52 protein-coding genes (1 of these 52 only partly in view) are annotated in these 56,128 nt (G+C 72.9%); 29 read left to right on the forward strand and 23 right to left on the reverse strand.

What is annotated here, in order from left to right:
* Positions 1–12: 12 nt before the first annotated feature.
* Positions 13–213 carry a hypothetical protein gene (locus tag C7C46_RS21445; RefSeq protein WP_146259166.1) on the forward strand — a complete coding sequence of 67 codons (201 nt, stop codon included), beginning with the start codon at positions 13–15 and terminating at the stop codon, positions 211–213.
* A 104-nt stretch (positions 214–317) separates the two neighbouring features.
* Here the strand turns inward: C7C46_RS21445 and C7C46_RS21450 are convergent, their stop codons facing one another.
* Positions 318–1,865 (reverse strand): DUF2398 family protein, encoded by a 1,548-nt coding sequence (locus C7C46_RS21450; protein ID WP_181442454.1) that lies wholly within the window; start codon positions 1,863–1,865, stop codon positions 318–320.
* A 205-nt stretch (positions 1,866–2,070) separates the two neighbouring features.
* Here C7C46_RS21450 and C7C46_RS21455 point away from each other — a divergent pair, with 205 nt between their 5' ends.
* Both C7C46_RS21455 and C7C46_RS21460 read left to right on the forward strand, forming a co-directional pair.
* Positions 2,071–2,976, forward strand: coding sequence for a sterol desaturase family protein (locus C7C46_RS21455; protein WP_110671589.1), 906 nt, complete (start codon positions 2,071–2,073; stop codon positions 2,974–2,976).
* Entirely contained in the window at positions 2,970–3,650 is a 681-nt protein-coding gene (locus tag C7C46_RS21460) for a lysoplasmalogenase (RefSeq protein WP_110671511.1), read from the forward strand. Before C7C46_RS21455 ends, C7C46_RS21460 begins: the two co-directional genes overlap by 7 nt.
* A 4-nt stretch (positions 3,651–3,654) precedes the next feature.
* Here the strand turns inward: C7C46_RS21460 and C7C46_RS21465 are convergent, their stop codons facing one another.
* Positions 3,655–4,452 carry an exodeoxyribonuclease III gene (locus C7C46_RS21465; RefSeq protein ID WP_110671590.1) on the reverse strand — a complete coding sequence of 266 codons (798 nt, stop codon included), beginning with the start codon at positions 4,450–4,452 and terminating at the stop codon, positions 3,655–3,657.
* Positions 4,453–4,625: 173 nt separating this feature from the next.
* Entirely contained in the window at positions 4,626–6,419 is a 1,794-nt protein-coding gene (gene ggt / locus C7C46_RS21470; RefSeq protein WP_110671512.1) for a gamma-glutamyltransferase, read from the reverse strand.
* A gap of 212 nt (positions 6,420–6,631) precedes the next feature.
* Here ggt and qcrB point away from each other — a divergent pair, with 212 nt between their 5' ends.
* The 6 genes from qcrB to C7C46_RS21500 all read left to right on the forward strand — a co-directional run bounded on the left by qcrB (position 6,632) and on the right by C7C46_RS21500 (position 14,814).
* Positions 6,632–8,245 carry a cytochrome bc1 complex cytochrome b subunit gene (gene qcrB / locus C7C46_RS21475; protein WP_110671591.1) on the forward strand — a complete coding sequence of 538 codons (1,614 nt, stop codon included), beginning with the start codon at positions 6,632–6,634 and terminating at the stop codon, positions 8,243–8,245.
* A gap of 490 nt (positions 8,246–8,735) precedes the next feature.
* Positions 8,736–10,253, forward strand: coding sequence for a GTPase domain-containing protein (locus C7C46_RS21480; RefSeq protein WP_110671513.1), 1,518 nt, complete (start codon positions 8,736–8,738; stop codon positions 10,251–10,253).
* 5 nt (positions 10,254–10,258) lie between these two features.
* Positions 10,259–12,319: a dynamin family protein gene (locus C7C46_RS21485; protein ID WP_146259168.1), complete on the forward strand. Its 2,061-nt coding sequence runs from the start codon at positions 10,259–10,261 to the stop codon at positions 12,317–12,319.
* 570 nt (positions 12,320–12,889) lie between these two features.
* Positions 12,890–13,525, forward strand: a complete 636-nt coding sequence (locus tag C7C46_RS21490; protein ID WP_245984663.1) for a 2OG-Fe dioxygenase family protein — start codon at positions 12,890–12,892, stop codon at positions 13,523–13,525.
* A 114-nt stretch (positions 13,526–13,639) separates the two neighbouring features.
* Positions 13,640–14,584, forward strand: coding sequence for a DMT family transporter (locus C7C46_RS21495; RefSeq protein ID WP_110671515.1), 945 nt, complete (start codon positions 13,640–13,642; stop codon positions 14,582–14,584).
* Positions 14,585–14,625: 41 nt separating this feature from the next.
* Positions 14,626–14,814: a hypothetical protein gene (locus C7C46_RS21500; protein ID WP_110671516.1), complete on the forward strand. Its 189-nt coding sequence runs from the start codon at positions 14,626–14,628 to the stop codon at positions 14,812–14,814.
* A gap of 41 nt (positions 14,815–14,855) precedes the next feature.
* Here the strand turns inward: C7C46_RS21500 and C7C46_RS21505 are convergent, their stop codons facing one another.
* The 3 genes from C7C46_RS21505 to C7C46_RS21515 are packed head-to-tail and all read right to left on the reverse strand — an operon-like array spanning position 14,856 to position 16,105.
* Positions 14,856–15,065: a DUF397 domain-containing protein gene (locus C7C46_RS21505; RefSeq protein WP_110671517.1), complete on the reverse strand. Its 210-nt coding sequence runs from the start codon at positions 15,063–15,065 to the stop codon at positions 14,856–14,858.
* A 33-nt stretch (positions 15,066–15,098) separates the two neighbouring features.
* A complete protein-coding gene (locus C7C46_RS21510) occupies positions 15,099–15,296 on the reverse strand; it encodes a DUF397 domain-containing protein (protein ID WP_110671518.1) in 198 nt (65 codons plus the stop codon).
* Positions 15,293–16,105: a helix-turn-helix domain-containing protein gene (locus C7C46_RS21515; RefSeq protein WP_245984671.1), complete on the reverse strand. Its 813-nt coding sequence runs from the start codon at positions 16,103–16,105 to the stop codon at positions 15,293–15,295. Before C7C46_RS21515 ends, C7C46_RS21510 begins: the two co-directional genes overlap by 4 nt.
* Before the next feature lie 289 nt (positions 16,106–16,394).
* On the opposite strand from C7C46_RS21515, the gene C7C46_RS21520 reads away from it, so the two are divergent.
* Genes C7C46_RS21520 through C7C46_RS21535 form a run of 4 tightly spaced genes read left to right on the forward strand, consistent with a single transcriptional unit; the run spans position 16,395 to position 18,912 of the window.
* A complete protein-coding gene (locus C7C46_RS21520; RefSeq protein ID WP_110671520.1) occupies positions 16,395–16,769 on the forward strand; it encodes a hypothetical protein in 375 nt (124 codons plus the stop codon).
* On the forward strand, positions 16,766–17,290 hold the full coding sequence (locus C7C46_RS21525) for a flavoprotein (protein WP_110671521.1): 525 nt from the start codon (positions 16,766–16,768) through the stop codon (positions 17,288–17,290). The genes C7C46_RS21520 and C7C46_RS21525 overlap by 4 nt, the downstream gene beginning before the upstream one ends.
* Before the next feature lie 33 nt (positions 17,291–17,323).
* Positions 17,324–17,977, forward strand: a complete 654-nt coding sequence (locus tag C7C46_RS21530) for a TetR/AcrR family transcriptional regulator (RefSeq protein ID WP_245984673.1) — start codon at positions 17,324–17,326, stop codon at positions 17,975–17,977.
* Entirely contained in the window at positions 17,974–18,912 is a 939-nt protein-coding gene (locus C7C46_RS21535; protein WP_110671522.1) for a beta-ketoacyl-ACP synthase 3, read from the forward strand. The genes C7C46_RS21530 and C7C46_RS21535 overlap by 4 nt, the downstream gene beginning before the upstream one ends.
* Positions 18,913–19,014: 102 nt before the next feature.
* Here C7C46_RS21535 and C7C46_RS21540 read toward each other — a convergent pair whose 3' ends face one another.
* The 4 genes from C7C46_RS21540 to C7C46_RS21555 all read right to left on the reverse strand — a co-directional run bounded on the left by C7C46_RS21540 (position 19,015) and on the right by C7C46_RS21555 (position 23,497).
* On the reverse strand, positions 19,015–20,163 hold the full coding sequence (locus tag C7C46_RS21540) for a hypothetical protein (RefSeq protein ID WP_110671523.1): 1,149 nt from the start codon (positions 20,161–20,163) through the stop codon (positions 19,015–19,017).
* 47 nt (positions 20,164–20,210) lie between these two features.
* Complete coding sequence (gene ctaF / locus C7C46_RS21545) at positions 20,211–20,597, reverse strand: aa3-type cytochrome oxidase subunit IV (protein ID WP_110671524.1); 387 nt, start codon at positions 20,595–20,597, stop codon at positions 20,211–20,213.
* Positions 20,594–22,264 (reverse strand): aa3-type cytochrome oxidase subunit I, encoded by a 1,671-nt coding sequence (gene ctaD, locus C7C46_RS21550; RefSeq protein WP_110671525.1) that lies wholly within the window; start codon positions 22,262–22,264, stop codon positions 20,594–20,596. The genes ctaF and ctaD overlap by 4 nt, the downstream gene beginning before the upstream one ends.
* A gap of 156 nt (positions 22,265–22,420) precedes the next feature.
* A complete protein-coding gene (locus C7C46_RS21555) occupies positions 22,421–23,497 on the reverse strand; it encodes an ROK family glucokinase (protein WP_110671593.1) in 1,077 nt (358 codons plus the stop codon).
* Between the two features lie 387 nt (positions 23,498–23,884).
* Here C7C46_RS21555 and C7C46_RS21560 point away from each other — a divergent pair, with 387 nt between their 5' ends.
* Positions 23,885–25,015 carry an alpha/beta hydrolase gene (locus tag C7C46_RS21560; protein WP_110671526.1) on the forward strand — a complete coding sequence of 377 codons (1,131 nt, stop codon included), beginning with the start codon at positions 23,885–23,887 and terminating at the stop codon, positions 25,013–25,015.
* Between the two features lie 139 nt (positions 25,016–25,154).
* Positions 25,155–27,371 carry an MMPL family transporter gene (locus C7C46_RS21565; protein ID WP_110671527.1) on the forward strand — a complete coding sequence of 739 codons (2,217 nt, stop codon included), beginning with the start codon at positions 25,155–25,157 and terminating at the stop codon, positions 27,369–27,371.
* Positions 27,372–27,391: 20 nt separating this feature from the next.
* On the opposite strand, the gene C7C46_RS21570 is transcribed toward C7C46_RS21565, so the two are convergent.
* Entirely contained in the window at positions 27,392–28,984 is a 1,593-nt protein-coding gene (locus C7C46_RS21570) for a PucR family transcriptional regulator (protein ID WP_110671528.1), read from the reverse strand.
* Between the two features lie 448 nt (positions 28,985–29,432).
* Here C7C46_RS21570 and C7C46_RS21575 point away from each other — a divergent pair, with 448 nt between their 5' ends.
* The 10 genes from C7C46_RS21575 to C7C46_RS21620 all read left to right on the forward strand — a co-directional run bounded on the left by C7C46_RS21575 (position 29,433) and on the right by C7C46_RS21620 (position 40,430).
* Positions 29,433–30,323, forward strand: a complete 891-nt coding sequence (locus C7C46_RS21575) for an FAD binding domain-containing protein (protein WP_110671529.1) — start codon at positions 29,433–29,435, stop codon at positions 30,321–30,323.
* Positions 30,320–30,811: a (2Fe-2S)-binding protein gene (locus tag C7C46_RS21580; RefSeq protein WP_110671530.1), complete on the forward strand. Its 492-nt coding sequence runs from the start codon at positions 30,320–30,322 to the stop codon at positions 30,809–30,811. The genes C7C46_RS21575 and C7C46_RS21580 overlap by 4 nt, the downstream gene beginning before the upstream one ends.
* Positions 30,808–33,168: a xanthine dehydrogenase subunit D gene (gene pucD / locus C7C46_RS21585; RefSeq protein ID WP_110671531.1), complete on the forward strand. Its 2,361-nt coding sequence runs from the start codon at positions 30,808–30,810 to the stop codon at positions 33,166–33,168. The genes C7C46_RS21580 and pucD overlap by 4 nt, the downstream gene beginning before the upstream one ends.
* A gap of 242 nt (positions 33,169–33,410) precedes the next feature.
* The gene (locus C7C46_RS21590; RefSeq protein WP_110671532.1) at positions 33,411–34,892 is read left to right on the forward strand and encodes an NCS2 family permease; all 1,482 of its coding nucleotides are present in this window, start codon (positions 33,411–33,413) and stop codon (positions 34,890–34,892) included.
* 75 nt (positions 34,893–34,967) lie between these two features.
* Complete coding sequence (locus tag C7C46_RS21595; RefSeq protein WP_110671533.1) at positions 34,968–36,149, forward strand: XdhC family protein; 1,182 nt, start codon at positions 34,968–34,970, stop codon at positions 36,147–36,149.
* A gap of 230 nt (positions 36,150–36,379) precedes the next feature.
* Complete coding sequence (locus C7C46_RS21600) at positions 36,380–37,009, forward strand: RNA polymerase sigma factor (RefSeq protein WP_245984689.1); 630 nt, start codon at positions 36,380–36,382, stop codon at positions 37,007–37,009.
* Complete coding sequence (locus tag C7C46_RS21605; RefSeq protein WP_110671535.1) at positions 37,006–37,911, forward strand: hypothetical protein; 906 nt, start codon at positions 37,006–37,008, stop codon at positions 37,909–37,911. Before C7C46_RS21600 ends, C7C46_RS21605 begins: the two co-directional genes overlap by 4 nt.
* A gap of 130 nt (positions 37,912–38,041) precedes the next feature.
* Positions 38,042–38,338, forward strand: coding sequence for a hypothetical protein (locus C7C46_RS21610; RefSeq protein ID WP_110671536.1), 297 nt, complete (start codon positions 38,042–38,044; stop codon positions 38,336–38,338).
* A 215-nt stretch (positions 38,339–38,553) separates the two neighbouring features.
* Positions 38,554–39,174: a pyridoxamine 5'-phosphate oxidase family protein gene (locus tag C7C46_RS21615; protein ID WP_110671537.1), complete on the forward strand. Its 621-nt coding sequence runs from the start codon at positions 38,554–38,556 to the stop codon at positions 39,172–39,174.
* A gap of 41 nt (positions 39,175–39,215) precedes the next feature.
* Positions 39,216–40,430 carry a globin domain-containing protein gene (locus C7C46_RS21620; protein ID WP_110671538.1) on the forward strand — a complete coding sequence of 405 codons (1,215 nt, stop codon included), beginning with the start codon at positions 39,216–39,218 and terminating at the stop codon, positions 40,428–40,430.
* Positions 40,431–40,460: 30 nt separating this feature from the next.
* Here the strand turns inward: C7C46_RS21620 and C7C46_RS21625 are convergent, their stop codons facing one another.
* The 4 genes from C7C46_RS21625 to C7C46_RS21640 are packed head-to-tail and all read right to left on the reverse strand — an operon-like array spanning position 40,461 to position 45,153.
* A complete protein-coding gene (locus tag C7C46_RS21625) occupies positions 40,461–42,176 on the reverse strand; it encodes an SDR family oxidoreductase (RefSeq protein ID WP_110671539.1) in 1,716 nt (571 codons plus the stop codon).
* Positions 42,173–43,009, reverse strand: a complete 837-nt coding sequence (locus C7C46_RS21630; protein ID WP_110671540.1) for a M24 family metallopeptidase — start codon at positions 43,007–43,009, stop codon at positions 42,173–42,175. Before C7C46_RS21630 ends, C7C46_RS21625 begins: the two co-directional genes overlap by 4 nt.
* On the reverse strand, positions 43,006–44,244 hold the full coding sequence (locus C7C46_RS21635; RefSeq protein ID WP_245984677.1) for a PDR/VanB family oxidoreductase: 1,239 nt from the start codon (positions 44,242–44,244) through the stop codon (positions 43,006–43,008). Before C7C46_RS21635 ends, C7C46_RS21630 begins: the two co-directional genes overlap by 4 nt.
* 18 nt (positions 44,245–44,262) lie before the next feature.
* Entirely contained in the window at positions 44,263–45,153 is an 891-nt protein-coding gene (locus tag C7C46_RS21640; RefSeq protein WP_110671541.1) for a metal-dependent hydrolase, read from the reverse strand.
* Between the two features lie 197 nt (positions 45,154–45,350).
* On the opposite strand from C7C46_RS21640, the gene C7C46_RS21645 reads away from it, so the two are divergent.
* Positions 45,351–45,785, forward strand: coding sequence for a CBS domain-containing protein (locus C7C46_RS21645; protein WP_110671542.1), 435 nt, complete (start codon positions 45,351–45,353; stop codon positions 45,783–45,785).
* 71 nt (positions 45,786–45,856) lie between these two features.
* Here C7C46_RS21645 and C7C46_RS21650 read toward each other — a convergent pair whose 3' ends face one another.
* A complete protein-coding gene (locus C7C46_RS21650) occupies positions 45,857–46,294 on the reverse strand; it encodes a nuclear transport factor 2 family protein (protein ID WP_110671543.1) in 438 nt (145 codons plus the stop codon).
* Positions 46,295–46,404: 110 nt separating this feature from the next.
* Here C7C46_RS21650 and C7C46_RS21655 point away from each other — a divergent pair, with 110 nt between their 5' ends.
* On the forward strand, positions 46,405–46,980 hold the full coding sequence (locus C7C46_RS21655) for a TetR/AcrR family transcriptional regulator (protein ID WP_181442456.1): 576 nt from the start codon (positions 46,405–46,407) through the stop codon (positions 46,978–46,980).
* A 19-nt stretch (positions 46,981–46,999) separates the two neighbouring features.
* Here the strand turns inward: C7C46_RS21655 and C7C46_RS21660 are convergent, their stop codons facing one another.
* From C7C46_RS21660 to C7C46_RS21690, 7 genes are all read right to left on the reverse strand, one after another.
* A complete protein-coding gene (locus C7C46_RS21660) occupies positions 47,000–47,779 on the reverse strand; it encodes an IclR family transcriptional regulator (RefSeq protein ID WP_110671545.1) in 780 nt (259 codons plus the stop codon).
* Positions 47,780–48,056: 277 nt separating this feature from the next.
* On the reverse strand, positions 48,057–49,517 hold the full coding sequence (locus C7C46_RS21665; RefSeq protein WP_110671546.1) for a catalase: 1,461 nt from the start codon (positions 49,515–49,517) through the stop codon (positions 48,057–48,059).
* A 63-nt stretch (positions 49,518–49,580) separates the two neighbouring features.
* Entirely contained in the window at positions 49,581–50,846 is a 1,266-nt protein-coding gene (gene alc / locus C7C46_RS21670) for an allantoicase (protein WP_110671547.1), read from the reverse strand.
* 17 nt (positions 50,847–50,863) lie between these two features.
* Positions 50,864–52,216 (reverse strand): allantoinase AllB, encoded by a 1,353-nt coding sequence (gene allB / locus C7C46_RS21675; RefSeq protein ID WP_110671548.1) that lies wholly within the window; start codon positions 52,214–52,216, stop codon positions 50,864–50,866.
* Between the two features lie 91 nt (positions 52,217–52,307).
* A complete protein-coding gene (locus C7C46_RS21680; protein ID WP_110671549.1) occupies positions 52,308–53,450 on the reverse strand; it encodes a glycerate kinase in 1,143 nt (380 codons plus the stop codon).
* Between the two features lie 307 nt (positions 53,451–53,757).
* Positions 53,758–54,708, reverse strand: a complete 951-nt coding sequence (locus C7C46_RS21685) for a 2-hydroxy-3-oxopropionate reductase (RefSeq protein WP_342775421.1) — start codon at positions 54,706–54,708, stop codon at positions 53,758–53,760.
* Positions 54,675–55,517 (reverse strand): TIM barrel protein, encoded by an 843-nt coding sequence (locus C7C46_RS21690; protein WP_110671551.1) that lies wholly within the window; start codon positions 55,515–55,517, stop codon positions 54,675–54,677. The genes C7C46_RS21685 and C7C46_RS21690 overlap by 34 nt, the downstream gene beginning before the upstream one ends.
* Positions 55,518–55,691: 174 nt before the next feature.
* On the opposite strand from C7C46_RS21690, the gene C7C46_RS21695 reads away from it, so the two are divergent.
* Both C7C46_RS21695 and C7C46_RS21700 read left to right on the forward strand, forming a co-directional pair.
* Positions 55,692–55,973: a thiamine-binding protein gene (locus C7C46_RS21695; RefSeq protein WP_425470101.1), complete on the forward strand. Its 282-nt coding sequence runs from the start codon at positions 55,692–55,694 to the stop codon at positions 55,971–55,973.
* Positions 55,970–56,128, forward strand: the beginning of a protein-coding gene (locus C7C46_RS21700; RefSeq protein ID WP_110671553.1) for a helix-turn-helix domain-containing protein. The gene runs 225 nt beyond the window's last position; the window shows 159 of its 384 coding nt (coding positions 1–159); it begins with the start codon at positions 55,970–55,972; its stop codon lies beyond the right edge, outside the window. Before C7C46_RS21695 ends, C7C46_RS21700 begins: the two co-directional genes overlap by 4 nt.

Genomic DNA, 56,128 nt, shown 5'->3' on the forward strand with positions numbered 1-56,128 from the left:
ATGCTCACCATCATGGACGAATCGCTCTGCCCGACCCGCCCGCCGGGTCCCGACCTGCCGCCGGACGCCCCCAGGTTCCCGCTGCCCAAGCGGCACCGCCGGATGCTCGCCTGTGCCGCCGTGGCCGCCTCCGTCGCGCTCGGCGCCTTCGGGGTCGCCGCCACCGTGGAGACCGTGCAGCAGCGGACCGTCGTGGTCAGCGCCTCGCACTGAGGCACTCCTGTCGCACCGTCAGCTGTCTCGCCGTCAGCTGACGGTCGACGGCCCAGGGGTGGACGGCCGCAGGGGTCAACGGCCCAGGGTCGACCGAGGCCGTCTCAGCGCCGCGAGTGCCGCCCCGTGCCGGGAGCCGGGGCCAGGTCCAGTTCCGCGGCGTACCGCGCGGCCGGCGCGAGCAGCGCCCACCCCGTGCGGTCGGCGGTCCCGGACGGGCACGGGCCCGGGGCGATCAGCCGCATCCGGTGCAGCAGCGCCAGCACCTGGCGGCGGAACGCGGCCCGGTCCGCCAACTGGGCCCGGTCCGCCCCGTGCTCGTCGGCGATGTCCCCGAGCAGCCCGTCTATCAGGGCCTCCGCGATCGGCACCGCCACCGGCGTCGGCTCGTCCGGCAGCGGGCGCAGCTGGTCCACCAGGCGCTCCACCAGCAGCAGCGCGGTGTGCGCGAGCGGGTCGGGGCCGGGCAGCCGCAGGTCGGTCAGCTCGTCGGCCGGGTCCAGCAGCGCGAAGCCCTCCCGCCGGATCTCGGTGGCGAGCCCGAGGAATTCCGCGAACCCGGCCGCCTCGCGCTGCCGCGACTCCAGCAGCCACTCCCGCTCCAGCGCGGTCAGCTCGCCGAGCAGCAGCAGCGGCGACTCGGCCAGCCGCCGCCGCACCGCGACCGGGATGGTGGTGCGCGGGGCGGGTGGATCCTGCGGTCCGACCGGCCGGCAGCGCGCGGCCAGCGCGGCCGCCAGCTCCACGTCCACCCGGCGCCCGCTCCCGGTGCCCAGCTCCTGCTCGCCGGTGGGCCCCTGCTCGGCCACCGGCCCGAGCACCTGCCAATCGGTCAACTGCTCGACGGCGGCCCGCCAGGCCGCCTCCGTCACTGTCTCCGGCAGCCCGGCGGGTAGCGGCCGCGCCTCGGCCCACCACGGCGGCCCCACCAGCACCTCGGCCAGCGCACCGGCCAGCGCCGCGTACCGGTCCGGGGTGAAGCCGGGCAGCCCGCGCCCCTCCCCCTCCCCCGGAGCCAGCGGCGACTTCACCAGGCGGGCGAACCGCTCGCCGACCAGCAGCGGGTAGCCGAGCAGCTCGGCGAAGCGCTCCGTCAACCAGCGGGCATGACGCTGGATCAGCCCGAGCGCCTGCGCGCCCGGCCCGCCCGCGGTGACCAGCGGCCGGGCCAGCAGCAGCCGGGCGGCGGCCCGCCGCTCGGCGGCCTGACGCTCGGCCGCCTGCCGCTCCTGGTCGGTGGGCAGCGGCCGGCCCGCGGGCAGCGCCCCGGCCTCGCCCTTGCGGTGCCGGCCGCCCCCGCGCCGGGCGGAGGGCAGCACCACGGCGCCGGCCCGGCGCCGCTCGCGCCGCGCCCGGGGCGCGCTCCGGTGCACCGTCGGCCCGTGCCACCAGCTGACCGTGGCCAGGTCGGCGTCCGCCGGGCGGGGTGCGGCGCCGAAGTGCCGGGCGCTGTACAGGCCGAAGGCCTCGGTGAACAGCTCGTGCGCCTGCTCGGGCGCGAGTTCGGCGAAGCGGACGGCCAGTCGGCGCAGCTCTGCGGCGTCCGCCGCCAGGTCGCGCGGGGCCTCCGGGGGCGGCTGCGGGACGGCCCGGCGCAGCGTCAGGGTGGCGGTGGCCAGCCCGGTCTCGCGCAGCGCTCCGCCCCCGTTCACGCGCCCCTCCGCCGTGCTGCCGACTACGCCCGTCCGGGGTTCACCCGCCCCGGTCCGGGACCCGGCCTGCGAGTCCCGACGGGACAGCCTAAGGCACCACCAGGGGTGGGCGGCGCAGCCTCGGGCACGGCGCCTGGAGTGCTGGACATACGCGCGGGTAACAACCTCTTCCGGCCACCCCGGACCGTCCCCTATCGTGCCGGGCATGCCGAACCTGCCCGACGTGGTGCTGTGGTCGATACCGGCCTTCGTGCTGCTCACCGTTGTGGAGGCGGTCTCCTACCGGTTCCACCCGGACGCGGACGAGGTCGGCTACCGGTCCGGTGACACCGCGACCAGCCTGACCATGGGGCTCGGCTCGCTCTTCTTCGACGCGGGGTGGCGGGTGCCGATCGCGCTGGCGTACTCCGCGCTCTACGCGGTGGCACCCTGGCACCTGCCGGTCAACGCCTGGACGCTGGGGCCGATGCTGCTCGCCCAGGACTTCTGCTACTACTGGCAGCACCGCTGCCACCACGTGGTCCGGGTGCTCTGGGCAAGCCACGTGGTGCACCACTCCAGCCGGAACTACAACCTGTCCACGGCGCTGCGCCAGCCCTGGACCGGGGCCACCAGCTGGGTGTTCTACCTGCCGATGGTGCTGGCCGGGGTGCACCCGGCGGCGCTGGCCTTCTGTTCCGGCGTCAGCCTCGTCTACCAGTTCTTCCTGCACACCGAGCGGGTCGACCGCCTGCCCCGCCCCGTCGAGCTGGTCTTCAATACCCCGTCGCACCACCGGGTGCACCACGCCTCCCAGGGCGGCTACCTGGACCGCAACTTCGGCGGGATCCTGATCGTCTGGGACCGGCTGTTCGGCTCGTTCACGCCGGAGACGGTCCGGCCGGTCTACGGGCTGACGAAGAACCTGGAGTCCTACAATCCGCTTCGGGTGGCTACCCACGAGTACGCGTCGATCGCGCGTGACGTGGCGGCCGCCCGCTCCTGGGCCGACAAGGTCCGCCACCTCGCCAAGGGACCGGGCTGGCAACCCGCCGCGGCACCGGCCGCAGCCGCAGTCGCCGCCACGCCCGCGGTCCCGTCGATCAGCCCGGAGGGCACCACCGCATGCTGACCAGCCTCACCTCCACCGTCGGTACCCGGCTCGCCGGGCGGGCCAAGGGCCTGCTCACCGCGTTCGCCGCCACCTCCGCGGCGCACCTGGGCTCGCTGCTGACCGACACCCGGGTGGTGGAGCAGGCCACCAAGCCCGCCCTGATGCCCCTGCTGGCCGCGCACGCGCTCGGCGGCTCGGGCCCGGTGCCGAAGCTGCTGGCCCGGGCCCTGCTCGCGTCCACCGCGGGCGACGTGCTGCTCCAGGTCCCCGCCGAGCCGGCCTTCCTGGCGGGGATGGGCGCGTTCGCCGCGGCGCACGTCAGCTACATCGCGATGTTCGCCCAGCAGGGCGCGCTGACGGACCGTCGGCGCACCGTGCTGGTCGGCTGCGCGTACGCGGCCACCTGGGTGGTGATGCTCGGTCTGCTCTGGCCGGGTCTGGGCGCGTTGCAGGTCCCGGTGGCCGGGTACAGCCTGCTGCTGGCGGGCACGGCGGTGACGGCGGCCGGCCTGGGCCTGCGGGCCGGACTGGGCGGCGGGCTGTTCCTGCTCTCCGACACCCTGATCGCCACCCGCCTGGCCGGCTGGCGGCAGCTGCCGGGCCACGAGTTCTGGATCATGTCCACGTACATCGCGGCCCAGTACCTGCTGGCCACCGCGGCCCTGCGGGCCGAGGCGGCGCCGGCCGACTGAGCGGTCAGAGGTTCAGGTCCACCACGACGGGCGCGTGGTCCGAAGTCCCCTTGCCCTTGCGCGCCTCGCGGTCCACGTACGCGTCGCTGACCGCGGCGGTGAACGGGGCGTTGCCGTACACCAGGTCGATCCGCATGCCCCGGTTCTTCGGGAAGGCGAGCTGGCGGTAGTCCCAGTAGGTGTAGGGGCGGTCGTACTTGAGCGGGCGGGGCAGCACGTCGGCCAGGCCCGCCGCGCGCAGGTCGGCCAGGGCCTGCCGCTCCGGCTCGGTCACGTGGGTCTGGCCCTCGAAAGCGGCCACGTCGAAGACGTCCTCGTCGGTCGGGGCCACGTTGAAGTCGCCGAGCACCGCGAACGGGCGCTCGCCGGCCGCGTCCGCCGCGATGCCCTGACGGAGCGTCTCCAGCCAGTCCAGCTTGTACCGGTAGTGCGGGTGGTCCACCTCGCGCCCGTTGGGCACGTAGACCGACCAGACGCGGACCGGCCCGCAGGTGGCCGCGATGGCGCGCGGCTCCTGCTCGGGCAGCAGCGCGCCGTCGGCCAGGTAGCCCGGCTGGTCGGGCAGGCCGCGCAGCACGTCCGCGAGGCCGACCCGGGACAGGATCGCCACGCCGTTCCACCGCCCGGTGCCGTGCGCCTCGGTCTCGTAGCCGAGCGCCCGCACCTCCTCGTACGGGAAGGCGTCGGCGGCGCACTTGAGCTCCTGCAGGCACACCACGTCGGGCTTGGCGCTCTCCAGCCACTCCAGCAGCTTGGGCAGCCGCGCGGTGACGGAGTTGATGTTCCAGGTGGCGATGCGCAGGGTCACGAGCTCGGCCTTCTGCAGTCGGGCGGACGAGGGCGGGCGCTCCTGCGGGAACACCCGCCCTCGAATCTACCGCCGGCCGCCGACAGCCGGCCGCGTTCGCCGGCCCGGGTTCACGGGCTCGGGTTCACGGGGTCGGGTTCGCGAGGCCGAGGTCGCCGGGGACTGGTTCACGGCGCCGGGTGCACCACCGCCGCCGACCCGCCGCCGCGCCGCACCGGCTCGGCGGCCGCGATCCAGCGCCCGTCCGGCAGGCGCTCCACCCCGGTGGCCGCGCCGATCTCCGGATTGAGCGTGAACACCTGCCCCAGCGCCTCCAGCGCGGCCCGCTGCGGCGAGGCCAGGAAGGCCGGCTCGGCCTCGGTCGCCTTCAGGTTGCGCTGGCTGATCCGCGGCGCCGCGATCGCCTGCTCCAGGGTCAGCCCGCGGTCCATCCGGCCGAGCAGCACCTGGAGCACCGTGGTGATGATGGTCGCCCCGCCCGGCGACCCGGCCGCGAAGGCGAAGTCGCCGTCCTTGAGCACCACGGTCGGCGAGATCGAGGAGCGCGGCCGCTTGCCCGGGCCGGGCAGGTTGGGGTCCGGCACCCCGGGGGTCAGCGGGGCGAAGGAGAAGTCGGTCAGCTCGTTGTTGAGCAGGAAGCCGCGGCCGGGCACGGTGATGGCGCTGCCGCCGGTCTGCTCGATGGTCAGCGTGTACGAGACCACGTTGCCCCAGCGGTCGGCGACCGTCAGGTGGGTGGTGTTGGTGCCCTCGTACGGCTCGCTGACGGCCGGGCCCGCGCCGGCGCAGGTGCCCGGGTGGTACGGGTCGCCCGGGGCCAGCGGGCTGGTCTGCGCGTGCTCGGGGTCGATCAGGCAGGCCCGGCCGGCCGCGTAGTCCTCGGAGAGCAGCTGACGGCTCGGCACCTGCTGGGCGGCCGGGTCGCCGACCCAGCGGTTGCGGTCGGCGAAGGCGATCCGGGTGGCCTCGACGAACCGGTGGTAGTACTGGGTGTCGTCCACCCGGGACAGGTCACCGGTCTCCTGCAGCAGGTTGAGCGCCTCGCCCACCGCGGTGCCGCCGGAGGAGGAGGGCGCGATCCCGTACACATCGTAGGCGCCGTACTCGACGTGGGTCGGCGCCTGCTCGTGCACCCGGTAGGCCGCCAGGTCCGCGGCGTCCAGCTTGCCGGTGCGGACCACCCGGGTGCTGGCCGGGTCCACCGGCGGGTGCTGGACGGTGCGCACGATGTCCGCGCCCAGGTCGCCCTGGTAGAGCGCCTTGGTGCCCTCGCGCCCGAGTTCGCGGTAGGTGCCGGCCAGGTCCGGGTTGCGCAGCAGCGAGCCGACGGCGGGCAGCGTGCCGCCGGGCAGGAAGAGCTGACGGGTCGCCGGGAAGTCCTTGAACCGGTCCTGGTTGAGCGCGGTCTGGTTCTGGAAGGTCTGGTCGACCACGAAGCCCTGGTCGGCGATCCGTTCGGCGGGCTCGAGCACCTCGCCGAGCGGGCGGGTGCCCCAGCTGTTCAGTGCCTGCTGCCAGGTCGCGGCGGTGCCCGGCACGCCGACCGAGCGGCCGCTGGTCACGGCGTCCGCGAAGGCGAGCGGCCGGCCGTCCTCCAGGAAGAGCGAGCTGTCGGCGCTCAGCGGAGCGGTCTCGCGGCCGTCCAGGGTGTGCACCCGGCCGGTCGCGGCGTCGTAGTAGACGAAGTATCCGCCGCCCCCGATCCCGGCGGAGTACGGCTCGGTGACCCCCAGCGCGGCGGCCGTGGCCACGGCGGCGTCCACCGCGTTGCCGCCGTGCTTGAGCACCTCCAGGCCGGCAGCGGTGGCGTCGGCGTCCACCGAGGCCACGGCGCCGCCGTAGCCGACGGCCTCAGGCACCTTGGGCGGGGGCGCCGCGGCCTGGGCCGGCGCCACGGTGCCGAGGGCGGCGGCGGCCAGGGTCAGCGCGAGAGGTAAGGAGAGGCGGGCCGGAATGCGCATGGGAGAAGTCCTCCTGGGTCGGCGTCAGATCCCTTCCCTACCCAGCGGAAGGGCGGGTCGCACTGCCTGCCGGCGCTTCCCGGGGTTGCTCGGCGCTGCTCGGTGCTTCCAATGAGGTGAACCGGGGCGCGGGCTGCCAGCGGTGCGGCCCGCCCGCGACCAGACTGGTCCAACGGGTACGGCGGACGGAAGGCACGGCACGCATGCGGCGGATGCGGAACGAGCAGCTGGAGCACGACCGCCAACAGCGCGTCAGCCGCCTGCGCGCCCAGCGCGCCCAGGCTCGTGCGGCCGCCGAGCAGCACCGGGCGGCCGGGCGCCGGGCCGAGGCCGGCGCCCGCTGGCTGGACGGGCGGCTGCCGTTCCTCGACGCGGGCAAGGGGCTGCTGCGCAAGATCTTCCCCGACCACTGGTCCTTCCTGCTCGGCGAGCTCGCCCTCTACAGCTTCGCGCTGCTGATGCTCACCGGGGTGTACCTGACCTTCTTCTTCAAGCCCGCCATGCGCGAGGTGGTGTACTCCGGCAGCTACGCCCCGCTGCGCGGCCTGCGGGTGACCGAGGCGTACGCGAGCACGCTGACGATCAGCTTCGACGTGCGCGGCGGCCTGCTGATCCGTCAGCTGCACCACTGGGCGGCCCTGGTCTTTCTCGCCGCGATCGGGGCGCACATGATGCGGGTCTTCTTCACCGGGGCCTTCCGCCGCCCGCGCGAGATGAACTGGCTGATCGGGCTGACGCTCTTCCAGCTCGCGCTCGTCGAGGGCTTCGCCGGCTACTCGCTCCCCGACGACCTGCTCTCCGGCACCGGACTGCGCACGGCCCAGGGCTTCATGCTCGCGGTCCCGCTGGTCGGCAGCTACCTCTCCTTCTTCGCCTTCGGCAGCGAGTGGCCGGGCCAGGACATCATCCCGAGGCTCTACACCACCCACGTGCTGCTGCTTCCCGGGCTGATGCTGGGCCTGGTGACGGCGCACCTGATCCTGGTCTTCTACCTCAAGCACACCCAGTGGGGCGGGCCGGGACGCAGCGGGCGCAACGTGGTCGGCCAGCCGATGTTCCCGCAGTTCCTCGCCAAGACGGGCGGGCTGGCCTTCATGGTCTTCGGCCTGCTGGCCCTGCTCGCCGCCGTGGCCCAGGTCAACCCGATTTGGAACTACGGCCCCTACCGCGCCGACCAGGCCTCCACCGACGCCCAACCGGACTGGTACATGGGCTTCCTGGAGGGCGCGCTGCGACTGATGCCGGGGACCGAGACCCAGGCACTGGGGCACACGATCTCCTGGAACCCGCTGATCCCCGCGGTGCTCTTCCCCCTGGTCCTCTTCATGGCCCTCTACGCCTACCCCTTCGTCGAGCAGTGGATCACCGGCGACCGCTCCGAGCACCACCTCTGCGACCGCCCCCGCAACCGCCCCACCCGCACCGCGATCGGCGTCGCGGGCCTGACGGCCTATGCCGTCCTGCTGCTCGCCGGGGCCCAGGACATCGTGGCGTACAAGTTCGACACCTCGGTCAACACCCTCAACTGGACCCTGCGGATCGCCCTCTTCGTCGCCCCCTTCCTCGCCTTCCACCTCACCCGCTACCTCTGCCTCGCCCTCCAGTCCCGCGACCGCACCCGCCTCACCACGGGCACCCCCACTGGCTTCGTCCACCAGTCCGTCGAGGGCGCCTTCCGCCAGTCCCACGACCCCCTGACCCCCAGCCAGAAGTACACCCTGACCCTGGACCCCCCACCGGCCCCCCTCGCCCCGGCCGACCCCTCCCGCCGCGAACGCGTCCGGGCGGCCCTGAGCGACTGGTACTACCGCGACCGGGTGCACTGAGCGGCGGCCACGGCTGCCACTCCCCCAGATCGGTTCCGCCCCATCCCGCCTACCTACTCCGGAAGAACCAACGTGTAGTTCGGCGGACCACCGAACTCGGGCTTCTCCCGCTCACCGGGTGGGATGAGGACCGCCCCCTCGGGCACCGGGCACCGCGAGATCGAGATTCCCAGCAGACAACCCTCACACCACAGCGCTGCCGACCCGGCATCAGCACCGGGTCGGCCTCTGGCCACTTCCAGTGGATCAGTCACGTGTCCCCCGAGTTCTCGTTTGCCAGGTGCCGTCCGATCCAGGTGGCAAGGTCGGCCCCGAGGCTTCCCCTGGCAATCGGCGCCATCCCCCAGCGACTCCGCCGCGCCCCGCAGTTCGGGCCCCCGGTGCAGAAGCGCAGCCAAACGCGACCGTACGTGGTAGAAAATGTGGCGGGATCTGACGATCAGTCATGATCCTTATGCTACTTGCCACCGACCGAGCGGAGTGGCTACCGGTGGACCAGTTGGACCTGGCCGAGCGGGTCGCGCTGCTCGCGGACGGGGCCGGCGCCGATGCTGTCGCCGAGTCGGTGCGGCGGGCGGCGCGGCGGGCTCGGGCGCCGTTGGGCAGGGTGGCGGTGATGGGGGGCAGCCGGGTGGGCAAGAGCCGGCTGGTGGCCGTGCTCGGCGAGGGTGGCTGGGCGGAGCTCGCCGGGCTGGAGCTGGTGGACACGCCCGACTGGGAGACCTGGCCCGACCATCCAGAGACCGCCGCGCTCGCGCGCCTGGTGGCCGACTGCGACCTGCTGGTGGTGGCCACCGAGGCCCGCCGGGCGCTGCCGTCCACCGAGCAGGCCCGGCTGCGGGCGCTCGCCGCGCAGCCGCAGACGCCTCCGCTGCTGGTGCTGGTCACCAAGCTGGACGAGGTGGAGGACGAGGCTCCCGAGGTGCTGCTGCGGGTCCGCCACCTGACCCGCACCCTGGCACCCGCCGCCCAGGTGCTGCCCGCCCCGCAGCAGCCGCCGGTCGACGACCAGCTCGCGCAGGCCCGGGCCGTGCTGGCCGCGCTGGCCGGTCCCCGGGACCGAATAGCGCGGCGGACCGTGCGCCGTCACCACCAGCTGGCCGACGTCTGCCGGTTGATCGCCCAGGCGGCCGAACGGGCGCTGGCCGAGGCCGAGCGCGCCGAGCCGGTGCGCCGGCAGGCGCTGCAACTGTGGCGCGCGCAGCGGGAGATCGCCCGGGTCCGCTGGCTGACCCTGGCCGCCGACCTGGACAAGCGCTGCCAGGCCCTGCTCAACCTGCTGCGCGACGAGGTCGAACGGCGCCGGGTGGCCTGCGCGGCCGAGCTCGCCGGAGCCCTCGCCGAGGGGCCCGACGCCCGCGCCTTCATCCGCCTGGTGGCCGTGCCCCGGGTCGAGGAGCGGCTGCAGGAGCTCCAGGACTCGATCGGCGAGACGGTCCGTGAGGCCCTGTCCCGGGACGCCGACTGGCTGGGCGCGACCCTGCTGGCCGACCGCCCCGGCGAGAGCGGCGCCCCCGAGCTCGCCGGGGCGTCCCCGGTCCCCGACCTCGAACGCGGCCACGCGCTCGACTCACGGGCCGCCCAGCACCCGGACGGCTGGGACCTCTCCCGGCTGCCCGACCTGCTCGGCTCCGCCATCGAGACCCTGCTGGCGCCGCACGTCAGCGATGCCGTCGCGCACCTGGCCGGCTCCGCGGGCACCGCGCTGACCGGCAGCGCCGTCTCGCTCGGCAACGACCAGCGGCTAGAGCGCGTCATCGACGACCTCGAACACGTGGTCCGCTCGACCTTCGCCGCCCGGCTCGCAAGCACCGAGGAGCGGGTCCGGCTGGCCTACCAGCAACTCGCCGACCGGGCCCACCGGCGCGACGAGCAGTGGTGGCAGCTGAACACCGCGGCGCTGTCCGCACCGCCCGAGTCGGTCCAGCACTGGCAGGGCCTGGCCGGCCACGCGGCCACGCTGGGCGCGCTGGTGGACGCCCGACTGGCAACTCTCGAAGGAGCGTGACGAGCGTGAGGAGCGCCATGACCGGCAACGGCGGATCCGAGTCCCCCGGCAGCCACTTCGACGGGTGGAACACCAGGGTCAGCGAGTTGCGCGGCCTCTACCTGCAGATCCAGGACATCGCCACCGATGCCGAGTCGCTGCTGGGCAGCCCGGCCACCAGCAGCAGCCGGCTGGGCCGGCTGGCCAGCACCGGCAGCGTGCTGGAGCGCGAGACCTTCCGGGTGATGGTGCTCGGCGAGTTCAGCAGTGGCAAGAGCACGCTGATCAACGCGCTGCTCGGCCGGAAGCTGCTGCCCACCAAGGCGAACCCCGCCACCGCCTTCACCACCCTGCTGCGCTGGGGCGAGCACGAGCGCGCCGAGCTGTACCGCAACGCCGACCGCACCGGCGGGGTGACGGTGACCACCATCGAGGAGTTCCAGCACGAGGTCTCGCTGCAGCTGGACGCCGACGGCGCCTCCCGCGAGCCCTCGTTCGCCCTCGCGGTGGTCTCCCAACCGCTGGACCTGCTGCGCCGCTCGGTGGAGCTCGTCGACTCCGCAGGCCTCAACGAGAGCCCCACCCGCGAGCAGGTGACGCTGCAGTTCCTGGAACAGGTGGACGCCGTCCTCTTCGTCACCGACGCCAGTCGCGCCTTCAACATGACCGAGACCGACAGCTACCTCGCCCACGTGCGCCGGCTCGGGCACCGGCAGATCTTCTACGTGGTCAACCAGTTCGACCGGATCGACGAGGACGAGCAGGCCGAGGTGATGGCGCGGTGCCGCCACTCGGTGGCCCGGTTCGGCGACAGCGGCGGGCCCCTGGGGGACAACGTCTTCTTCGTCAGCGCGAAGAACGCCCTCAAGGCCCGGCTGGCGCAGAACGAGGCCGGTGTGCGGGCGTCCGGGATCGTCGAGCTGGAAAAGGCCCTGGAGACCTTCTGCATGCTGGACGCGGCCCGGGTGAAGTTCGTGCGGATCGGCGAGTTCCTGCGGGAGAACGCGATCGGCCTGCGCCAGCACCTGCAGGAACAGAGCGGCATCCTGCTGCGGTCGACCGCCGGGCTGCGCGAGTCGCTCGAACAGAGCCAGGCGGTACGGGACGCGCTGCGCCGCAGCATCCGGGAGATCCGCGAGGTCATCGACCGCTGGATCGAGGACATGGAGGACCAGATCCGCTCCCGGGTCGCCCTCTTCCTGCAGGAGCTGGCCGCGGAGGTCCCCGGCTGGCCGATCGCCACCAACCCCTCCCGGTCCACCGTCGGCCGGCTCTTCCCGGTGACCAGGTCCGGGCGCGAGGAGTACGCCAGGAAGCTGGGCGACAGCTACACGATCACGCTCCAGCGCCGGCTGCAGCTCTTCGCCAAGGGCACGCTGGAGGGGGAACTGACCAAGCGCCAGGAGGAGCTGGGCCGACAGCTCACCCCGCTGCTGCAGCACCACGAGGCGGCCTTCGCCGACCTGCGCACCGACCTGAGCGGGGTGCGCATCGAGCCCGCACCCGACTTCCTGCTGCGCACCTTGGCGCTCTCCATCGGCTGGGGCGAGTCCGGCCGCACCCGTGCCGAGGACATCCCGCTGCCCTACCGGCCCGGCCCGATGCTGGGGGTGGGCACCGGGGCCGGGATCTTCGGCGTCGCTGGCCTGGCCGGGCTGCTCAGCCTCGGGGTGGCGATCCCGCCGCTCGGCGTGGTGCTGGGCATCGGCGCGGCGGTCGGACCGCTGGTGGCTCTCGGCGCTGCCTGGCTCTCCGAGGACAAGCTGCGCGCCAAGGCCACCGAGCAGTTCGCCGCCGCCCTGCTGGCCTCGGCCCCCCACACGGCCAAGGCCTACGCCGAAAGCCGTGCCACCAACCTGCGCGAGGTGTGGCACGGCATCGCCAACACCTTGGAGAGCAGCCTGGAGGAACTGGTCGACGGCGTCCAGCGCACCATCGACGCCTCCCGCCTGGACGAGCAGCAGAAGCAGCACCTGCGCGACGCCCTCTACGCCCACGAGCAGCGGCTCACCACGATCGAGAAGAGCATCGGCGACTTCCTGCGCCCCTACGTCGCCGACCGCCTGGCCGCCGGGGGCGGTGCCTGACGCCACGTCACCTGCCGCCCGGCACGCGCCGCATGTGCCCTGCCCCAGAGGATCTCCACGGCCCGCCCGACCGCTTCCGCTCCGAGCCGGGCAGCGGACGGCGGGACCGGACACCTCCGCGCCGGGCTGCGGGGACCCGCCGCAGCCCCGTTCGTCGATCGTGGTCGGGCGCGGATGTCCGGCGCCCCCGGCGGTCCCGGTCACGGCATGCAGGCCCGGCATCGACGCCGGCCGCTCGAAGCTAACAGAGCGCCAGAGCCGAGCGCCAGGACTCCCGGGAATTGTCCGCTCTTCAGGGCGTGTACCACCGTTCGGGAGACGGTTCCGGTACACACACCGATCATGCTGGACGAAACGGGCCTATCCGCGGCATTCGGGGCGCATTCCGTTCACGATCCCAGATTGCGAGACGCCCGAGTTGATTCCCAAGGTTCCCCGGAGACCGTCAACTACCAATACGGTAGACTGAACTGACGAGACATCAGCAACTTCGGCAGTGCACCCGGCGGGAATCCACCACTTCCGCGGAAGGGTTCGGGTGGTAACTTTGCGGAGCTGGTGTGTGGCGCCGTGTACGTCGACGAAGACGGCGACGGTCGCCGCTTTGTCGGACACCGGCGCCCATCTGCTGCGCTCGGCCGAGCTCTCGCAGCTGCTTGGCATCGGGGCGGCCGACTGGTCGCGGTTCGCCCGGAACTGGGACGACCTGACCCTGAACCGCTTCATGGCCGGCACGAGCCGTACCGGCAGGAGAGCTACATCAACGCGCTCAACGGCGGCGTCGAGCGCGTCTTCGACCCGCTGACCGAGCAGTTCAGCGGCGATCCGCTGCTGCGCGAGCTGCTGGTGCTGCTCGGCCGGATGTTCAGCGCGGTGGACGGCACCCCGGTGTGGAACATCAAGCTCCACCCCTACCGGATCACCGCCGGCGAGCAGGTCGGCCACCCGGCCCCGGAGGGCCGCCACCGCGACGGCGTCACCTTCATCACCTCGCTGCTCATCTCGCGTACCAACGTCGAGGGCGGCGAGAGCGGCGTGTACACCGACGAGGACGAGCACCTGCTCACGGTGACCCTGACCGAGCCCGGCGACCTGCTGCTGGGTGACGACGCCCGCACGACGCACTCCGTCACCCCCGTCCGCCCGGTGGACGGGTCCGCGCCCGCGCACCGCGACGTGCTAGTGATCGCCTACACCGCACGCTGATCCCCGCCTGCCCGGCGCCCCTCCCCCGCCCCGGCGGCCGGACAGGCGGCCGGGCCGCAGGCCGCACCCCGAAGGCCCCGGCGCTCCACGCCCCAGCTCGCAGGAACGGATGACATGACCGGACACCCCCGCGCCCCACGTCTGTGGTTGGTCGACCTCCTAGTGGTCCTGGTGGCCGTGGTGTGGGGTTCGAGCTACCTGGCCACCAAGGAGATCGCCACCGGCGAGGCCGTGGTCGCGCTGCTGGCCCTGCGCTTCCTGGCGGCCCTGCCGTTCCTGGCGTTCCAGGCCGCGGGGAAGCTGCGCGGCCTGTCCCGCGCCGAGGTGCGGGGCGGCGCGGTGCTCGGCGCGGTGCTCTCCGTGGTACTGCTGCTGGAGACCTACGGGGTGGTGTACACCTCGGCCACCAATGCGGGTCTGATCATCAGCCTGACGATGGTCTTCACCCCGCTCGCGGAGGCCGTGATCACCCGCACCCGGCCGCGGCCGGCCTTCGTCGCGGCGGCCGGCACCTCGGTCGTCGGCGTGCTGCTGCTGACCCAGGGCTCGGGGCTCACCGTGCCCCGGCTCGGCGACCTGCTGATGCTGCTGGCGGCGGTGGTCCGCACGGCGCACGTGCTGGTCATGCACCGGCTCAAGTCGGTCCGCCACACCGACTCCGGCGTGCTGACCTTCGTGCAACTCGCCACCGCGGTGGTGGTCTTCGGCATCGCCTCGCCGCTGGCCGGCCACGCCCCGTGGGCGCTGGCGGCGGCCTTCGGCACCAAGCAGTGGCTCCTGCTGGTCCACCTCGCGGTGATGTGCACCCTGTTCGCCTTCCTGGTGCAGATGTGGGCGGTCCGCCGCACCTCGCCGTCCCACGTCAGCCTGCTGCTGGGGACCGAGCCGATGTGGGCCGCCGTGATCGGCGTCGCGTTCGGCGGGGACCGGCCCGGTGTGGCCGGCGGGGTGGGGGTGGTGCTGGTGCTGGTCGGCATCTGGTGGGGCCGCCGGGAGGCCCCCGCCGCCACCGAGCACGCGGCGCCGCCGCAGGCCGAACAGGTCCTGCAGGCCGGCTGACGAGCTGGGACGGGACCGCTCACCCGCCGCACAGCGCCAGAGTGGACCTCACCGAGCCCGGGTACTACAAGGCGCTGAAGAGCAAAGTGCGGACCTTCAGCGCCGCCCCGGCGCTGTTCTATGCGGCCAGCAGCTTCCTGGTCCTCGGCTCCGCGTCGGTGGCCGCCTCCGGCGCCCGGCCGGCCCGGCGGCGTTCGTCCGGCTCTGCGACGCGGTCCGAGGTGTCCTGAAGGTTGGGCTTCCCTTCCACGGCTGCGCGCGCCCGTCATGGCTACGGACGGGCGGCCGACGCCCCGGTCAACTTCCCCGAGCGCAGCTCCGCGAGGAAGGCAGCCCAGGCACCGGCAGTCACAGTGAGGGCGGGCCCGTCCGGGTCTTTACTGTCCCGGAGCGGGACCAGGGCAGAGAGATTGACGGCCACCTCGACGCACTCGCCGCCGTTGCTGCTGTAACTCGACTTGAACCAAGCGGGATCGGTCATGTCCCGATTCCTACCCACCCCAGGCGCGAAACCTCACACCCCTGCGGTGAACTCCCCCGCCCGCACACGCGCCACGAACTCCGACCACGCATCGACAGTCAACGCGAGAGCCGGACCCTGCGGGTCCTTGCTGTCACGCACCGGAACTATGCCAGGCAGGTTGGCAGCCACCTCAATACATGCGCCGCCGTTGCTGCTGTAACTCGACTTGAACCAAGCGGGCTCGGTCACTGAAGTTCCTTTCGTACCTTGCTGATCAGCGCCACGGATGCGCCCTGCGACAACGCCTCCACTTGTAGCTGATGATAGGCCGTCAGCAGCGGTCGCACCGCGTCGGGATCACGCTCCACCTGGCCACGCTGAGCAGACTCTGCATAGCTGAGGACCGTGCCATTTCGCTGAGTCAGCAGGTAGACGGGCAGATCCAGGCTGCGGGCCTCTCCCATCTCGTACGGAGCTACCTGAAGGACCGTGTAAGGGAGCTCGGCGAACGCGATCAAGCGATCCAACTGCGCCGTCATCACATTTTGGCCGCCGACCATCCGGCGCAGGCAACTCTCATCCAGCACCGCATGAACGAATGGCGCCGGATCCTCCGAGAGCCTGGCTTGCCGCTCCGCGAGCACCGTCAAACGCTCCCGTGCCTGATCCTCGGTGATACTGCCCCGTCGAACGGCTCCGTCTGTGATCGCCCTCGCATACTCCGGTGTCTGCAGCAGTCCAGGAATGATCCCCAGCTCGAACACCCGCAGCTCCACCGCCCGTTCCTCCTGCGCCAGGTAGTCCGCGAACCCGTGCAAGAGCGAGGTCCGGCGGATGTCCCAGAACAGGTCTACGAACTTGCTGCCTGTCTCGTACACCTGGTCAACTCTTCGCGCAAAACGGGGAGTAGGCGGCTTGCGGCCGGTCTCCACCGCTGACACGTGCGTGCCCGAGTACGAGAGCTGACGCCCCATCTCCTCCTGCGTCAGGCCCAAGCCCTCCCGCAGCTTGCGGAGTTCGGCACCGAAGGTGTGGCGCGGCGAGGTCTCGGGGTTCAACTCCAAGCGATTCAAGGACCGTTCTCCGTTCTCCCCTGACACGTTGAAGGCTCTCTCCTCCAAGCGGAGAGTAGATGTGCTCCCGGTAGTGACTCGACTACCCAGCGGAGCGACGCCACCGACTATGCGGCATCCGTCAACCCCCGTCATCACCTTCCCGGAACATCGGTCCACCCAGCCGGGTGGAGCCGGGAGCGCGCCCGCCACGCGGGGCGCGCCATCTCCACGCGAGCCCCGTCCACGCCGGTGGTCCAACTACCCCATCCACCAGCAAAGGTGACATATCCCCATGACCCAGAGCCAGAGCCAGAGCCAGATGACCCTGCGCGTCTACCGCATCGCCCCCGGCGGCGAGCGCACCGAGCTGAGCAGCACCGAAGTGGCCGCCGGCCAGCCCTACGAAGCCCCCCGCACCACGCTGTTCGAGGAGCCGTGCCGGTGCGGGCGCTGTCAGCAGTCCGCGGCGCTCGCCGCCCTCCCCGGGGCCGAGTTGCCCTCCCCCACCCCGGCCCCCGGCTGCGCCACCTGCGCCGACTTCCACGCCGAACTCCGGGTGGCCCAGGCCCGCACCTCCGCGTGGTCCGACGTCCGGGTGCTGTGGCGCCGTCACCTGGCGGCCGCGCATGCCGTCGCCGACTGCCCAGGCCCTACCATCGTGCGATGACCAGCCAGCCGTTCCTCTACGTCGTCGTGTGCGCCTCCGGGATAGCCGGCGGGGTGGGTGAGCTGATCGGGGCGGCCCAGCGGCAGGGGTGGCGGGTCGGGGTGGTCGCGACGCCCAATGCGCTCGCGTTCATCGACCAAGCGGCCATCGAGCAGCAGACCGGCTATCCGATCCGTTCTGCCTGGCGCACCCCCAGCGCTCCGGCGCCGCTGCCGCCCGCCGACGCCATCGCCGTGGCGCCCGCCACCTTCAACACCCTCAACAAGTGGGCCGACGGCCACGCCGACACCCTCGCCCTGGGCATCCTCACCGAGGCGTACGGGCTGGGCATCCCGGTGGCCGTGCAGCCGTGCCTGAACGCGGCCCAGGCGGCGCACCCGGCCTACGCCTCCAGCGTGGCGCGGCTGACGGCCATGGGGGTGCGGTTCGGCGACTTCGTTCCGGGCAGCGCGCCGGGCGACTACAACTGGACCGCTGTGCTGGACCTGTTGCGCCCGAGTCCGGCATTCGGGCAAGGGTAGACACTGTCTACTACCCGCTGGTAGACACGTCCCGTGCCCGAGCAACCCCCGCTGCGCGAACGCCTGGTCGATGTCGGTGTCGAACTCGTGCTCGCCCACGGACCGGTCGGCCTGCGGGAGATCGCCCGCCGGGCCGGGGTCTCGCACGGTGCGCCCAGGCGCTACTTCCCCACCCACCACGCGCTGCTGTCGGCGATCGCCGAGCGCGGGTACCAGGAGCTCGGGCGCCGCTTCGCCACAGCCCAGGCCACGACCACGACCACGACCACGACCGACGATCCCCGCGCCCAACTCGCCGCCTACGCCCGGGTCTACGTGGGCTACGCGCTGGAGTGCCGCGGGATGTTCGAGCTGATGTTCCGGCACGACCTGCTCGGCGGCGGCCAACTGGCCTCGGGGCTGACGCCCTTGCGCGAGTCCACGCTGCCGCTCTTCGAGCAGCTGGTGCGCCTGGTGCAGCGCTGCGGGGTCACGGAGGCTCCCGCCACCGCCGCCGCGCTGTGGTCGGCCATGCACGGCATCGCGCAGCTGTGGACCTGGGGCAGCCTGCAACTCGTCCTCGGCGGCACCGGATCCCAGCGCCTCGACCAGCACCTCGACCAGCACCTCGACCAGCGCCTCGACCAGCTCGTCGAGACGGTGCTGGCGGCCCACCTCACCCCTGAACCTGGAGGCACCATCCCATGACCGGCTCCCGCGTCCTGTCCTTCGGCCACTACCAGCCGGCCAAGGTGGTCACCAACGCCGACCTCGCCGAGCTGGTCGACACCAGCGACGAGTGGATCCAGAGCCGGGTCGGGATCAAGACCCGGCACATCGCCGACGAGCACGAGACCGTCCCCTACATGGCCGCGCAGGCCGCCACGAAGGCGCTGGCCACCGCCGGCCTGAGCGGGGCCGACATCGACCTGGTGATCCTCGCCACCTGCACCGCCGTCGACCGCTCGCCCAACATGGCCGCCCGGGTGGCCGCCGCGATCGGCGCGCCCTCGCCGGCCGCGATCGACGTCAACACGGCCTGCTCCGGCTTCCCGCACGCGCTCGCGCTCGCGGACGCCACGATCAAGGCGGGCTCGGCGACCAAGGCGTTGGTGATCGGGGTCGAGCGCCTGAGCGACTTCACCGACTGGACCGACCGGCGCACCTGCGTCCTGGTGGCCGACGGGGCGGGAGCGGCGGTCGTGGTGGCCGCCGAGGAGCCGGAGATCAGCCCGGTGGTCTGGGGCTCGGTGCCGGAGATGGGCGACGCGGTGCGGATCGAGGCGCCGAGCAACACCTTCGCCCAGGAGGGCCAGAGCGTGTACCGCTGGACCACCACCGCGCTGCCCAAGGTGGCCCGCCAGGTGCTGGAGCGGGCCGGGGTCCAGCCGGAGGAGCTGGGCGGCGTCATCCTGCACCAGGCCAACCTGCGGATCATCGAGCCGCTGGCCCGCAAGATCGGCGCGGTCAACGCGGTGGTCGCGCACGACGTGGTGGAGTCGGGCAACACCTCGGCCGCCAGCATCCCGCTGGCGCTGTCCAAGCTGATCGAGCGCGGCGAGATCGCCCCCGGCTCGCCGGTGCTGCTCTTCGCCTTCGGCGGCGGCCTGTCCTACGCGGGCCAGGTCATCCGCTGCCCCTGAGCACCCCGGCCACCGCTCGCCGGGGTCGACCCCGCGGCCGACCCCGGCGGCCCACCCCGCAGCCGGCCCCGGCGGTGAGCCGACCCCGGCGGTGGCACGGTGTCAGAGGTGCAGCGCCACGTCCTTGTGCTTCTCCCGCAGCTCCGGCGGCAGCGGCTTGGCCTTCGACTTGGCCACCGCCACCGCCCGGGCCGCGTGGAACACCTCGACCGGGTCGCCCTGCTCGGACCAGACCGGGGTGCCGCACCACGGCCCGATCAGCCGGAACTGCTGCAGCGCCGCCTCGTACAGGCCGGCCTGTAGGAGGTAGCGCGCCAGCAGGTGCCGCAGCGTTGGGAGGTTCTCCTCCTCCGCCGGGACCAGCGCCAGGGCGTCCGCGACGGCCAGCAGCCGCTTCTTCGCCGCGCCACCGGACGGCAGCGCGGTGCGCCTCTTCTCCAGCTCGGTCAGCGCGTGCAGGTAGATCCCCGCGAGCGGGCTGCCCGCCGGCGCGCCGTCCATCGCCCTTTCGGCGAAGCCCAGCATCTTCGCGTCCGAGCCGAACCACTTGGCGCACCAGTACTGCATGCCCTGCCAGTGGCCCTCGTAGTGGTGCGGGGCCCGGGCCACCAGGCCGTCCCAGAGCGGCTGGAAGCGGTCCGGCCGGTACTGCGCGCCGCGCGCGGCCGTCACCATGACCACCCAGGGTGCCGGGTTGCGGGGGTCCAGGTGGGCTGCCCGCTGCGCCGCCTCGATCGCCGCCGGCAGCAGGGCGCGGAACTTCGCCATGTTCGCGGCCGGCACCTCGTGGGCGTAGCCGCTGCCCCGGATCGCCCAGGCCTGGTGCACCATCAGGTCGGCCGCCAGCGCGGCCGCGTCACAGCTGCTGGGCACCGCCTCGCGCCAGGCGGTCAGCCACCCGTCGTCCCGGCGGGCGATCGACCGCAGCAGCTCGAACCGCGACCAGTGCTCGTCCCAGTCCCCGTGGGCCGCCTCGAGGTGCGCGGCGGCGGCGCGCCAGTCGCCCGCCCAGGCGGCGTCCGCGACGGCCTGCGACTGGCGGCACGCGCGGTCGGTGGCCGGCGGGCCGGACCGGGTCGGGTCCAGGGCCTCACGGGGCGCCAGCCCGTAGGCCGCGGCGTCGAACGAGGCCGGCGCCGGCTTGAAGGCCCTGGGCGCACGCTTCGGGCGGTAGATCCCGGTGCCGCCGCTGCGGGTATTGCGTATCAGGATGACGAGAATGACGCCGAGGATCGGCAGGAAGTGTGTCACGAGTGAAGATCATGCTGGTCGGCGCCGCATTGGGCAATGGCCCGGGGCTAACCCCGTCGCGCGTACTGGAAGACGAACCCCGCCACCCCCGGCGCGAGCACCCCGAAGCCGATCAGCGCCAGCCAGAGCCCGTACACGACGCCCAGCGCCAGCACCGCCGCCCCGGCGGCCGTCAGCAGGGGGTAGCTGCTGGCCGGCGCGAAGAAGTCCAGCGGGCCGGTACCTGATGCGATGTCGGCCGACGGGTCGTCAGCGGGTCGCGGGCCGCGTTTGACGTGCTGCGCCCAGCAGAAGACGGCGACCAGCGCGGACATCAGGAAGGCGACCACCAGCGCCGCCTTCCCGGCCGGTTCGTGGGCGAACACGCCGTAGACGGTGGCGGTGACTGCGAAGAACCCCGCCACCCCGGTGAACAGCCAGGCCTCGGCCTTCACGAGCGCTCCTCCTGCGGCTCCAGGACGGCCCGGCTGTGCGCCGGGTGGTGCAGGTCGAAGGCGGGGCTCTCGGACCGGATCCGCGGCATGGCGTGGAAGTTGTGCCGCGGCGGCGGGCAGGAGGTCGCCCACTCCAGCGACCGCCCGAAGCCCCACGGGTCGTCCTCGGTCACCCTGGGCGCGTACTTGGCGGTGCGCCAGACGTTGAACAGGAACGGCAGGGTGGACAGCCCCAGCACCGCGGCACCGACCGAGGAGACGGCGTTCAGCGTGCTGAACCCGTCCGAGACCAGGTAGTCGGCGTAGCGGCGCGGCATGCCCTCGGCCCCCAGCCAGTGCTGCACCAGGAAGGTGGTCTGGAAGGCCGGGAAGAGCAGCCAGAAGTGCACCTTGGCGAGCCGCTCGTCGAGCAGCCGCCCGGTCATCTTGGGCCACCAGAAGTAGAAGCCGGCGAAGGTGGCGAAGACCACCGTGCCGAACAGCACGTAGTGCAGGTGGGCCACCACGAAGTAGCTGTCCGAGACGTGGAAGTCCAGCGGCGGCGCGGCCAGCAGCACCCCGGTCAGGCCGCCGAACAGGAAGGTGGTCAGGAACCCGATCGAGAAGAGCATCGGGGACTCGAAGGAGAGCGAGCCGCCGATCATGGTGCCCACCCAGTTGAAGAACTTCACCCCGGTGGGCACCGCGATCAGCAGCGAGGTGAGGGAGAAGAACGGCAGCAGCACCTGTCCGGTGACGAACATGTGGTGCGCCCAGACCACCGCGGAGAGCGCGGTGATCGCGATGGTGGCGCCGATCAGGCCGCTGTAGCCGAAGATCGGCTTGCGGCTGAAGACCGGCAGGATCTCGCTGACGATGCCGAAGAACGGCAGCGCCACGATGTACACCTCCGGATGGCCGAAGAACCAGAACAGGTGCTGCCAGAGCAGCGCGCCGCCGTTGGCGGGGTCGAAGACGTGCGAGCCGAGCCGGCGGTCGGCCTCCAGGGCGAGCAGGGCGGCGGTCAGCACCGGGAAGGCGAGCAGGGCCAGCACCGAGGTGAAGAGCACGTTCCAGGTGAAGATCGGCATCCGGAAGAGCGTCATGCCCGGGGCCCGCAGGCAGATGATGGTGGTGATGAAGTTGACCGCGCCCAGGATCGTGCTCAGGCCGGCCACCACCAGGCCCATGGCCCACAGGTCGCCCCCGGAGCCGGGGCTGCGCACGGGGCCGTTCAGCGGCGCGTAGGCGAACCAGCCGAAGGCGGCGGCGCCGTTGGTGGTGAAGAAGCCGGAGACCACCAGCAGGCCGCCGAACAGGAAGACCCAGTAGGTGAAGGCGTTCAGCCGCGGGAAGGCGACGTCCGGGGAGCCGATCTGCAGCGGCATCACCGCGTTGGCGAAGCCGGCGAAGGTCGGGGTGGCGAAGAGCAGCAGCATCAGGGTGCCGTGGATGGTGAACAGCTGGTTGTACTGCTCGTTGGTGAACAGCTGCAGGCCCGGGCGGGCCAGCTCGGCCCGCATCAGCAGCGCCAGGATTCCGGCGAACAGGAAGAAGCCGAAGGCGGTGGCCAGGTAGAGGTTGCCGATCACCTTGTGGTCGGTGGTGGTCAGCCACTCCAGCACCCGGTTGCCCCGGCGCAGCCGGACCGCGGTCGGGTCCGCCGCCGGCTCGGCGAGCTGCGTCATCCGACCTCCTGAGGGCCCCGGGAACGTTCGGTGACCATGCAATCACCGAACGGCACGAGTACCGCTCAGGCGCGCTCGCCCGAGGCCCCGCTCAGCCCACCCCGGGCCTGGGCCGGGCCCGCCTCGGCCCCCGATACCGGCTCAGCTGAGCTCGCCTCAGGCCCGCTCGACCCGGGACCGCTTGACGGTGCGGAACCGCCGGGCCACCGCCCGCGCCAGGTCGGCCGCCCCGATCAGCCCCGCCTCGTTGCCCAGCGCGGCCGGCACGATCTGCGCCTCGGGCCGGAAGCCCCGCCCGGTCAGGGTGCGCCGGTAGGCGTCCTTGGCCGGGCCGAGCAGCAGCTCGCCGGCCGCCGAGACGCCGCCGCCGACCACGAACCGGCCCGGGTCCAGCGCGGCGGCCAGGTTGGCCAGGCCCACGCCCAGCCAGGTGCCGATGTCGTGCAGCAGCTCGACCGCCATCGGGTCGCCGTCCCTGGCCGCCTCGGTGACCAGCGGTCCGGTGATCGCCGCCACCTCGCCGCCGGCCCGGGCCAGCAGCGGCTCGGCCACCAGTGACTCGGCGGCGGCCAGCTCGCGGGCCTCGCGGACCAGCGCGTTGCCCGAGGAGTACTGCTCCCAGCAGCCCCGGTTCCCGCACGGGCAGCGGTGACCGCCGGGCACCACCTGCATGTGGCCGAACTCGCCCGCCAGGCCGTACCGGCCCCGGTCCACCCGGCCCTGGCGCACCACGGCACCGCCGATCCCGGTGCCGAGCGTGATCATCGCCAGCAGGTCCTCGCCTCGCCCGGCGCCGAACCGCCACTCGGCCCAGGCCGCCGCGTTGGCGTCGTTCTCCACCACCACCGGGAACTTCAGCCGGTCGGTGAGCGCCTCGCGCAGCGGCTCGTCGCGCCAGTTCAGGTGCGGGGCGAAGAGCACCCGGGAGCGGTCGGAGTCCACCCAGCCGGCCGCGCCGATGCCGACCGCGTGCACGTCGTGCCGGTCGGCCAGCTCCAGCACCAGCTCCACGATGGTGTCCTCGACCACCTTGGGGCTCTTGCTCTTGTCGGGGGTGTCGGTGCGCAGTTGCTCGACGATCTTCCCCTCGCCGTTGACCACTCCGGCGATCACCTTGGTGCCGCCGATGTCGATGCCGATGGTCGGCAGCCGCAGCACGCCGGCGGGCAGCGAGCGGCGGCGGTCGGCGGCGAACCGGTCACCGCGCCCGGAGCGGCCGAGCAGGGCGGGCAGGACGGGCTGGCCGCTGCGGCCGGTGGACTGCGTCACAGGCGCGACGATACGCCGCCGGGGCTGCGGTTTCGCTGCCGGGATCCTGAGTGTTGGCCGAGTGGGTGTGCCCGGTACGTCCGGTCAGGTGACAGACTAGGGGGCGCTCACACCGGGGATTCTCATGAACACGTGATCTTCCTCTCAGGTTTCCGGAGATCTCCGTGGAAACCGATCACGCGTTCATGTCGTCCCCGTAGTCGTGTAGGCGACACGGCCGTGTCACCGACACAGGCAGGTAGGCAACGCAGGCATGTGGGCAGCACGGCCCCAGGCAACACAGTCATGTAGGCAGCGCACCGGCCCGAGCGGGGTCCGGGCGGACGGCGACGCGGGACGAACGAGAAACAGATGCAACTGACAGGCCAGCCCTTCCTGATCCTCACGATCATCCTGGTCCCGGTCTCCATCGCGGTAGCGCTGCTGCTGTGGGGCCGGGTGAAGGGCCCCAAGCCGCTGCAGGCAGCGGCCCGGCTGGCGATGCTGCTGTTCTGCCAGGCCACCGCGGTGACCATGGTCTTCGTCATGGTCAACAACGCGAACCTGATCTACGGCAACTGGGACGACCTGCTCGGCTCGGACAGCCACGTCCGCTCGGTCTCCAGCCCGCCGGCCGCGGCCGCCGATGCCGGCAAGCCGGGCAACGACGGCAAGCCGGCCCCCGCCAAGGGGGTGCAGAAGTTCAAGCCGGTGGACGATCCGCTGGTGCCGAGCGACGTGCAGACCACCGACCTCAAGGGCCAGCTGTCCGGGGTGGACGGCGAGGTCAACGTCTGGCTGCCGCCGCAGTACAACGACCCGGCGTACAAGGACAAGAAGTTCCCGGTGGTCGAGCTCTTCCCGGGCTTCCCCGGCTCCTCCAAGACCTGGTTCGGCTCGCTGAAGGTCTCCGACCAGCTCAAGCCGCTGATGGCGAGCGGCCAGGTGACTCCGTTCATCCTGGTCTCGCCGCGCACCCAGCTGATCAGCACCACGGTCGACACCGGCTGCGCCGACGTGCCGGGCAAGGTCAACGCGGACACCTGGCTCTCCCGGGACGTGCCGCAGATGGTGCTGGACAACTTCCGCGCCGACCCGTCGCCGGACCGCTGGGCGGTGGCGGGCTACTCGGCCGGCGCGCACTGCGCCGACCGGATGGCGCTGCTGCACCCGGACCGCTACCGCGCCGGGATCAGCCTGTCCGGCTACAGCAACCCGGGCGCCGAGAACCTCGCGCTGACCGCGAAGGACCCGAAGCTCAAGGAGACCGCCAACCCGCTGTACATCCTCCAGCACGCCGCCACCCCGCCCAAGACCGCGCTCTACCAGAGCGGTGACAAGGGCGACGGCTACGAGGACGGCCAGGCGCTGGCCGCCGCCGCCAAGGCGCCCACCGCGGTGACCGTGGTGGAGACCAACGGCCCGCACACCCCGGCGCTGTGGCGCCCGATGCTGCCGGACGTGTTCAAGTGGCTGAGCGGCATCATCCCCGCCCAGCACTGACGGCCCGTCAGCAGGACCTCGGACCCCGGCCCGCACAGCGGACCGGGGTCCCGCGCGTTGTGCTCCACCCGGGTGGCCTCGGCCGCCGCACCGGCGACGCTCCCCGGGCCGACCGTGATCACCGCCCCTACGATCGGACATGACCAAGCAAGGAGCCGGCCGAGCGCCGGGCGGCCTGCTGCGCCGCACGGGTGAGTGGTGCGCCCGGCACCGGGTGACCGTGATCGTGCTCTGGCTGCTGGCGCTGCTCGGGGTGATGGTGGCCAACCAGGCGGCCGGCGGCACCTACTCGGACGACTTCTCGCTGCCGGACACCCAGTCGGGCCGCGGCCTGGCCGTGCTCAAGGCGCACGACCCGGCGGCCGGCGGGACCGCTGCGCAGATCGTGCTGCACTCCGCCCAGTCGCTGACCGCCGAGCAGGGCCAGATCGCCCAGACGGTCGGCAACCTGCAGGCCCTGCCGCACGTGCTCTCGGTGCAGAACCCGGTGCCGCAGGGCGCCCAGCCGCCGGCCGGCCCGACCACCGGGCCGCTGTCCAGCGACGGCCGCACGGCGTACATCACCGTCCGCTTCGACTCCAACCCCACCTCGCTGGGCACCGACTACCTGCAGCAGGTGGACGGCGCGACCGCCGACCTGCGCGCGGCGGGCGTGCAGGTCGAGTACGGCGGCGCGCTTGGCGAGCTGGCCCGGCCGGTGGCGGACGACCGCACCAGCGAGGCGATCGGCTTCGCGGTGGCCATCGTGGTGCTGCTGATCGGCTTCGGCAGTGTGATCGCGGCCGGACTGCCACTGGTCACGGCACTGATCAGCGTGCTGGCCGGGCTCAGCTGCCTGGGCCTGCTGGCGGCCGCGATCACCTTCGCCAGCGTCTCGCCGACCCTGGCCACCATGATCGGCCTCGGGGTCGGGATCGACTACGCCCTCTTCCTGATCACCCGTCACCGGCAGAACCTGGTGGACCGGCTGGACCCGGTACGCAGCGCCGGCCAGGCCGCCACCACCAGCGGCCGGGCGGTGCTGGTCTCCGGCTGCACGGTGATCATCGCGCTGACCGGGCTCACCGTCTCCGGGGTCGGCTTCATCGCCAAGCTGGGCCTGGCCGCGGCCGTCACCGTGGTGACGGCGGTGCTCGGCGCGCTCACCCTGGTGCCGGCCATGCTCGGGCTGGTCGGACGGCGGATCGACCGGTACCACGTGCGCCCGCCGGTGGCCGAGACGCCCGCGGACGCCGACGGCGCGGCGACCGGCGGCTGGCACCGCTACGCCCAGCGGGTCGAGCGGCGCCCCTGGTACTTCCTGGTCGGCGGGGTGGTGGCGATCGCGGTGCTGGCGATCCCGCTCTTCTCGATCCAGCTCGGCCACATCGGCGACGGCGCGGACCCGACCAGCTTCACCGACCGGCGCGCCTTCGACCTGATGTCGGCCGCCTTCGGCCCGGGCTCCAACGGCCCGCTGACCGTGGTGGTGGACCAGAGCGCCGTCCCGCAGGGCGACCGGTCCGCGCTTTCCGCCAAGCTGACCGCTTCGCTGACCGGTGTGCCGCACCTGTCCAGCGCCACCCCGGTGCAGACCACCTCCGACGGCCAGGTGCTGATCAGCACGGTCTACTCCACCAACGCGCCGCAGGACCACGCCACCACCTCGCTGGTCAACGACCTCAAGGAGCACGTGCTGCCCGGTGCGGTGGCCGGCACCGCGGCGCACGGCTACGTCACCGGGGTCACCGCGGCACAGGTCGACTTCCTGGACATCGTGGCGGCCCGGTTGCCGCTGATCATCGCGGTCGTGGTGGGCCTGGCCTTCCTGATCATCCTCGCGGTCTTCCGCGGCCTGCTGGTCGCGCTGAAGGCGGCGGTGCTCAACCTGCTGTCGATCGGCGCCTCCTACGGCGTGGTGGTGGCCGCCTTCCAGTGGGGCTGGCTGGGCCCGGCGCTGGGGGTGCACGGCAAGGTGCCGATCGAGAGCTATGTGCCGATGATGATGTTCGCCATCGTCTTCGGCCTGAGCATGGACTACGAGGTCTTCCTGCTCTCGCGGGTGCACGAGGCCTGGATCCGAACCGGGGACAGCCGGGCGAGCGTGGCGCACGCGCTGGAGATCACCGCCCGGGTGATCACCTGCGCCGCGCTGATCATGGTCAGCGTCTTCGCCGCCTTCGTGGTCAGCGACAACATCGTGATCAAGATGATGGGCCTGGGGCTGGCGGTCAGCGTGCTGATCGACGCCACCGTGGTCCGGCTGCTGCTGGTGCCGGCCGTGCTCACCCTGCTGGGCGCCCGGGCCTGGTGGACGCCGCGCTGGCTGGACCGGATCATGCCGCACATCAACGCCGAGGGCGGCGAGGCGGACTGACGGCTACTCAGACGGCCCGGTCAGGCCAGTTCGAGGGCCAGGTAGAAGTCCACCCGGTCCTCCAGTCGGGACAGGTCGCGTCCGGTCAGCTCCTCGATCCGGCCGATCCGGTAGCGCAGCGTGTTGACGTGCACGTGCAGTTGGGCGGCGCACCTGGTCCAGGAGCCGTCCGAGCGCAGGAAGGCCTCCAGGGTGCGGACCAGGTCGGCCTGGTGCTCGATGTCGTAGGCGATCACCTTGTCCAGCAGCCGGCCGCGGAAGGCGCGGCGCACCTCGTCGGGGACGGCGGCCAGCAGCAGCACGTGCGAGGCCAGCTCCTCGGGGCCGGCCACGCAGACCCGGCCGACCCGGGCGGCGGCGATCCGGCGGGCGTGCCGGGCCTCCTCCAGCGCGCCGCGCAGCCCGCCGGCCTCGGTGGCGGGCGCCGAGACGCCGAGCGTGATCCGCCCCTCCGAGCCCAGGCCGGCCTCCAGCGGGGCCAGCAGCTCGCGCAGCGCGTCGGCGGGCACCGAGGCGTCCAGCGCGGGCAGCACCACCACGGCGCCGCTGCCGGCTCCCGCGATCAGCGCCCGCTCCGAGGTGTCGGTCAGCGCCTCCTCCAGCACGGTACGCACCGTGCCGTCCGGCAGCCCGGTGCCCTCGGCGCTGAGCACCAGCCAGGAGGCCTCGCCCTGCTGCTCGGTGGGCACCGCGCCCTCGTAGCGGGCGGCCATCGCGGCGGAGGCGTACAGGGTGCGGCTGATCTCGGCCGGGTCGGCGTCGCGCTGCAGCAGGGTGAGCACCTCGTCGGCGAGCCGGCGGCGCAGTCGGCGGCCCTCGTCGCGGCGGCTGCGCTCGGCGGCCACCAGGCGGGCCAGGTTCTCGGCCAGCTGCTGGCGCTTGACGGTCCATTCGGTCACGTCGCCGGCCACCGCGAGCATCCAGTCGGCCAGCGGCACCTCCTGCTCGGGCTGCCCGGCGGCGGGCAGCAGCGAGTAGTTGCCGGAGACCAGGCGGGCCCGGTGCGGCGGGCGGCGGCGCTGGCGCTGGGCCGCCAGGTGGGCCCGGACCAGCTGGTCGCGGTCGGCGGCGCCGAGGTGGTCGGCGGGCCCGGCGATCACCCGGCCGGTGGGGGTGAGCACCCAGCAGTCCAGGTCCAGGTCGCCGCCGAGCAGGTCGAGCACCGCGTCCAGGCCGCCGGCGCCGGCCGCCTGGACCAGCAGCCGGTGCCGGTCCACCAGGGCGGCCAGGTCGGCGGCCCGGTCGGCGGAGACCTGACGGCCGATGAACTCGGTCAGGGTGGCGAAGGCGATGTCGTCGGGCACCGCCAGCAGCGGCATCCGGTGCCGCCGGCAGGCCTCCACCAGGTCCTGCGGCACCGGGCCGACCTCGGCCTCGCCGGCCGCCAGCGCGACCGCGCCGCCGGAGGCCAGGGTGCGCACGAAGCGCTCGGAGTCCTCCGGCGAGGTGCGCCAGAGCATGCCGGTGAGCACCAGCTCGCCGCCGTGCAGGTAGCGGCCCGGGTCGTGCAGGTCCGTCGTCATCACACCGCTGACCTGGCGGTCGAGCTCCTCCTCGGCGGCGAGCAGGCGCAGTCTCGGGGCGCCGGGGGCGAGCAGGTCACGGACGCGCATCCGCTGACTCCTTCGTCTGAACGGTGGGTGACCGGTGGGTGTCGGGGGGACAGTGTGCCCGATGGTGGGCGGTTCGGTGTTACGTATCAGCGGGGTGCCGGGTCACGGGGCAATTGCCCGGTCGTCACGGCCGGATCACGGTCGCAAGGGGCGGCTGGGGCTCCGCTCAGCAGGGCGTTCGCGCCCTTTAGACGAACGTACAGGATGCCGGGTGGCACTGGTGTACGGGCTTCATGCCATCAGTGACTGCCTCCGAGGTGTCGGACGGCGGTTCACTGGCCACACGCCGCCGGACCCACCCCGGTGACCAGGACGCGAAGCCCCGGCAACGAGTCCGCAAAACCGGAGGTACGACTTTCCGCACCGCAGCGCCGTTCGGGCGAGGCAGCGGGGATTCCGGGCACCCTGCCCAAAGGTTCGATCGGCGACGACTTGAGGAGACACCCGCATGGAGTTCCTGCGGCCCGCTACCTGGGACGAGGCGCTCGCGGCGAAGGCTGAGTACCCGACCGCGCTGCCGATCGCCGGTGGCACGGACGTGATGGTCGAGATGAACTTCGACGTGCACCGGCCGTCCGCGCTGCTTGACCTGAACCGCCTCACCGAGTTGACCGAGTGGACGATCGAGGGCGAGGTCGTCAAGCTCGGCGCCTCGGTCCCCTACTCGCGGATCATCGACGAGCTGTCCGGGCCGCTGCCGGGGCTGGCCCGGGCCGCGCACACGGTCGGATCCCCCCAGATCCGCAACCGCGGCGGTGTCGGCGGCAACCTCGGCGGGGCCTCCCCCGCCGGCGACTCGCACCCGGCGCTGCTGGCGGCCGGCCGCGACGTCTTCGTCGAGGTCGCCTCCCAGGCCCGCGGCACCCGGATGATCGCCATCGACGACTTCTACGTCGGCGTGAAGCGCAACTCCATGGAGCCCGACGAGCTGATCCGCCGGGTGCACATCCCGGTCGCCGACGGCCCGCAGGAGTTCTCCAAGATCGGCACCCGCAACGCGATGGTGATCGCGGTCGCCGCCTTCGGCTTCGCGCTGCACCCCAAGAACCACACGGTCGGCACCGGCATCGGCTCGGCCGCCCCCACCCCGCGCCGCGCGGTGGAGGCCGAGGAGTACCTGCAGGGCGTGCTCGCCGAGCGCGGTCTGTGGGAGAGCGGGGCGCTGCTCGGCACCGAGGTGATCCAGCGGTTCGGCGAGCTGGTCAAGGCCGCCGCGTCCCCGATCGACGACGTGCGCGGCACCGCGGACTACCGCCGGCACACCCTCGCGGTGATGGCCCGACGGACCCTCACCTGGTGTTGGAACGACTACAGCAAGCAGATCAGGAGCGCGGCATGAGGGTCACTTTCACCGCCAACGGCAAGCCCGTCGAGGCGGACGACGTGTGGGAGGGCGAGAGCCTGCTCTACGTGCTGCGCGAGCGGGTCGGCCTGCCGGGTTCCAAGAACGCCTGCGAGCAGGGCGAGTGCGGCTCGTGCACGGTCTACCTGGACGACGTGCCGGTCTGCTCCTGCCTGGTCGCGGCCGGCCAGGTGCAGGACCGCCAGGTGCGCACCGTCGAGGGCCTGGCCGACGAGGAGAGCGGCGAGCTCGGTCTGGTCCAGCAGGCGTTCATCGACGCCGGCGCCGTGCAGTGCGGTTTCTGCACCCCGGGCCTGCTGGTGCAGACCGACGCGCTGCTCGACCGGGACCCGCAGCCCAGCGACACCGACATCCGCGAGGCGCTCAGCGGCAACCTGTGCCGGTGCACCGGCTACGAGAAGATCATGGACGCGGTGCGGCTGGCCTCCGCCCGCACGTGCCAGAAGGCGGGGACCCAGGCATGAGTGCGCGGACGATCGCGGGTCAGAAGAACCTGCAGGACATCAACCAGGCCTCCAAGGACGGCATCGGCGGCTCGCCGCTGCGCCCGGACGGCATTCTGAAGGTCAAGGGCGAGTTCGCCTACTCCTCCGACCTGTGGCACGAGGACATGCTCTGGGGCATGGCGCTGCGCTCGCCGCACCCGCGCGCCAAGATCATCGGTGTGGACATCTCCGAGGCCCTCAAGACCCCGGGCGTCTACGCGGTGATGACCCACGAGGACATCCCCGGCGCGAAGTTCTACGGCCTGGAGATCCGCGACCAGCCGGCGCTGGCGATCGACAAGGTCCGCTACCACGGCGAGGCCATCGCGCTGGTCGCGGCCGACCACCCGGAGACGGCCCGCCGCGCGGTGAAGAAGATCAAGGTCGAGTACGAGGTGCTCACCCCGATCACCACCGAGGAGCAGTGCCTCGACCCGGAGACCTACGGGTACGTGCACGAGCCGCACGAGTACAAGTCGCACGGCTACGGCAACATCTGCCACGAGCAGAAGCTGGTCTCGGGCCTCGGCGTGACCGACGAGGTACGGGCGCTGGCCGACGTCATCGTGAGCGGCGAGTACGAGGTCGGCATGCAGGACCAGGCCTTCCTGGGCCCCGAGTCCGGCCTGGCGGTGCCCGCCGAGGACGGCGGCATCGACCTCTACATCGCCACCCAGTGGCTGCACGTGGACCGCGAGCAGATGGCCCCGGTGCTCGGCCTGCCCGAGGAGAAGGTGCGCCTCACCCTGGCCGGCGTCGGCGGTGCCTTCGGCGGCCGCGAGGACATCTCGATGCAGATCCACGCCTGCCTGCTGGCGCTGCGCACCGGCAAGCCGGTCAAGATCGTCTACGCCCGGGACGAGTCCTTCTTCGGCCACGTGCACCGCCACCCGGCCAAGATGCGCTACGAGCACGGCGCGACCCGCGACGGCAAGCTGGTCTTCGCCGACTGCCGGATCGTGCTGGACGGCGGCGCCTACGCCTCCGCCTCCCCCGCGGTGGTCGGCAACGCCGCCTCGCTGGGCCACGGCCCGTACGTGATCCCGAACGTGAAGATGCACGCCATCGCGCTCTACAGCAACAACCCGAGCTGCGGCGCGATGCGCGGCTTCGGCGCGGTGCAGGCCGCCTTCGGCTACGAGTCGCAGATGGACAAGCTCGCCGAGGCCCTCGGCATGGACCCGGTCGAGCTGCGCCAGCTGAACGCGATGTCGGAGGGCGACTACATGCCCACCGGCCAGCAGATCGACTCGCCGGCCCCGGTCGCCGAACTGCTGCAGCGGGTCAAGGACATGCCGCTGCCGCCGCCGCTGGACCTGACCGACCTGGACGTGCGCCAGCTGCCCGGTGCGCTGTCCAACACCTCGCACGGCGAGGGCATCGTGCGCGGCATCGGCTACTCGGTCGGCATCAAGAACGTCGGCTTCTCCGAGGGCTTCGACGACTACTCCACCGCCCGGGTCCGCCTGGAGGTCATCGGCGGCGAGCCGGTGGCCATGGTGCACACCGCGATGGCCGAGGTCGGCCAGGGCGGCATCACCGTGCACGCCCAGATCGCCCGTACCGAGCTGGGCGTGGAGCAGGTCACCATCCACCCGGCCAACACCGAGGTCGGCTCGGCCGGTTCCACCTCCGCCTCGCGGCAGACCTACATGACCGGCGGTGCGGTGAAGCTGGCCGCCGAGGCGGTCAAGCAGGCGCTGATCGAGAAGGGCCGCAAGCGCTACGGCTGGACCCAGACCGACCTCGACCTGGTCGGCGGCAAGGTGGTCTCCGAGTCGGGCGGCGCGCTGGTCTCGATGGTCGACCTGCTCGGCGACGAGGCGATCGACCTGACCCGCGAGCACCACCACCGGCCCACCCAGGCCTTCGACAAGGAGACCGGCCAGGGCTTCGGCCACGTCCAGTACACCTTCTGCGCCAACCGCGCGGTGGTCGACGTGGACGTGGAGCTGGGCCTGGTCAAGGTGGTCGAGCTGACGGCCGCCCAGGACGTCGGCAAGGCGCTCAACCCGCTCTCGGTGGTCGGCCAGATCCAGGGCGGCTGCACCCAGGCGCTGGGCCTGGCGGTGATGGAGGAGATCATCGTCAAGGACGGCAAGGTCCGCAACGCCTCCTTCACCGACTACCTGATCCCCACCATCCTCGACACCCCGCCGATCCCGGTGGACGTGCTCGAACTGCCCGACCCGAACGCCCCGTACGGGCTGCGCGGTGTCGGCGAGGCGCCCACGGTCTCCGCCACCCCCTCGATCGTGGCCGCCATCCGCCAGGCCACCGGGATCGCGCTCAACCGCATCCCGGTCCGTCCCGAGCACCTCACCGGGACCCTCTAGTACCTCCCCGGGGCGGCGGTCACGTCTTCCCCCGCCGCCCCGGGGCTGCTCCACCCGCTCCACCCCGCAAGGCCCGCTGCCTCTCCCACGCCGGGGCTCTGCAGCGGTGCGCACCACCCCACGCACCGCAACCCGCACACCGTGTGCGCCAGTGAGTCGAACAAGTCCCCCTGCTCCGTCCTCCGCGGCGACAGTCAGGTCGGCTCGCCCACCCCAATCCCCTATGAACCTTGGGAGTGGACATGACCCGGATCCCCACGGAGCCCGGCACCACTGAAAGAGAAACCGTCGAGACCGGCACCCCCACGCCGGCGGCGGCAGCTTCGCCGAAGAACGCTCTGGACCTGTACTTCAAGATCTCCGCCCGGGGCTCGACCTTCGGCAACGAGATCCGCGGCGGTCTGACCACCTTCATGGCGATGGCCTACATCGTCCTGCTCAACCCGCTCATCCTGAGCGGCGCCGACGTCACCGGCGCCAAGCTGAGCCACGCCCAGCTGACCACCTCCACGGCGCTGGCCGCGGCCGTGGTGACCATCGTGATGGGCGTGGTGGGCAACGTGCCGCTGGCGGTCGCCGCCGGCCTGTCGGTCTCCGGCGCGGTCTCCGCGCTGGTGGTCCCGCACACCACCTGGGCCCAGGCCTTCGGCCTGTGCGTGATCTACGGCCTGCTGATCGTGCTGCTGGTCGTCTCCGGCCTGCGCGAGAAGATCATGAACGGCATACCGCTGCCGCTCAAGCACGCGATCACCATCGGCATCGGCCTGTTCGTCGCGCTGATCGGCCTGCACAAGGCCGGGTTCGTGATGAGCGGCGGCCCGACCCTGGTCTCGCTCGGTCCCTTCGGCGAGCTGACCGGCTGGCCGGTGGTCTGCTTCGCCTTCACCCTGCTGACCATCTTCGTGCTGCTGGCCCGCAACGTCCGCGGCGCGATCCTGATCGGCATCGTGGCCGGCACCGTCTTCGCCGTGGTGGTCAACACGGTGGCGCACATCCCGACCAAGGCCTGGGGCAGCGCGGCGCCGACCTGGCCCGGCAGCCCGGTCTCCGCACCGGACTTCGGCCTGTTCGGCCACGTGGACCTGTTCGGCGCCTTCGGCGGCAAGGGCCTGGGCGCGATCAGCGCCTCGGTCGCGGTCTTCACCCTGGTGCTGGCCGGCTTCTTCGACGCGATGGCCACCATCATCGGCGTCGGCACCGAGGCCGGGCTGGCCGACTCGCAGGGCCGGATGCCGGGCCTGTCCAAGGCGCTGTTCATCGACGGGGCCGGCGGCGCGATCGGCGGCCTGGTCGGCGCCTCGGGCCAGACGGTCTTCGTCGAGTCCGCCACCGGTGTCGGCGAGGGCGCCCGTACCGGCCTCGCCTCCACCGTGACCGGCGGCATGTTCGTGCTGATGCTCTTCTTCTCGCCGCTGGCGGGCATCGTGCCGGTCGAGGTGGCCGCGGCCGCCCTGGTGGTGATCGGCTCGATGATGATGAGTCAGGCCCGGCACATCGACTGGGCGGACCGCGAGGTGGCCATCCCGGCCTTCCTCACCTGCACCCTGATGCCCTTCACCTACAGCATCACGGCCGGCGTCGCCGCCGGTGTGATCTCCTACGTGGTGATCAAGGCGGGCAAGGGCAAGTGGCGTGAGCCCGGCCCGCTGATGTGGGTGCTCACCGCAGTGTTCGTCGTGTACTTCGCGCTCACTCCGGTCAAGGAGTGGCTCGGCGTCCACTGAGTCCCGGCCCCGGTGCGCCCTGCTGCGCACCGGGGCACTCACCCTCGTACCCTCGCAGTGAAAGCAGGAGCCGCCATGCAGGACATCGCCGAGCAGTTGCAGGCCTGGCACGCCGCGGGGCGTTCCTTCGCCGTGGCCACCGTGGTCGGCGTCTCCGGCAGCGCCCCGCGCGACCCGGGCGCGGCGCTGGCCGTGGACGCGGTCGGCGAGGCGGTCGGCTCGGTCTCCGGCGGCTGCGTCGAGGGGGCGGTCTACGAGCTGTGCCGGGAGGCGATCGAGTCCGGGCAGCCGGTGCTGGAGCGGTTCGGCTACAGCGACGAGGACGCCTTCGCGGTCGGCCTGACCTGCGGCGGGATCCTGGACGTCTTCGTGCAGCCGGTGGTCCCCGGCGCCGACGCCGGGCTGGACGCCGGGATCAGCTACATCGCCTCGGGCACTCCGGTGGCACTGGCCCGGGTGGTGGAGGGGCCGGACGCCCTGCTCGGCGCCACCGTCGCGGTGACCGCGGACACCCACCACGGCGCGCTCTCGCCCACGGGCCCGAGCATGACCGGTGCCCTGGAGCGCTCGCTGGTCGCCGAGGCCCGGGCGATGCTGGACGCGGGCCGCACCGGCAAGGTCACGCTGGCCCTGGACGGGCGCCCGTGCGACCCGACGGCCGCCGCGACCGTCACCTTCTTCGTCGAGTCCTACGTCCCCAAGCCGCGGATGCTGGTCTTCGGCGCGATCGACTTCGCCGCCGCGGTGGTGCGGATAGGCAAGTTCCTCGGCTACCACGTGACGGTCTGCGACGCCCGCCCGGTCTTCGCCACCGCCCGGCGCTTCCCGGACGCCGACGAGGTGGTGGTCGACTGGCCGCACCGCTACCTGGACACCCAGCTGGCCAAGCTGGACGGCCGCAGCGTGCTGTGCGTGCTGACCCACGACGCCAAGTTCGACATCCCGCTGCTGGAGCGGGCGCTGCGGCTGCCGGTCGGCTTCGTCGGCGCGATGGGCTCGCGCCGCACCCACCTGGACCGCAACGCCAAGCTGCGCGAGGCCGGCCTGACCGAGGCGGAGATCGCCCGGCTGCGCTCGCCGATCGGCCTGGACCTGGGCGCCCGCACCCCGGAGGAGACCGCGGTGGCGGTGGCCGCCGAGATCGTGGCCGGCCGGCGCGGCGGCGGCTGCCTGCCGCTGTCGGCCGGCACCGGCCCGATCCACCACGACCTGGCCCGGGCCGCCAAGCGCTCGGGCGCGGGTTTCCGGGTGGCCTGACACCCCTGGAAACTGGCCTCGGGGCCCCTGGCGGGCGGCCCGGCGACCCCTGCTCCCCCACCGGTCCCGTTCGAGCGCAGCGCTCGAACGGGATCTTCTTCTTTCCCCCGCTGGCCACCGGAGGCCGCCGCATGCCGCATGATGTGCCAGTGCAAAACGCAGATCCGTTCGGGTACGCCGAAGACGCCGGCCCGCCCTCCCGACCCGCGCCACCACCCTCCGAGGCCGACCTGGGCCAGGCGGTGGCCGCCGCCCAGGCCGGTGACGAGGAGGCGTTCAGACAGGTGTTCCGGACGGTGCAGCCGCTGCTGCTGCGCTATCTGCGGGTACTCGTGGGGGATCCGAGCGACGCCGAGGACATCGCCTCGGAGGCCTGGCTGCAGATCGCCCGCGACCTGCACACCTTCCACGGGGACGGGGACGGTTTCCGCGGCTGGGCCGCCACCGTGGCCCGGCACCGCGCGCTGGACCACCTGCGGGCCAAGCGCCGCCGCCCGACCGCGGAGCTGCCGGAGGAGTACCTGACCGAGCTGGCCGCCGAGGACGACACCGAGGGCACGGTGGTCGCCGCCGACGGCACCCGGCGCGCCCTCGAGCTGATCGCCGCACTGCCCAAGGACCAGGCCGAGGCGGTACTGCTGCGGGTGGTGCTGCAACTGGACGCCGAGAGCGCGGCCCAGGTGCTGGGCAAGCGGGCCGGCAGCGTGCGGATGGCCGCGCACCGGGGGCTGCGCAGGCTGGCCAAGCTGCTCGAGGCCCCGGTGCCCGCGGTGCCGGGCCAGCGGGTGGAGCGGAGCACGAAAAACCCGTCCCTCGGTGTGACGAAACCGGGCGCCTCGACGCTGAAGGACATGAGATGAGCACCAACCGATCCGGTCGGATCGACCGCGCCGCCGCCGAGCGACTGCTCGCCGGCCCCGCCGTCGGTGCGCAGGGCGGACAGGGTGCCCTCGCCGACCTGCTGGCGGCCGCGGCCGCCCCTGCGACCGAGGCCGAACTGACCGGCGAGACGGCCGCCGTGGAGGCGTTCCGCGAGGCCGTCCGGCTCGGGCCGCCCACCGCGGGCGCCCTCGGCGCACCCGCGCGCCCGGCCCGCCGCCTGGTCTCCCGCCGCCGTACCAGCGCCCGCCGCACCGGCGTGCGCGCCGCGGTGGCCGCCCTCGCGGTGACCGCGCTCGGCTCGGTGGCGGTGGCCGCCGGCACCGGCCACCTGCCCGAGGTGCTCGGCGGCGCCGGGCAGCGCACCGTGGCCGACCCCTCGTCCGGCGCCGTCACGGCACCGAGCGCCACCACCCACCCCGCCGTGCGCCCCACCGGCGCGGCCCCGGCCCGCACCGGACCGGCCGGCGGCAGCAGCACCGCCGCCGCCGCCACCGGCGGTACCGCGACCGGCAGCAGCGCGGCTGACGACCTGGTCCCGCTCTGCCGACAGTGGCGCGGTGCCGACAACGACTCCCGGTTCGAGCCGCTGACGCGCGCGGCGGGCGGCTCGGACCGGGTCCCGGCCTACTGTGCGGCCCTGCTGCTGAAGGCGGCGGGCGGCGACCAGAGCCCCGGTGCCACCCCGGGCGACGGCGCCGGCCAGGGCCGTTCGGACCCCAGCGACGGCACCGACCCGCAGCACTCGGCCACCGCGGACCCGGGCAAGCCCGACCCGGCGGCCACCGGGCACGGCAAGCCCAGCCCGTCCCCGGACCCGGGCCGGACCAAGAACGGCAACCACCCGAGCCCGACCGGGACCTCGGAGCACGGAAACAGTTGAACGCTCTCCGGTCCGCAGCGGGCCGGCCGAGGGGGGCTGACGGGCCGTCAGCCCCCCTCCTTGCTCCCCGTGCCGCCGCGCGCGATGGTGGAGGGACAGGACCGGATACCACACGAAGGGCGGTCCGACCATGCGTACCCTGCTGCAGGTCGAGTTGGACACCGAAGCGTCGAACAAGCTGATCAGCAACGGCGAGCTCCAGCAGACCATGGGTGAGCTGATGGGCACCCTCAAGCCCGAGGCGGCCTACTTCTACGCGATGAACGGGCACCGCGCGATGACCCTGGTGGTCGACCTGCCCGACGAGAGCTCGATCGTCACCGCCTGCGAACCGTTCTGGCTCACCCTGCAGGCCCGCGTCACGGCCGTGCCGTGCATGAACGCCGATGACCTGACCAGCGGTCTCGGCCGGCTGCCGCGCGCCTGACCGGCCACATTCGTCGAACGCCGCGCCGGGTCGCCGTCCGCGGCTTGGGCCTTCCGGGTGACCTCTCGTCGCGCTGCGTGTAGGGTGCTTTGAAGGGTCGAACGCCGACCCGGCCAACCTCATATCGTTCGACCGAAGTTGTAGAGTTCCGGGGGATATCTTGTCATGCCCTTGACATGGGCGTTCAGAGGCGCTACCAGTCCCCCGGAGGCCAGATGTCCAATCCGCTGCTCCACCTCCCCGGTTCCACCGGCGAGCATCTGCTGCAGCAGGAACACGGCACCACCGAGCGGGCCGAACGGTTCTACAGGGAGCAGGTGCTGGACCACCTGAACGCCCGGATGCGGGAGTTCGTGGCCCGCCAGGAGATGGCCTTCGTGGCCACCAGCGACGCCGACGGCGAGTGCGACGCGACCTTCCGGGCCGGTCCGCCCGGCTTCCTGCACGTGATCGACGAGCGGACCCTGGCCTACCCCGAGTACCGCGGCAACGGCGTGCTGGCCAGCCTCGGCAACATCACCGAGAACGGCCACGTCGGCCTGCTGCTGGTCGACTTCGTGCGGGACCTGATCGGCCTGCACATCAACGGCCGGGCCTGCCTGGTGGACGACGCCGCCCTGCGCCGCACCGTGCCCGGCCTGCCACAGGAGACCGTGCCGGGCCGGCGCGCCGAGCACTGGGTGCTGGTCGACATCGACGAGGCCTACATCCACTGCGCCAAGCACATCCCGCGCCTGATCCCCGCCCCGCGCACCCGCGCCTGGGGCAGCGACGACCAGCGCCGAAAGGGCGGCGACTTCTTCGGCGCCAAGGCCGTGGCCGGACAGGCCACCTGACCGATCATCACCTCTCACGGGAACTGCGACCAGACGCCATCATGACGGATACCAGCGAACCCGACGACCTCACCCTGCTCCGCTCCAGCTTCGCGCTGGTCCAGGAGCACGGCGACAAGCTCACCGGCCACTTCTACGCCACCCTCTTCCTGCACCACCCCGAGGTCCGCCAGCTCTTCCCGCCGGCCATGGACCTCCAGCGCGACCGGCTCTTCCGGGCGCTGGCGGGCGCCGTGCGGATGATCGACCGGCCGGAGGAGCTCGGCACCTTCCTGGCCCAGCTGGGCCGCGACCACCGCAAGTACGGGGTGCTCGCCGAGCACTACGCGGCGGTCGGCGACGCGCTGCTGGCGACCCTGCGCAAGTACGCCGGTGAGGCCTGGAACGACCGCCTGGAGCAGCTCTGGGCATCGGCCTACCAGCAGATCGCGGCCGCGATGAGCGGGGCCGCCGAGGCCGAGGCCGGCCACACCCCGCCGTCCTGGCTGGCCGAGGTGGTCGGGCACGAGCTGCGCACCCCGGACGTGGCGGTGCTCACGCTGCGCCCCGACGCCCCGTTCCCGTTCCGGGCCGGCCAGTACACCACCGTGGAGACCGCCCGCTGGCCCCGGGTCTGGCGACCCTACTCGATCGCCAACGCCCCGCGCCGGGACGGCCTGCTGACCCTGCACGTGCGCGCGGTGCCGGCCGGCTGGGTGAGCAACGCGCTGGTCCACCACACCCGGGTGGGCGACGTGGTCCGGCTCGGCCCGGGCCGCGGCAGCATGGTGCTGCCGGAGCGCCCGGCCCGCCGGGTGGTCTGCGTGGCCGGCGGCACCGGGCTGGCGCCGATCAAGGCGTTGGTCGAGGAGATGATCGCCCGGCACCGCCCGCTCACCCTGCACCTGTTCGTCGGGGTGCGCCGCGAGAGCGAGCTGTACGACCTCCAGGCACTGCGCCAACTGGCCGGGGTCTTCCCGCGGTTGCTGCTGGTCCCGGTGGTCTCCGAGGAGATCGGCTTCGCGGGCGTGCAGGGCCGGCTGCCCGAGGTGGTGCCCGCCCAGGGCCACTGGAACGAGCACGAGATCTTCGTGGCCGGCCCGGACGACATGGTGGTCTCGATGGTCGAGCAGCTGCACCGGGCCGGCGTGCCGGGCAACCGGCTGCACTACGACCTGTCCACCACGCTGGCCGAACTGGACATCACCTCGGGCCTGCTGGACCAGGCGGCGGTGAACCGGCCGTCCCGCGAACCGAGTCAGCGGGACGGCCGGTGAACACGGCGCCGGCCAAGAGGCGTTGCTGCGCTATCCGGCGTTGATGCGGGCAGCGCGGCGCAGCAGGGCGGGCGAGAGGCGGCCGAGCAGGCGGGCCGCCTTGGCCTCCACGGTGACCGGCACCACCGGCCGGCCGGTCCGCACCGCCTTGACGATCTCGGCGGCCACCTTCTCCGGCGGGAAGCCCCGGCGGGCGTACATCTTGGACACCCGGGCCTGCTTGGCGGCCTGCTCGGCCGAGTCCAGCCCGGAGAAGGTGGTGGTGCGGGTGATGTTGGTGTTCACGATGCCCGGGCAGATCGCGCTCACCCCGATGCCGTGGTCGGCCAGTTCGGCCCGCAGGCAGTCGGAGAGCATCAGCACCGCGGCCTTGCTGGTGGCGTAGGCGGCCAGCACCTTGGACGGCAGGTAGGCAGCGGCCGAGGCCAGGTTGACGATGTGTCCGCCCTGCCCGCGCTCGGCCATCAGCGCGCCGAACGCCCGGCACCCGTGGATCACGCCCCACAGGTTGACGTCCAGCACCCGCTGCCACTCCTTCTCGGTGGTCTGCAGGAAGGTCCCGGAGTGGCCGATGCCGGCGTTGTTGACCAGCACGTCCGGCACCCCGTGGGCGGTGGCCACGGTCTGCGCGAAGGCGTCCATCGCGGGGCCGTCGCTGACGTCCACCCGGTAGGCGTGCCCGGCCCCGCCGAGCAGGGTGACCAGTTCGGCGGTCCGCCGGGCGGCCTCCAGGTCCAGGTCGCAGACCACCACGGTGGCCCGCTGCTCGGCGAAGGCCAGCGCGGTGGCCCGCCCGATCCCGCTGCCGGCGCCGGTGACCACCACCAGCGGACCGCCCGCCGCGGCGGGCGGCTCGCCGCGCTCGATCCGGGTGGTGAACTCCCGCACCAGCGAGGCGACCGCGGGCGCCTGGTCCAGCAGCCCCGACCAGTGGGTGGCGTTCAGCTCGCGCCGGGTCAGGTCCGGCACCCAGCGCTCCAGCCCCTCGCTGAGGAACGGGCTGACGTAGCGGTCCCGGCGCAGCGTGACCAGCTGCACCGGCACCCGGGTCGGCCGCTCGCGCGGGTGGCGCAGCGCGGGGCGCATGTTGGCCCGGTACAGCTCGATGCCGCGCACCGCGTCCTGACGCAGCGTCGCCTGCGGGTGCCCGGGGCGCGGGCTGACCTTCTCCAGGTCGCGCAGCACCCGCGGCCAGGCCCGGGCCAGGCCGAACTTCCAGACGCCCGGCGCCAGGTAGGGCAGGTGGAAGGCGGTGATGTACCAGGAGTGCACCCCCTGGACCAGCAGCTGGCGCAGGTGGCGCGGGGTGGGCCGGCGCAGCCGGTGCCGGATCCAGTGGCCCATGTGGTCCAGGCAGGGCCCGGACATGGTGGTGTAGGAGGCCAGCCGCCGCTCGGCGCCGGGCTCGGTGACCGCCTCCCAGGACTGCAGCGAGCCCCAGTCGTGCGCCACCACGTGCACCGGGCGGTCGGGGCTGACCGCCTCGGCCACCGCGAACAGGTCGCGGGCCAGCAGCTCCAGCCGGTAGCCGGCCCGATCGGCGGGCACCCCGGACTCGCCGGCCCCGCGCACGTCGTAGCGGACCACGTGGTGGTCGGCGGCCAGCTCTTCGGCCACCTCGTCCCAGACCCGGTGGGTGTCCGGGTAGCCGTGCACCAGCAGCACGGTGGGGCGCTCGGGGTCGCCCTGCTCGAAGACCGCGAGCTCGATCCCGGCCGAGGAAACGGTCCTGCGCGTGACGGTCATGCGGCGGCCCCCTCAAGGCTCGTCCAGCGCCGCACGTGCGGCAGGTCCTCGTCCAACCAGTAGGCGTCGTCCTCGGTGACCACCAGCAGTTCCTCGAACTTGATGCCGGTGTCCCTGAGGCCGATGTGCGGCTCCACCGCCCACAGGCCCGGGGTGGGCGCGTGACGCGAGGAGCGGCCGTCGGCCCACAGCGGGGAGCGCCCGTGCAGGCGCTCGCTGATCAGCTCCCGGCCCAGGGTCTGCAGGGTGCGCAGGCCGAAGCCGAACAGGTTGACCCCGGCCGGGGCCCGGCTGGTGTTGCGGGTCACCTGGTGGCCGATCACCCGGCCAGGGTAGACCTGGTGGCGGTTGTCGTACCCGTGCGCGGCGATCTGCGCGTCCACGGCGGCGTAGATCTCGTCGAGCGGCCGGCGGGCCCGCACCTCACGCAGGATCAGGTCCCGGTAGACCTTCAGGTCCTGGGCCAGCCGGTCCCAGACCGGGTTCTCGCCGACCTTGCCGCCGTAGCCGATGTCGGCGGTGTAGCCGTCCACCACGGGGGCGCAGTCCAGCACGTACGGCATGCCCTCGCGCAGCACCCGCCCGCCCGCGAAGAACTGCAGCGGGGTGTGGAAGTGCCGGAAGGCGGTGCGGTCGCCGAACCAGGCGAACGGCACGTGGAAGAAGTCCTGCACGCCGGCGGCCACCAGGGTGCGGCGCAGCCTGGCGGTGGTCTGACGCTCCGTCACCCCTGGCTCGATCCAGGCCGCGACCTGCTCGGCGCAGTGGTAGGCGAGCTGCTGGACCTCGCGGAACCGCGCCAGGTCCTGCTCGGTGTACTTGAATCCGGTCATCGCGGCTCGACCTCCAGGACCAGGGTCTCGCCCTCGGCGGCCCGCGAGACGCAGGGCAGCAGGGCGCCGGCCGCGCGCTCCTCGGCGGTGAGGCGGCGGTCGCGGTGTTCGGGGGTGCCGGCCAGCAGCTGGACCTTGCAGGTCCCGCAGAAGCCCTGGTGGCAGGAGTAGGGCTGGTCGGGGTCGGCCTCGCGCAGCACGTCCAGCGCGGACCGGTCGGCGGGGACCGGCAGGGTGCGGCCGCCGGGGCCCAGTTGCAGGGTGAACGGCCGACCGTCGGCGATCGGGGCCGCGCCGAACCGCTCGAAGTGCAGCGCGGTCGGCCGGCGCCGGGGTGCCTGCCGGCCGGAGGCCGGGGGCCCGTCCAGGGCGTCCAGCGCCTCCTGCACGGCAGCCAGCATCGGGGCCGGGCCGCAGCAGTAGACGGCACCGCCGGCGACGGCCCGGGCCAGCAGCTCGGCACCGGTGGGGACTCCCCCGGCGAGCAGGGTGACCCTCCCCCCGCCTCCGGCCGGGGGCACCCCCGTCGCGGCCAGCGCCGTCAGCTCCTCGGTGAACGGCATCGAGGCCCGGCTGCGCCCGGCGTGCACCAGGTGCCAGTCCAGGCCGCGGCGCTGCGCCTCGCGGGCCATCGGCAGCAGCGGGGTGATGCCGATCCCGCCGGCCACCAGCAGCACCTGGGCCTCGCCGCAGAAGGCGAAGCCGTTGCGCGGCCGGCGCGCCGTCAGGCGGGCGCCCAGGTGCAGCTCGTCGTGGATCTCGACCGAGCCGCCGCCCCCGCCGGTGATCCGGCGCACCGCGATCCGGTAGCCGAACCGGTCGGCGGGGTCGCCGCAGAGCGAGTAGTGGCGCTGCCGGCCCGAGGGCAGGGTCAGCCGCAGGTGGGCGCCGGGCTGCCAGGCGGGCAGCGGGGCGCCGGCCGGGTCGGCCAGGTGCAGCTCGACCACCTCCTCGGCGACCGGGCGGTGGGCGGTGACCACCAGGGTCAGCGGGGCACGGCCGCGGCTCTCGGGGCGGCGCGGGCTGCGGCGCAGCAGCGGGGCGCCCATGGCGGGGCTGTAGGCGTCGCCGAACCGGGTCAGGAAGGCCATCAGCCGGTCGGCCTGCGGGCGGCCGTACAGGTCCGGGGGCGGGTTCTCCAGGTCGTGCCGGGCGTCCCGGCCGAAGGCCAGGGCGGGCGCGGGGTCGGTGGCCCGGGTACGGGGCGCGGCGGGCTTCTTGGCGCGTGGTGTCATCGGGTGCCTCGCTCGGGTTCAGTGCGCGCCGGCGGCGGCGCGGGCGGCGGGCGAGCCGGCCAGGTAGCTGAGCGCCTGCGCGCTGGAGCCCTCCTGGGTGGGGTGGTAGCCGGGCTTGAGGTAGCGGATCCCCGAGCGCAGCGACTGCACCGGGTCGGGCAGCATGCCGCGCCGCGCGACGTGCCAGGCCGCCTTCCAGCTCGGCTGGACCCGCCCGTCCAGGCTCGGGTCGGCGGCCAGCAGGAAGCGCACGCCGCGCACCCACAGGTGGACCAGCAGCGGGCCGCCGAGCAGCATGCCGCGCACCCGGCGCAGGTAGCCCGGGTCCAGGTGCACCAGCAGGTCGAAGGCGACGCTGCGGTGCTCCACCTCCTCGGCGCCGTGCCAGCGCAGCAGGTCCAGCATGGTCGGATCGGCGCCGGCCCGGTCCAGGCCGGGCGAGTTGAGCGCCCAGTTGCCCAGGAACGCGGTGAAGTGCTCGATCGCCGCCACGAAGGCGACCCGCTCGATCACGTTCTCCCGGCGCCGGCGGGCCGTCAGCCGGGGCTTGGGGCCCAGCACCCGCTGGAACAGCCAGGCGATCTGGCGCACGTACGGTCGCGGGTCCAGGCCCTGGGCCAGCAGGTGGTCCAGCACCTGCTGGTGCGCCTCGGCGTGGATCGCCTCCTGGCCGACGAAGCCGAGCACCTCCTCGCGCAGTTGCTCGTCCCGGACCAGCGGCAGCGCCTCCTTGAACACCTCGACGAACCAGCGCTCGCCCTCGGGCAGCAGCAGGTGCAGCACGTTGATGGTGTGGGTGGCGAACGGCTCGTCGGGGATCCAGTGCAGCGGCAGCCCGGTCCAGTCGAAGTGGACGTCACGAGGCTCCAGCACGAGGTCGGTGTGCACCTCTGGGACGGTTCTGGGCATGGGGGAACCTCCTGACCTGCGGGGGGTGGCGGCAGGACCTCAACCTACTGGCGGGTATGCCCGGTTACAAGAGTTTGGACCCTCCTTATCGACAGCACGTCTAATAGTTCCGGCCCCCGCCGGCTCCGGTCGCGAGCCGCGGCGGACCCACCTACGGTGAAGGCGCCGGTACTCTCCGGCACCGAGAGGAGCGAGCAGTGATCACAGCACGTGACATCATGCACAGCGGCGCCCAGTGCGTGAACGGTGACCAGTCCCTGATGGATGCCGCGATGATGATGCGGGACAAGGGCGTTGGCGCCCTGCCCATCTGCGGCCCGGACAAGCGCCTGATGGGCATCATCACGGAGCGCGACATCATCACCCGATGTATCGCCGAGGGCCGGGACCCGTCCGCGATGAAGGCCCGGGACCTGGGCGGCCACCTGCACTGCGTGCGCGCCGACGACGACCTGGGCACCGTGCTGAAGAAGATGGAGCAGCACCAGATCCGCCGGATGCCGGTGATCGACAACGACCAGCTGGTCGGCATGATCACCGAGAAGGACCTGGCGATGGGCCACAAGATGGCCAAGGGCGTCACCGACCAGCAGATCATCGACTTCATGGACTCGATGTTCGTCAAGCACTGACGGCCGGGTACGCAGCTGCGGGCCGGATCCCCCCGACGGCGGGGGATCCGGCCCGCAGGCGCGTGCCCGGCCTACTGCTGGAAGGCGGCCGTGAACTGCTCCAGGCCGCCGCTCGCGGCCGCGATCACCGCGTGGTGGTGGTAGTCGCGGGTGTGCACGATCCGGCCGCCGCGCGCCCGGACCAGCTGGATGTTGGGCGCCTCGAAGGTGCGCCCGGACGGCAGGTGGCGGCCGACGTAGTCGAACTCGGCGATCACCACCTCGGGATCCGCACTCTGGTGGATCACCAGGTTGCGCACCGTCAGCTCGTACGGCGGGTTGCCGCCCAGCTCGTCGAACCGGGCCTGCAGCGCGGCCCGGCCCACCATCCGCTTCGGCTCGAACGGCGAGAACGGCACCTCCACCACCGCGTCCTCGGCGTACAGCTCGGGCGTCTGGGACCAGCGGCCCGAGGTGATCCGGTCGATCAACTCCTCGAAGAGCTCGCGCGCCGTGGCATTGTCGGACATGGTTACCCCCAGATCGACGACAGAGGGGTCGCCTAGAATCGGACTGGCGACTCCGGTTACGACGATACGGACTGGCGACTCCGATTGTCCAGGGGCAGAGAGGGTCAGTGGTGAGCACGGATCAGGCGCGCCCGCTGCGCGCGGACGCGGCGCGCAACCGCGCCCGACTGCTGGACGCCGCGGAGGAGGTGTTCACCGCGCGCGGCACCGGGGTGCGGACCGAGGAGGTCGCCAAGGCGGCGGGGGTCGGGGTCGGCACCCTGTTCCGGCACTTCCCGACCAAGGAGGCGCTGCTGCAGGCGGTGCTGGTGCGCCGGATGGAACGGCTCGGCCAGGAGGCCGAACGGCTGCGCGGCGAGCTCGGGCCGGGCGAGGCCTTCCTCGCCTTCTTCGCCCTGGTGGTGGACGCCTCGCCGAGCAAGAACGAGTTCGCCGACGCCCTCGCCGCGGCCGGGGTGGACGTGCGCGAGGCCACCCAGGAGGCCGGCAAGGTGGTGCTGCAGGCCGTCGCCGAGCTGCTCGCCGACGCCCAGCGGGCCGGCCGGGTCCGCCCCGACCTGGGCGTCCCGGAGGTCACCGCGCTGATGGTCGGCGCCAGCCGCGCGCTGGAGCACCTGGACCCGCAGGACGGCCCCGCCCGGCGGCGCGCCGTCGAGGTGGTGCTGGCCGGACTGGGAGCCGGGTAGGCCCCTTGCGGGGCGGGCCTCAGACCGCCATCGCCAGCATCAGCGGCGCCGCCCGGTCGGCCAGCAGTTCGGCGGCGGAGCGCAGCCGGTGGGCGTGCTCGGCGGGCATCGACATGGCCAGGCAGCCGATGGTGGAGCCGGCCGTGACCGGGACGGCCGCGCAGACGGTGCCGAGCGCGTACTCCTGGAGGTCGAGGACCGGCACGGTGGCCGGCTGGCGCTCCAGGCGGTGCATCAGCTGCTCGGCGTCGGTGATGGTGCGCGAGGTGAGCCGGGCGATCGGGTGGCGGGCCAGGTGGTCCAGCCGTCCGTCGTGGTCCAGCTGGCTCAGCAGGCACTTGCCGATGGCACTGGCATGCGCCGTGGCCCGGAAGTCCACCCACTCGTGCACCGCCGGCGCGTGCTCCGCCGCCGCCACCGCCTCCACCCGCAACTCCCCCTCGTGGTACCGGCTGAAGTACACTGCCGCACCCAACTCGTCGCGCAGCTCCGCCAGTTTGTGCTCCAGCCGGATCCGGATCAGCTGCTCCCGGTTGGCCTGGCCGAGCATCGCGAAGGTGCCGCCCAGCACCCAGCCGCCACCGTCCAGTTGCAGGTAGCCCTGGTCGCAGAGGAGGGTGACCAGCTCGCGCACCACGGGCTCGGGCAGCTCGGTGTCGCGCACCAGATCGGTCAGCGCGACCCCGTAGGGGTGGCGGTCGGCGGCCTCCAGCAGCCGCAGCGCCCGCAGCAGCGAGGCGTGCGGGCCCGGCTGCCCCTGTGCCAGCGTGACCTGACGACCGTGACCGTGCGTCGGCATGGCCCTCCCCTTCCGCCGCTTCCGGCCGCATTGCGAAAAACCCGTCGCCGCCGCCGGCCAGACTATCCGTCAGCCCCCTTGCCGAGGCGCAGGATCCACGCGAATGGCGGACCTGACGGATATTGGCCGAATGGCATATGCCAGACGATCCGCCTCCGGGGCCGCCGCGTCAAGAACGCCTCCCCGGTTGCCGGTCCGAGCCGCCGGACACGGCGACGGGCCCCTCCGCTGTCCGCGGCGGGGCCCGTGCGAGGGTGGGTCAGGCAGTAGCGGTGGCTCAGTTCTCCTCGGCGGAACGGAGCTTGGCGACCGCGGCGGCCAACCGCGAGCCGTACTCCGGGTCGGCCGCGTGGAAGTGCGCCAGGTTCTTCTCGATGACGTCCTCGCGGCTCACCTGGGACAGGAAGCCCGCCAGGTTGTCGATCAGCCGCGACTTCTCGGCCTCCGACATCAGCCGGTACAGCTCGCCGGCCTGGAAGAAGTCGTCGTCCTTGGTGTGGGCCGGCGTGGTGTAGGTGCCGGTGTAGCCGTTCAGCGCGACCGGGGCGGCCAGCGCGCTGTCCGTCTGGCTCGGGCCGTCGTACGAGTTGGGCTCGTAGTTCTTGCCCCGGCCCGACTTGTTGACGGCCCCCAGGCCGTCCCGGCCGTAGTTGTTCACCTCGGTGGCCTTCGGCGCGTTCACCGCGAGCTGGGTGTGGTTGACGCCCAGGCGGTAGCGCTGGGCGTCCGCGTAGGCGAACAGGCGGCCCTGGAGCATCTTGTCCGGGGAGGGGCCGATGCCGGGAACGAAGTTGTTCGGCGAGAAGGCCGCCTGCTCGACCTCGGCGAAGACGTTCTCCGGGTTCCGGTTCAGCACCAGGCGGCCGACCTTGACCAGCGGGTAGTCCGCGTGCGGCCACACCTTGGTCAGGTCGAACGGGTTGAAGCGGTACTCGGCGGCCTCGGCCACCGGCATCAGCTGGACGTACAGGGTCCAGGACGGGAACACGCCGCGCTCGATCGCCTGGTGCAGGTCGCGCTGGTGGCTGTCGGCGTCGCCGCCCACCACCTCGGCGGCCTGCGAGCCGTCCAGCGAGCGGATGCCCTGGTTGGTCTTGAAGTGGTACTTCACCCAGAACGCCTGGCCGGCCTCGTTGACCCACTGGTAGGTGTGCGAGCCGTAGCCGTTCATGTGGCGGTAGGAGGCCGGGATGCCGCGGTCGCCGAACAGCCAGGTGATCTGGTGGGTGGCCTCGGGGGCGTGCGCCCAGAAGTCCCACACGTTGTCGGCCTCGGTGACGCCGGTGAACGGGTCGCGCTTCTGCGAGTGGATGAAGTCCGGGAACTTCAGCGGGTCCTTGATGAAGAAGACCGGGGTGTTGTTGCCGACCAGGTCGTAGTTGCCCTGGGCGGTGTAGAACTTGAGCGCGAAGCCGCGCGGGTCACGCACCACGTCGCAGGCGCCCAGGTTGCCGGCCACGGTGGAGAAGCGCAGGAAGACCTCGGTGCGCTTGCCGACCGCGCCGAGGAAGTCGGCCTTGGTGTACTGGGAGACCTCGTCGGTCACCTCGAAGTAGCCGTAGGCGCCGGAGCCGCGGGCGTGCACCACGCGCTCCGGGATCCGCTCGCGGTTGAACCGGGCGAGCTTCTCCAGCAGCTGCTGGTCCTGGATCAGCAGCGGACCGTACTCGCCGGCCGAGGCCGAGTTCTGGTTGTCGGCGACCGGGGCGCCGGACTCAGTGGTGAGGATCTTGGACATGGGGGTCCTTCAGGTACGGGAGGGTAGGGCAGGCAGAGAGAAGTGACGCCCCGTCAGGGACGGTCAGACACCGAGCAGGCGCCACACCGCGGCGGCGCGGCGGGAGGTGTCCGCACCGTCCGGGCCGTCGGCCGGCTGCAGTGCCGCCACCGCGGCGGCGGCCTGGGCGGGGCCGGCCAGCGGGCGGGCCGCGGCCAGCGCCCCGGCCTCGGCGGCGGTCAGCCCGGCGCCGGTGAGCGCGGCGGCGGCCTCGGCGGCCGGCAGGGCGTCGAACCAGCGCAGCGCCAGGGCCGCGCGGCCGGACTCGGTGAGCCGACCGGTCAGGCGCAGTCGGGCCACCCCGCCGTCCGGGTACACGTTGAACCGCACGTGGGTCGCCGGGCGGCCGGCCGCCAGCCGCAGCCGGTGCCGGGTGTCGGGCTGCAGGCGGGTGCGCGGCAGCAGCTCGAACCAGCCCGCAGTGTCGGTGGCCGGGTCGCCGCCCGAGGAGGCGTCGTAGCCCTGCAGGTCGGCCCAGCCGGGAGCGTTGGCGACGAAGTGGCTCGTGTCCACCTCGACGGCAAGGACCTCGCCGCTCCCGGCCAGGGCGATCTGCACCCAGTCGTTGGCCTTGTCGCGCCGACGCCGGGTCTCCCAGCCCTCGCCCATGACGGTGGCTCGGCCGGGAGCGTTCAGGTTGTGCGGGGAGGAGAAGTAGCGGTCGGAGGCCGCCTCGGCGACGCCGCCGAACTCCTGCGCGGCCAGGTCGAAGGTCAGTCCGTCCAGGTCGCGCGGGTCGGGCAGCACCTCGCCGTAGACCCGCAGCCGGGCCACGCCGCCGTCCGGCCAGATGTTCAGCCGGACATGGGTGTACCGGGTGGTGTCCGCGACCTCGAACTCGTGGGCGGTGTCGCCGCGCAGCGGGGTGCGGGGCACCAGGTCGGTCCACTCGGCGTCGGCCAGCTCGGCGACCGAGGGGTGGCCCGGTATCGAGGCGCCCTGGACCGAGCCGGACTCCGGGTAGTTGCCGGTGAAGTACGCGGTGTCCACGATCACGCCGTGGATCCGGCCGGCCACCCCGAGCCGGACCACGGCCCAGTCGTGGTCCTCGTCGGTGGGGTGCGGCTGGTCGGCACCGGTGCCGCGGCGGCGCCGGCTCTCCCAGCCGTCCATGATCTGGCCCTTGTGGCCGAAGGTGTGCGGACGGAACTCGGCGGGCTTGGCGACCAGCAGGTTCTCCGCGTCCGCGAAGGTGTCCTCGTTGGTGGCCACCACACCGGCGCCGAGCAGCCGGGAGGCGAGGTTGACCAGCTCGGTGAACGGAGCCGCAGGGGTCTGACTGGTACTCATATCGCTCCTCAGCAAGGTCAGCGGGTACGAAGGATCTGCTGCCCGAACGGCTGCCCGGCCGTGTCCACCACGCGCCCGCGCAGCCAGGTGGTCCGCACCACGCCGGTCAGCTTGCGGCCTGCGTACGGGGTGACCGGGTTGCGGTGGTGCAGCCCTGCCGGGTCGACGGCGAACTCGGCGTCCGGGTCGAAGGCGACCAGGTCGGCGTCGCAGCCGACCGCGATGGCGCCCTTGGTGCCGGTCAGGCCGACCAGCTCGGCCGGGCCGCCCGCCATCCAGCGGGCCACCTCGGTGAGCGTGTGCCCACGACGCCGGGCTTCGGTCCAGATCGCCGCCAGGCCCAGCTGCAGCGAGGCGATGCCGCCCCAGGCGGCCGCGAAGTCGCCGCTGCCCCCGAAGCGTTCCAGCAGCTTCAGATCGGGGGTGGAGGGCGAGTGGTCGGAGACGATCCCGATGAACTCGCCGTTCGCCAGCGCCGCCCAGAGCCGGTCCCGGTTGGACTCGTCGCGGATCGGCGGGCAGCACTTGAAGGCCGTGTCGCCGTCCGGGACCTCCTCGGCGGCCAGGGTCAGGTAGTGCGGGCAGGTCTCGGCGGTCACCTGGACGCCGTCCGCCCGGGCCCGGGCCAGCAGCGGCAGCACCGCCGCGGAGGAGACGTGCAGGATGTGCACCCGGGCGCCGGTGCGCCGGGCGGTGTCCAGCAGGTGCGCCACCGCCGCCGTCTCGGCGTCGTCCGGGCGGGAGTTCAGGAAGTCGCGGTAGTGCGTGCCGGGCACCTGCGGGGCGGCCGAGAGCACCGCCGGGTCCTCGGCGTGGATGATCGCCAGCGCGCCGATCCGGGCCTGCTCGGCCAGCGCGGGCTCCAGCTGGTCGCGGTCCAGGTGCGGGAACTCGTCCACCCCGGACGGGGCCAGGAAGCTCTTGAAGCCGAACACGCCGGCCCGGTGCAGCGCTTCGAGCTCACCGGTGTTGTCCGGCACCGCGCCGCCCCAGAAGCCCAGGTCGACCCAGGTCTGGCCGTCGGCGGTCTGCCGCTTGGCATCCAGCCCGGCCACCGTGGTGGTCGGCGGGATCGAGTTCAGCGGCATGTCGATGATCGTGGTGACGCCGCCGGCCGCGGCCGCCCGGGTGGCGGTGGCGAAGCCCTCCCACTCGGTCCGGCCCGGCTCGTTGACGTGCACGTGGGTGTCGACCAGGCCCGGCAGCAGCACGGTCTCGCCCAGGTCGGTCAACTGCGCGTCGCCCACCAGCAGCGAGCCGTGCGCCGCGATCTGCTCGATCCGGCCGTCCCGGACCAGCACGTCGGCCGGGCGCTCACCGTCGGGCAGGACCACGCGCCGGGAGCGGATCACCGCGGTCGGCTGCTGCATCAGGGGCCTCCGGAAAGGGTGTTGCGGTGGGGTGGCTCGGAGCCTAGGCCCGCCTTCAACAAAACGTCAATGTAGGAAAATACGAGGAGTCTCAGTCGGACAGCAGGTCGCGGGCCAGCGTCTCGCCTGCCAGCTCGGCCAGCTCGCCGGCCCGGGTCAGGCTGTCGCCGGCCTCTTCGGCCAGGTCGGTGAGGGCGTAGGCGGCGGCGAAGCCGGCCGTGCGCCACTCACGCTCGCCCAGTTCGAGCCGGCCTGCCACCGCGGCCACCGGAACCCCCGCCCCGGTGGCCGCCGCGGCAACCCCGGCGGGGGCCTTGCCGTGCAGAGTCTGCGCGTCCAGGCATCCCTCACCGGTCACGACGAGGCGCGCCCCACGCACTGCCTCGTCGAAACCCAGCAGTTCGAGCAGGAGCTCGATGCCGGGTCGCATGGTGGCGCCGAGCAGCGCCAGGGCGGCGAATCCCACCCCGCCGGCCGCCCCGGCCCCGGGGGCCTGGCGGACGTCGCGGCCGGTGCTCTCCTGGACCAGGTCGGCCCAGCGGGTCAGCCCCGCCTCCAGCACCGCCAGGTCCGCCTCGCCGGCCCCCTTCTGCGGGCCGTAGACCGCGGCCGCGCCGCGCGGGCCGAGCAGCGGGTTGTCCACGTCGCAGGCGACCACGACCTCCACCCCCGCCAGCAGGTCGGCCAGCACGCCGGGGTCCAGGCGGTGCAGCCGGCGCAGGGCCGCACCGCCGGGCGCCAGTTCGGCGCCCTCGGCGTCGTACAGGCCGACCCCGAGTGCCTGGACCATGCCGGCACCGCCGTCGGTGCAGGCACTGCCGCCCAGGCCCAGGACCACCCGTTCGGCCCCCAGCGAGACCGCCTTGGCGATCAGCTGGCCGACCCCGAAGGAGCCCGCCGCCAGCGGCGCGGTGCGCCCGCCGGGAAGCTGGCTGAGGCCGGAGGCCTGGGCCAGCTCGACCACGGCGGTCCGGCCCCGCAGCGCGAGCGCGGCGTCCACCGGCAGCCCGGTGGGGCCGGAGACCTTGGCCGGCACCCGGGTGAACCCGGCCGCCAGGGCGGCGGCCAGGGTGCCCTCGCCGCCGTCGGCCACCGGGAGCTCGCGGACCTCGACGCCGGGGCGCACCCGGCGGATTCCGGCGGCGATCCGGGCGGCCGCCTCGGCGCCTTCCAGGGTGCCCTTGAACTTGTCGGGAGCTACGACCACATGGCCCTGGGTGGGGGTGGCGGGCATGGTGGGCCTCACTTCCGAGTCGAACCGATGGTGCGTCAATCCTGCATGTCCGGGGGCCGCTCAGGCATGGTGCGACCCCCTCCCCGCCGTTCCTCCCGTCCCGCTTCCGACGTACGGGAGGCTCCCCTCGGCGAAGGAGGGGGCCGGGCGGCTCACCCGGGTACGACCGAAGTACCCGGGCATGCCGCCGGTTGGACGGCCGACGGTGGACGGAAGAGCCCCGGCCCTACCGTCGGCCGCGAGGTGCCCTCCTGGTGACGCGGGCACGACCGGACAGGTACACGCCACCAGGAGGAGTTTCGGAGTGCTACTTGACCTCGCGGCCCGCCAGGCGCTCGACGCCGCGCAGCAGGGCCGAGTGGTCGAGCGACCCGTCGCCGTTGGCCCGGGCCGAGGCGACCAGCTGGGCCACCGCCGCACCCAGCGGCAGCGGGGCGTCCACCGCGCGGGCGGCGCTGGTGACGATGCCCATGTCCTTGTGGTGCAGGTCGATCCGGAAGCCCGGGGCGAACTCGCGGTTGACCATGTTGGCCTTCTTGCGGTTCAGCACCGTGGAGCCGGCCAGGCCGCCCGCGAGGACGTCCAGCGCGGCCGGCAGGTCGACGCCGGCGTTCTCCAGGAAGACCACGGCCTCGGCCACGGCCTGGATGTTGATCGCCACGATCAGCTGGTTGGCGGCCTTCACGGTCTGGCCGGCGCCGGCCGGGCCGACGTGGATGACCGTGGTGCCCAGCGCGTCGAACAGCGGCTTGGCCTCGGCGAAGTCGGCGGCCTCGCCACCGACCATGATCGAGAGCACCGCCTCGATCGCGCCGGCCTCACCACCGGAGACCGGGGCGTCCAGGGTGCGCACGCCCTGCGCCTTGGCGGCGGCCTCGACCTTGATCGAGGTCTGCGGGGTGATCGAGGACATGTCGATCACCAGGGTGCCGGCCTTGACGTTCTCCAGCACCCCGCCCTCGCCCAGGATGACCTGCTCCACGTGCGGGTCGGCCGGGACCATGGTGATCACGACCTCGGCGTCCTTGACCGCCTCCGCGATGCTGGTGGCGCCGTGGCCGCCGGCCGCGACCAGCGCGTCGATGGCACTCTGCTCGAGGTTGAAGCCGGTCACGTGGTGGCCGGCGTTGACCAGGTTGACGGCCATGGGCTTGCCCATGATGCCGAGGCCGATGAAAGCGATCTTGCGGCTCATCGCGTCGTTCCTTAAAAAGTGACGGGGGGTTACTTGGCGGCGCGCAGCTCGCGCGGCAGCCAGTCGAAGCTGTCGGCGCTGACACCGGAGGCGGGCTTGTACTCCAGGCCGATCCGGCCCTGGTAGCCCGCGGCGGTGAGCCGGGCGAGCAGGTCCTCGAAGTCCAGGCCGGCCGTGCCGGGCTCGTTGCGGCCCGGGAAGTCGGCGATCTGGACGTGGCCGAACTTGTCGGCGTACTGCTCGATCACGGCGGGCAGGTCCTCGCCGTTGACGGCCAGGTGGTAGAGGTCGCAGAGGAACTTGGCGTTGCCCAGCCCGGAGGCCGCGTTCACCCGGTCGACCAGCTCGCAGGCGGCCGCGGCGGTGTGCAGCGGGTAGTCCGGGGCGTCCACCTTGTTCAGCGCCTCGATCAGCACGACCGCGCCGATCGAGTGCGCGGCCCGGGCGGCCAGCACCAGGTTCTCCAGGGCCAGTGCGTCCTGCTCGGCCGCGGCCACCCCCTCGACCCGGTTGCCGACCAGCGCGTTGAGCGCCTTGGTGCCCAGCGACTCGGCCAGCCCGATGCTGACCGGGATGTTCTCCCGGAACCGCTCGCGCTCGGCCGGCACCGACAGGGTGCCCTTGGCGCCCTTGGTCAGGTCGTCCAGGAAGTTCAGGCCGGTCAGCTGCACGCCCGCATCGGTGAAGGCCTTGCGCAGCGCGTCCAGCTCGGCCTCGGCGGGGGTGTGCTCCGCGCCGAACGGCCACCACAGCTCGGCCGCCGTGAAGCCGGCGGCCGCGGCGGCGGCCGGGCGCTCGAGCAGCGGGAGCTCGGCGAACAGGATCGACAGGTTGATCGTGAAGTTGTGCCCGGAAGCGGCGCTCACGTCCATCACCTTTCACTCTTCCGACATCGCAACTTCCATCATGCGGAAGAGGGATTCTGTCTGGTGGAATCTTGCCTGCCTCCTGCGGAGACTGTCAAGAAGTCTGCAACAGTTTGTTGAAGCTGCCTCGCCACTGCTCCGCGAGACCCCCGCTGACCAGCGCCTCGCTACAGTGAGCGGGTGCGATTGATGGTGGAGTTCACGACAGAACCGTTCGAGCTGGTCAACTTCCCGGACCACGCGGTGGCCGCGCGCAAGGCGGTGGACGAAGCAGGCCTGGCCGTCTCGGTCGGCCCCTTCGGCACCACTGCCGAGGGCGGGGCCGAGCAGGTCCTGGCGGCGGTCACCCGGCTGCTGCACGACACCCTGGACGCCGGCGCCAGCCGGATCTCGTTCCAGATCAGCGTGGTCCCGGACCGGTCCGCGGACCCCGACACCCCCGAAGGAGTGGGTACGCAGTGACCGATGCCCTGGAGCACCCGCTCACCGTGGCGATAAAGCCGCTGCTGGACGCCGTCGGCGCGACCGCCCTCGCACTGGGCGAGGCCAAGCCGGACGACGTGGTCCTGGACTGGGAGGGCGAGCCGGCCGTTGCCATCCGGCTGCCCCACCTGAGC

This window comes from Streptomyces tateyamensis, assembly GCF_003205575.1.
Lineage (GTDB): Bacteria > Actinomycetota > Actinomycetes > Streptomycetales > Streptomycetaceae > Kitasatospora > Kitasatospora tateyamensis.

Excerpts from the sequence above, each read along its gene's own strand:
- C7C46_RS21445 (WP_146259166.1), top strand. The coding sequence starts at position 13 with ATGGACGAATCGCTCTGCCCGACCCGCCCGCCGGGTCCCGACCTGCCG.
- C7C46_RS21455 (WP_110671589.1), top strand. The coding sequence starts at position 2,071 with ATGCCGAACCTGCCCGACGTGGTGCTGTGGTCGATACCGGCCTTCGTG.
- C7C46_RS21460 (WP_110671511.1), top strand. The coding sequence starts at position 2,970 with ATGCTGACCAGCCTCACCTCCACCGTCGGTACCCGGCTCGCCGGGCGG.
- ggt (WP_110671512.1), bottom strand. The coding sequence starts at position 6,419 with ATGCGCATTCCGGCCCGCCTCTCCTTACCTCTCGCGCTGACCCTGGCC.
- qcrB (WP_110671591.1), top strand. The coding sequence starts at position 6,632 with ATGCGGAACGAGCAGCTGGAGCACGACCGCCAACAGCGCGTCAGCCGC.
- C7C46_RS21495 (WP_110671515.1), top strand. The coding sequence starts at position 13,640 with ATGACCGGACACCCCCGCGCCCCACGTCTGTGGTTGGTCGACCTCCTA.
- C7C46_RS21505 (WP_110671517.1), bottom strand. The coding sequence starts at position 15,065 with ATGACCGATCCCGCTTGGTTCAAGTCGAGTTACAGCAGCAACGGCGGC.
- C7C46_RS21520 (WP_110671520.1), top strand. The coding sequence starts at position 16,395 with ATGACCCAGAGCCAGAGCCAGAGCCAGATGACCCTGCGCGTCTACCGC.
- C7C46_RS21525 (WP_110671521.1), top strand. The coding sequence starts at position 16,766 with ATGACCAGCCAGCCGTTCCTCTACGTCGTCGTGTGCGCCTCCGGGATA.
- C7C46_RS21535 (WP_110671522.1), top strand. The coding sequence starts at position 17,974 with ATGACCGGCTCCCGCGTCCTGTCCTTCGGCCACTACCAGCCGGCCAAG.
- ctaD (WP_110671525.1), bottom strand. The coding sequence starts at position 22,264 with ATGACGCAGCTCGCCGAGCCGGCGGCGGACCCGACCGCGGTCCGGCTG.
- C7C46_RS21560 (WP_110671526.1), top strand. The coding sequence starts at position 23,885 with ATGCAACTGACAGGCCAGCCCTTCCTGATCCTCACGATCATCCTGGTC.
- C7C46_RS21565 (WP_110671527.1), top strand. The coding sequence starts at position 25,155 with ATGACCAAGCAAGGAGCCGGCCGAGCGCCGGGCGGCCTGCTGCGCCGC.
- C7C46_RS21570 (WP_110671528.1), bottom strand. The coding sequence starts at position 28,984 with ATGCGCGTCCGTGACCTGCTCGCCCCCGGCGCCCCGAGACTGCGCCTG.
- C7C46_RS21575 (WP_110671529.1), top strand. The coding sequence starts at position 29,433 with ATGGAGTTCCTGCGGCCCGCTACCTGGGACGAGGCGCTCGCGGCGAAG.
- C7C46_RS21580 (WP_110671530.1), top strand. The coding sequence starts at position 30,320 with ATGAGGGTCACTTTCACCGCCAACGGCAAGCCCGTCGAGGCGGACGAC.
- pucD (WP_110671531.1), top strand. The coding sequence starts at position 30,808 with ATGAGTGCGCGGACGATCGCGGGTCAGAAGAACCTGCAGGACATCAAC.
- C7C46_RS21590 (WP_110671532.1), top strand. The coding sequence starts at position 33,411 with ATGACCCGGATCCCCACGGAGCCCGGCACCACTGAAAGAGAAACCGTC.
- C7C46_RS21595 (WP_110671533.1), top strand. The coding sequence starts at position 34,968 with ATGCAGGACATCGCCGAGCAGTTGCAGGCCTGGCACGCCGCGGGGCGT.
- C7C46_RS21605 (WP_110671535.1), top strand. The coding sequence starts at position 37,006 with ATGAGCACCAACCGATCCGGTCGGATCGACCGCGCCGCCGCCGAGCGA.
- C7C46_RS21610 (WP_110671536.1), top strand. The coding sequence starts at position 38,042 with ATGCGTACCCTGCTGCAGGTCGAGTTGGACACCGAAGCGTCGAACAAG.
- C7C46_RS21615 (WP_110671537.1), top strand. The coding sequence starts at position 38,554 with ATGTCCAATCCGCTGCTCCACCTCCCCGGTTCCACCGGCGAGCATCTG.
- C7C46_RS21620 (WP_110671538.1), top strand. The coding sequence starts at position 39,216 with ATGACGGATACCAGCGAACCCGACGACCTCACCCTGCTCCGCTCCAGC.
- C7C46_RS21625 (WP_110671539.1), bottom strand. The coding sequence starts at position 42,176 with ATGACCGTCACGCGCAGGACCGTTTCCTCGGCCGGGATCGAGCTCGCG.
- C7C46_RS21630 (WP_110671540.1), bottom strand. The coding sequence starts at position 43,009 with ATGACCGGATTCAAGTACACCGAGCAGGACCTGGCGCGGTTCCGCGAG.
- C7C46_RS21635 (WP_245984677.1), bottom strand. The coding sequence starts at position 44,244 with ATGACACCACGCGCCAAGAAGCCCGCCGCGCCCCGTACCCGGGCCACC.
- C7C46_RS21640 (WP_110671541.1), bottom strand. The coding sequence starts at position 45,153 with ATGCCCAGAACCGTCCCAGAGGTGCACACCGACCTCGTGCTGGAGCCT.
- C7C46_RS21650 (WP_110671543.1), bottom strand. The coding sequence starts at position 46,294 with ATGTCCGACAATGCCACGGCGCGCGAGCTCTTCGAGGAGTTGATCGAC.
- C7C46_RS21660 (WP_110671545.1), bottom strand. The coding sequence starts at position 47,779 with ATGCCGACGCACGGTCACGGTCGTCAGGTCACGCTGGCACAGGGGCAG.
- C7C46_RS21665 (WP_110671546.1), bottom strand. The coding sequence starts at position 49,517 with ATGTCCAAGATCCTCACCACTGAGTCCGGCGCCCCGGTCGCCGACAAC.
- alc (WP_110671547.1), bottom strand. The coding sequence starts at position 50,846 with ATGAGTACCAGTCAGACCCCTGCGGCTCCGTTCACCGAGCTGGTCAAC.
- allB (WP_110671548.1), bottom strand. The coding sequence starts at position 52,216 with ATGCAGCAGCCGACCGCGGTGATCCGCTCCCGGCGCGTGGTCCTGCCC.
- C7C46_RS21680 (WP_110671549.1), bottom strand. The coding sequence starts at position 53,450 with ATGCCCGCCACCCCCACCCAGGGCCATGTGGTCGTAGCTCCCGACAAG.
- C7C46_RS21690 (WP_110671551.1), bottom strand. The coding sequence starts at position 55,517 with ATGGACGTGAGCGCCGCTTCCGGGCACAACTTCACGATCAACCTGTCG.